Raw genomic sequence first — 57,671 nt, forward strand, 5'->3', positions numbered from 1 at the left:
TTTGCAAAAGCAACTCCTTCTATTGCCCAGTTGTCACTTTCTGTTCCACCAGCTGTAAAGTATATTTCATTTGGTTTTGCATTTATAAGATTAGCTACAGTTTCTCTTGATTTATCTAAAACATTCTTTGCATCTCTCCCGAAAGAATGAAAACTTGATGCATTTCCGAAAGTTTCAGTGAAGTAAGGCATCATAGCATCTAATACTTCTTGTTTTACAGGAGTTGTAGCCGAATAATCCATATATATTTTTCTTTTTTCCATTTCATTCATCTCCTAAATCTATTTTATAATTAAATCTGTTATATCATTTATGTTTTTATTTTTATTGTAATCATCTATCATGTTTTGAAGTGTTATTGAATTTATAACATCTTCAATACCTTTTTTAAGTCTCTCCCAAACAATTTTGGTAACACATATGTCGGAGTTTTCACATATATCTTCATCTACTACACAGTCTGATATTGAAACAGGACCTTCAAGTACTATTAGTATATCTCCTACAGTTATATCTTTAGGTTCTTTAACTAATAAATATCCTCCTTGAGCACCCCTTACACTTTTAATCAATCCAGCTTTTTTAAGTGCAGAAAATATTTGCTCTAAATATTGCTCTGATATATTTTGCTTTTGAGCTATTTGTCTTAATGGAACTGGTCCATTTTTCTGTGTCAACGAAAGCTCAAATATTGCTTTTAGTCCGTATCTACCTTTAGTTGATAACTTCATTTTATACACCTTCTTTTCAAATAGGTATTCCCGACTAACTTACTAGGTTTTATCTTCAAGATTATTTTATTATATCCTAGTGATCTTGTCAACATTAAATTCATACTATTTTTGTAGGAATTAAAAAAAGAGTTAAAACCTTGTGTTTTCAACTCTTTTTATTCTTCACCTATAATAAATTACCCACTGACCAACTTCTTTAAACCCTAATTTTTTATAAATTTTTCCGGCATCTTCATTATCATAAAATAAGCATGGCTTCTTTTTTTCATTTATCAAATTATTACATAACTTAACTATACATTTTGTTGCATACCCCTTATTCCTATACATAGGGTGTGTACCTACTCCAACTATCATTGCATGTGTAGCACTTTCTGATGTAGATTTTGCCATAGATACAATTTTTTTATCTTTTTCAATGTAATAACCTCTTCCAGTTCTTAAATTTTCTCTTATACTTTGTATTGTAGGTTTTTGAAATTCATTTATATCTTCATATAAATTAAGCACCTTACCTATTTTTCCAAATCTAATTTTTTTGACATCACTATCTACTTTATATTCATTTAAATAGCTTCGATTTTTCAATATACAAAAGTTAACAATTCTTTTTCTATCATAATTAATATATGGCTCTATATATTTTAAAGTTTCAATTTTACCATTTATGTTACTAAATGGTAAGCTATTTATATGATTAATAAAGCAAGTCAAATCGCTATTATCATAAGAATACAACGTTAATAGATCAAAGTATTGTATAAGTAATCCATTTATATCTCCAACGGTATTTAAATCTCCCCATATATTAAAGAATTGATTATCATATCCATATCTTTCAATATCCCCTATTACAAATAAATTAAAATCTTCTTCTCTTCTTAAGTATTCAATAATTTGATTATGGTAACATTCATCTAACTTTAGAATCATTTTATCCTCCGACATATAAGTTTAATGCTAAATAATATGTTATTAGTTATTTATTTATTCTTTTTTATAAGGCTTTTTTCCTTCATTAAATTAGTTATTATTTTATAATTATATCAAATTAAAACAAAAATTTATTTTTATAGTCAAATTACTTGAAAATGTATTTTCATAGTGATATATTAGTTTTAATAATTTCAGAAAGAAGGGTTAATTATGACTGTATTAGATGTCTTTGTTAAAAATTTATGTGGAACATTTAATAACGATGAGCAAATAGAATCTGAATTTAAAAAAGATGAGGTAAAACACCCTTATGCAAAACATATAAATGGTATATGTAATGATAAAATAAAAAATTTACCTAAAGATTTTAAAGGTTACTTTGTTATAGAAGAAAGCTATTATAAACAAGGTAATTTCAGCAACATATTACCTCATTTATTTTTATTTACACTAAATGAAGATAATAAAGTTGTATTAACATCATATGAATTACCTGAAGGAGTTAAAAAAGAAGATTTTAGAAATGACAATGAATCCTTAACAATGGATTATAATGATTTAATTACATCTGAAAAGTTTACACCTATGGTCTATGATGAGTCTAATGGAGTATTTACTGGAGAAAGTACTAGTCATTTTTCACCTGTAACTAAATTCGAACTAAAAGAAAGAATAGAAGACTCTACATTATATGTAAGTGAAGTTTTTTATAAAAATGATAAGATAACTTTTGGATTTGTTGATCCACTAATATATAAAAGAATATAATAAAAAGGTACAGCATCTAAGCTGTACTTTTTTTAATTTTAATTAATCATTTCTATTCTTTAAAGTTTTCCAATACTGCTCAAATGATTTTTCATTTTTATTTAATCCATGAGTATAATACTTTCTATCCTTTATAGGATCAGGTAAATACTGTTGATCTACGTAATTATTTTCATAGTCATGAGGATATTTATATTCAAGCCCTCTACCCAGCTTAGCTGCCCCTGAGTAATGAGCATCTTTTAAGTGCATAGGTATATCTCCTGTTTCTATACTATCTAAATCAGCTAGTGCTAAATCTATAGCACTTATTACTGAATTTGATTTTGGACACTGTGCTAAGTATATTGTAGCTTGCGCAAGAGGAATTCTTGCTTCTGGGAACCCTAATTTAAGAGCTGCTGAAACACAAGCTTCAGTTATGGTTATAGCTTGAGGAACAGCAAGCCCTACATCCTCACTTGCAACACACAATAACCTTCTTGTTATTCCTTGTATATCTCCTGCTTTTACAAGTCTTGCTAAATAATGTATAGCTGCATCTGCATCTGATCCTCTAAGAGATTTATGAAATGCAGATAGTATAGAATATCCATCATCTCCACCTCTATCAAAATTCATCATTTTTATAGTTGAACAATCCATAACATTTTCTAGTGTTATATTTACATTATTAGATTTTATATCTGTTCCTAAATTAATAACTAACTCTAGCTTATTTAATGCACTTCTCATATCGCCATTACAAGTTTGAGAAATATACTCTAATGCATTCTCGTCAACATTTACACTCTCATATGTATTAAGTTTTTTAATTTTTTCTACAGATTTTTTTAGACCTACAAATATATCATTTTTATTTATTGATTTAAATTCGAATATAGTACTTCTACTTAATATAGCTTTATATACTACAAAATATGGATTGTCAGCTGTACTTGCTATTAATGTAACTGAACCATCCTCTATAACTTCAAGAAGTGATTGTTGTTGCTTTCTATTTAAAGCTTGTATCTCGTCTAACATTAAAATTATTCCGTTATATGAAAATAAATCCCTTTTACTGCTATCTATAGCATCTTTAATTTCTTTAGTTCCACAATTAACTGCGTTCAACTTTATATATTTTTTACCTGTTACATTAGCTATTATATTCGCCAATGTAGTTTTTCCCGTCCCAGGTGGCCCATATAAAATCATATTTGGAATAGTTTTATTATCAATAAGTTTATTTATAATTTTTCCTTTTCCTATTATGTGAGTTTGCCCTATCATGTCATCTATTTGTTGAGGTCTTAATTTATCAGCTAATGGTTGCATTTTTACCTCCTAACTTTATATGTAAAATTGTATATAAATAAAAATTTAGTTCTTTTTTACTTACATTATTATACTACCTTTCAAATTTTATTTCATCCTATAGTACTTTTACTATATGTCATTATTTATAATCAAGTCTTATCTTAGGAATAAATTTTATTTTAAATTAGTATATTTATAGTATATGTGATTGTTGAAAGGGGATATTTTATGCAATATATGAATATGAATGCAATTAGAGAGAAAGGACAACTCTCTATAAATGGAGTCGGAACTGTTAGAGTTAAGGCTGACTTAGCTTTATTGACAGTAGGTGTAACTACATCTAATCCTGATGTTCAAGTAGCTCAGGTAGAAAATTCAAATACTGTAAATGCTATAATAATTAGCCTAACTGACTATGGTATTCCAAAAGAAAATATAAATGCTTATGATGTTTCTATAAATAAAAAATATGACAATATAACAAATGAACTTGTCGCTTATGAAATTACTACTACTTTAAGAATTGAAATCACTGATCTAAAAAATTTAGGTGATATTTACTCTTTAGCTATAGAAAACGGAGCTAATAGTAATATTAATATTTCATTTACTGTATCTGATACAGCGCCTCATTATAAAGAGGCACTTTTAGCTGCAACTCAAGATGCATTGGATAAAGGTGCATTGTTAGCTAAAAACCTTGGTATAAAATTAAGACCTTTACCTGAAAGTATTTTTGAAAATAGTACTTCTATTTACTCCGTAAGTAAAAGAGATGTTGGATATGCAAGCTCTCCTTATCTATCATCAGGGGATTTAATAGTTACAGCTCAAGTAACTGTTGTTTTTAATACTTATATATAGCCATAAAAAAAGCTGCTATAAAAGCAGCTTTTTATACTATACAATTTTCTATTTGAACTATATAATCACTACAATGTTCACATATTATTATACTTACTATATAACTATCATCTACTTTTCCAGATCTACTTAACTTATTAAATGACAGTCCTTCATATTCTTTATCTATATCACTAATTACATATTTACCATCCTTTGAAAAAACATAAAAATGATATTCTAAGAATCCAAAGAATTTTTGTTTTTCTTTAACTCCGGCTAAACACTCTGGACAGGCTTCTTGGTAGTACTCTAAATCAAAATCAATATCTTCATCTTGATTTAATAATCTTAAAACCTCATCTAAATCTATGTTAGATACTGGTTTTTCCTCATCATTTATTAGCCCACTACAGTTGCTTTCATTTAGTTCATAATCTTTTTCTCTAAATTTAAATTTAAAATTACTCATAATACACCTCTTTTACTTTATATTCATTGGAGTTTCTTGCTTTTTAGCTGTCTCATATTCATCTTTAGTTATATATCCTAACTCTTGCATTTTATATAAAATTATATCTCGTCTTTTTTTAGCTGCTTCATAATCTGTGGAGTATAGTCCTGGATTATTTGTTATACCAGCCAATAACGCACATTCACCTAAATTAAGTTCACTTACATTTTTGTCAAAATAGATTTTGGCTCCTTTTTCAACTCCATATGAACTTTTCCCTAAATATATATTATTTAAATAAAGTTCTAATATTTCTCGTTTATTCATATGTTTATTCATTTGCTTAGCGTTATACATGTCTTTAAGTTTTCTTTTTATAGTTTGATCTGTAGTAGTTAAAAGATTCTTTGAAAGTTGCATTTCAAGTGTGCTTCCACCTTGTGTAGATTTACTTATAGCATTGTGTACAACCGACCTCGCTAAAGCCATGTAATCTACACCTTTATTATCATAAAATCGTTCATCTTCTATAGAAACTATCGCATTTTGTAAATTCACAGGAATTTTACTTATACTCACATATTCACTACTTATTGATTTATCCTTCATATATGAGTATGTAAGTTCAGGAGTATTTTTAAACATTACATTCATTAATACATTTCCAGCTATAGCTCCTACAAATGATATTATAAGTAAAAATATTAATGATTTTTTTAGTACTCCTAAAAACTTTTTATTTCTTAATTTCTTTTTAGCTCTTACTTTTTCAACTCTTTTTCCACTACTTGTATATTCTTTTCTATTATCATAATTCATACTATTCTCAGCTCTATTTATGTTATTTTTTTTAATAACTTGAGTTTTTGAGTTTCCATTATGAGAGCTAATTTTTTTACGCCTTATTTTATTATTTCCATCATCATAATAACTCATTTTTTTCTCTCCTTTTTAAATATATGAGTAATTATACCTTTTTATGCCAAATAAATCAAAACTTTAATTGTCTATAGTTTTATGTTTTTTTGTACTTATTATTTAAAATTATTTTATATAAATTTTGAAATTTTTGTGTAAACTTGATTTTTTAGGGTATAATAAATCTGAACAAAATTTTAGGAGGTATTTATTATGGCTTACAAAATAAATGATGCTTGCATAAGTTGTGGAGCATGTGAACCAGAATGTCCAGTTAGTTGTATATCTGCAGGAGATGACAAATACGTTATAGATCCTGATGTATGTATAGAGTGTGGAACTTGTAACAGCGTATGTCCTGTTGACGCTCCTCAACCAGAATAATACATAAATTAAATAGACAAAAAAAGAAAAGCTCTTAGCTTTTCTTTTTTTTGTCTATTTTCAAATCCAAAATTCAATTTGATTTATTTTATACTTTTTTGTCGAAAATTGTTGACATATTTGTCGAATCTTGTTATTATTATTTCAGAAGGTTATTCCCCTGATAACCTTAAAATTTTTACTCCCCAAATAAAATATATTCCCTAATAAACCCCTTTTTATAATATATTTTACCCCTTTAAAAGCCTTACTTTGATCGGTATGAAAGTAAGGCTATTATTTTATTTACTTCCTTAAAAGCCTCGTATTTTCTCTCTATATATTCATAACAATAACCTTTATATATATTATATTTTCTACTTTCCTTATTAACTCTTATAGTTTTTATATTCCAATAACCTGAATCCTCACTAACTATAATTTGTATAATAGTATTATCATTATTCCTTCTTGTAAAATAATGATTTTCATCACTACCTTCGTATTTCCAATCTAAGTTCTCATTTATACACTTAATATCTTTAATTATCTCTGATACATTTTCATATCGATCTTGTGGACTTACATTTATGCATTTTTCAATTATATTTATCATGTCTTTAGGGACGTGCGGTAAATATTTATTTCTTTTAGGAAATTTACCACATGCTGATGCTACTTTAACCATGTTTATATCTTTATATTTTTTTAATTGGTTATTATATTCTAAATTTCCATTACACATTCTATACAAAGTTGTACCTATTTGGTATATATCAACTTTTCTATCTATAACAGTGCTCTTACATTGTTCTGGAGCTATGTGTTTATAATAAACATTTCTTAATTTACCAACTCCATTTTTATTTAAATATACAGCTGAACCAAAATCAGTTAATACAGCTTTATTTTCATTACTTATAAGTATATTATTTGGTTTTATGTCACAATGTGCAATTCCTATATTGTGTATATACTCAACAGCATATAAAAAATCTAATGCATAATTCTTTATTTCTCTTATAGTTAAATTTCTTGTTTCTAATAAATGATATAGTGATCCATTTTTATAATAAGGCATTGTTATATATATATTTTCATCATCATATGATACATGATTTATTTTTATTATATTCGGATGATTTGCTTTACATATTTTTTTTGGTTCTTCAAAACATTTTTCTGGATTTTTAAAAGATGATTTTTTTATTTTCTTTAATATGAATTGTCTCCCCATTTGACTATCTTCAACTAAATATAACTTTGAATTAACCCCTTCAGATTTTAAAGGTTTTATTATTTTTAAGTCTATATTAGTAATTATATCCATAATATAGTATCACCACCTAAAAACACTCCTATCATAACCCCCATTACTGTCACTCCTAACTCTGCATTTTTATGACTTATATATACTATGATTTTTAAGTATAAATAAACACTAAAAAAACAAATTCAATTTTGTATACTTAAAAAACCCTTATACTTATTTTAGTAAGCATAAGGGTTTTTTGTTACTTATTTAGTTCAAGAAATAATTTTGCAGTAGCTAGTGTATCACTATCTGCTCTATGTGCATTTTTATTTTCTATATTATAGTACTCACACGCAGTTTCTAATTTTTTATTTTTTCCTTTATATTCTTTGTTCTGCTTTAAAAGTTCTAGAGTACATATATGATTATTAATAGGCTCTAGACCCATTTTATCTAAATAAAAATTCAAGAACTTTAAATCAAATTTAGCATTATGTGCAATTATTGTTTTTTCACCTACATATTCTCTAAACTTAGGTAAAACTTCTTCTAAACTTTTTTCATTTTCTACCATTTCATTGCTTATGTTCGTTATATCACTTATAAATGTAGGAATTATTCCATTAGGTTTTATTAATCTTGAATAATTTCTACCTATTTTATTATCTATAATCTCAGTTACACCAATCTCTATAATCTCGCAACCTTTGTATGGATCTAAACCAGTAGTTTCTAAATCTACTACAATAAATTCTTTTTTCATATAAAACCTCTCACCTTCATATAATTATATATATAATTATATCAAATTTTAGCATATATTAAAAAAGAAAAAGCAATAACAAATTATGTTAATGCTTTTTCTTTTCATATTTATAAATAATTCTTGTCCTTTTTTATATCTTAATATCAAAAATTAGTTTTACTATTTATTTAAATCCTTTTTTAGGAATTTTAGGACTTTCTAAAAATACCAATCCATTTCCTTGAACCTTTTTATCATAACTTAAGTCTAAAGTAAACTTAATAAGTTGTGCATATATTTCTGGCTCGCTTAGTTCTCTTTCAAACGCTCCATCTGAGTAGTTCTTTATAAGCGCTAGCGCTCCACTAACATGAGGGGCCGCCATACTTGTTCCATCTAAAATTGCATACGAGTTATTTTTATAAGTAGACAAAATACCTACCCCTGGTGCCATTACGTCTAGAAAATTATTGCTATTTGAAAAATATGCAGGTTTAGCATTCTCATCTACAGCTCCAACTGAAATAACTTCACTATATGAAGCTGGATAAGAGTATTCATTTGTAGATGAGTTATTATCTCCATCATTTCCTGCTGCACAGACCACTAATATATTATTGCTTGCAGCTTTTCTTATAGCTTTATGAAGATTTTCATCATCAATATATCCACCTAATGACATACTTATAATATCTACCTTCTTGCTTGTAGCATAATTAATAGCATTTATTATCCACTTATACTCGCCTTCTCCATCTCCATTTAGAGCCTTTAAAATCATAAGACTACATTCAGGCGCAACACTAAGAACAATTCCAGCAACATGAGTTCCATGGCCTACATAATCATTAGCTATATCTTTATTTGAGTTATCATCTTTTGTAAAGTTTCTTGTGTGTACTATATTATTTTTTAGTGCTTTGTGCTCAACATCACAACCTGTATCTATAATAGCTACCGTAATTCCTTTTCCACGGTTTGATTTAGCCCAAAATTTATCAGCTCTAATCATTTTGACCCCATAGGAAACTATTTTGGTCTCTCTCCTAACTTCATTTACTTTATATGGAAGCAATCTCATTTTGCTCATCTAATACAACTCCTTTGATAACATTCATACTGAATTATATACAATTTAAAGTTATATTGTGATAAGCCTTAAGCGTAAAAAATTCGCTTCGCTTGAGCGACTACGTCTGCGAACCACTTCATGTCGCCAACAACTTCGTCTGTTGCTCAAAATCTTTTTTACTTTCAAAACATAGTTACTTGATATAACTAATTTTAATAGGTTATCATTAGTTCTTAATAAGTGTAATTACTTTAAGCGTAAAAAATGTCCTAAGGTTTAATTCTTAAGACATTTTTATTCTTTAAATTTATTTTTTATCAGCTATTAATTCTTTTATAGCTCCTATGCTTCCAAGTAATCCTTGTGATTCATATGGAATGAATACTTTATTTTCACCTTTAGCCATTTCGCTTAATGCTTCTACATATTTAACAGATAACATTGCCTCATCCACATTAGCATTTTTAAGAGCTTCATATACCATTCTAACTCTATTTGCTTCTGCTTCTGCAATTTTATTGATTGCCTCTGCTTCACCTTCTGCAATTCTAATTTGAGACTCTCTCTTAGCTTCTGCATGAAGTATAGCAGTTTGCTTTTCTCCTTCTGCCTTTAATATTTGAGACTCTTTATGTCCTTGTGCCTGAGTTATAGCAGATTGTTTTGTACCTTCTGCTTGAAGTATAACTGCACGTTTTTCTCTCTCTGCTCTCATTTGTTTTTCCATGGCTTCTTTTATATCCGCTGGAAGATCTATGTTTTTAATTTCAACTCTTTCTACTCTTACTCCCCATTTATCAGTAGCTTCATCAAGTATTATTCTAAGTTTATTATTTACATCATCTCTTGAAGATAGCGTTCTATCTAGTTCCATAGTTCCTATTACATCCCTTAATGTAGTAGTTGTTAAATATCTTATAGCTTGAACTAAATTAGCTATTTCATAAGTTGCCTTAAAAGAATCTGTAATTTGATAGTACACAACCGTATCAATTGACATCGTAACGTTGTCTTTAGTTATAACAGGTTGTGGTGGAGAATCTATAACTTGAGTTCTAAGATCTATTTTTTTAACAACTCTATCTAATATAGGAATCACTAAATTTAATCCTGATTCACCTGTTTTCCAATACTTTCCTAATCTTTCTACTATAATAACTTCTGATTGTTTTACTATTTTAATAGTAGAAAAAGCTAAAACTATAACTAATACTATTAAAACTGTAAAGAATATTGATGCAAACATTTAAAACCCTCCTTTATGCAATTTTTACAATTAATTTTACCCCATCTATTTTTTCAACAACTACATTGGCATCTTTAGGTATTTCTATTGAATTAACTGATGTTGCACTCCAAACTTCTCCATTTAATTTCACTAATCCAGGTTCGTCTGAGCTAATATCTTTTACTACTACACCAGTTTTTCCTATTAAAGCATCTATGGTAGATGGTTTTATTTCTTTATTTACCTCAAAGTATCTTTGAAGTACACTTCTACCAAATATAATTCCTATCCCTGAAACAATACACATTATTACGATTTGTGCACCCCAAGAAGGTATTATAAATGATGCCAAACCTGCTATAAGGCAGCCTATGGCGAAAAATATAGATAGAAAGCTTACTGTAACAGCTTCAATTATAAGTAATACTATCCCTATTATAATCCATATTAAAAACATTAAATCTCCCTCCTTAAGTATACTATACCCTATTTCAATTACCTTTGTAATTATAGTATATGCTTTGTAGCCTTATTGTAACTACTTAAATATTTTTTATTACCTCTTTTTCATTTTTGCTTATATCTATGTTTTTTATCTCTTTATTTTCTTTCCCTTCTCTGATAATCTCCCCTTTAATTATTATTTCATCTTTTATACAAACTTCAATCTTTGTTCCATTTAATAAATAATATGTTCCTATTCCACTTTTCTTATCATCTTCCCATTCCCCTATGTACCTATAACTTTCACATGTATAAGTTCCTACTCCAGATTTCTTTCCACTTTTATATTCGCCTTCATAAATTGAATTATCTTTATATATGTACAAACCTTTTTCATCAAATTGGCCATCTTTGAAATAACCTTTATAACTTTCTCCATTTCTATACTTTAATATTCCATATCCTTTTTTATATCCATATTTAAATTCACCTTCATATATATCTCCCGATTCATTAGTATATACACCTTTTCCATGATATACATTATTTTTAAATTCACCTACATATTTACTTCCATCAGCATATGAGTAGCTTCCTTTTCCATTCAATTTGTCCTCTTTATATTCCCCTTCAAATACTCCTCCATTATTACACACATACTTGCCTTTTCCTTCTCTTAATCCATCATTAAAAGTTCCTGAAAACTTATCTCCATTGTTATATATAATAAGTCCTTTTCCTTCTCTTTTCCCACTTCTAAACTCACCTTTATAAATATCTTTATTTACAAAGGTGTACATTCCTATCCCCTCTACAGCTCCAAATTTAAAATCACCACTATAAACAGAGCCATCGCTATAAATATACTTTCCTATACTATGCATCAAATCTTCTTTCCATAAACCTTCATATCTATCCTTATTTGCAAAAATGCAAATTCCAAATCCACTTCTTTTTCCATCCACTAATTCCCCTTTATATGTATCTCCATTATCATATTTTAAAATTTCATATTTATCATCTTTATTGCTTATTTTGGTACTTTTAACTGAATTATCACTCTCATCAGTTTGATTTCTTTTAATGCCTCTATACCTACCTCTTAAATTATTTGTTTTTTCACTGTATCCATTGATACTTTTTCTGTTTTTATTCTTTCTAATTTCTAAAATAAATAATAATAACTTAATTCCCATAAATGCCATTGATAAAGTAATAAATATAACAAATACCATTTCAAAATAACTTTTTATACCTTCCATACATAGTCCTCCTTATATTCTTATAATATAAGTTTATATATACAAGTCCAAAAAAATGATTTTATTTATACGACAGGAGATAATGTTTTTTGTATAAATAATTTTCTAAAGCGTAAAAAAGACTGCCCCAAAGTAAAATCTGTAACTAAGTATGAAACTTGCACAAATTTACTGTAAGACAGTCTGTATATTCTTATTTAGTTTATGTAAAATATTATCCTCTTATTTCTGCAGCTGTAACTATCTTATGATTTCTAAATACATAACTTCCTGCAAATCCTACAATAGAACTTATTACAGCACATATAGCCATACATATTAAAACTTCTTTAGCTGGGTTAAAAGCAAACATAACTGGAAGTCCAGCAGATGGTGCAGCTGTACCTGGTGCATTGTTTACAAGCCCCATAGCTGAAACTACTACTCCTCCAAGTGCCCCACTTATAAAGTTTGTTACATATATAGGTATTGGATTTGCTGATATTATATCTGCTTGTGTTAATGGTTCAATTACAACAGATATAGTATCTCTTGTGTCTCCAAATTTTAATTTCTTAAATAATATAAAGTTTGCAAAAGATGTTGCTGATATAGGTAGTGATGCTATAGCCATAGGTACCCCTGTTAAACCTAGCATAGCTGTAAGTGCCATAGAACTTAACGGAGATGTTGATATTAATGTGAAGAATCCTCCTATTATTAATCCCATTACTATTGGACTTGAATTTGTAGATCCTGATATTACTTCTCCTATTGTTAATAATGTACTATTTACTACAGGTTCCAATGATACACCTATTAATCTAGTTATTGGTGCCATTACAATTACCATGACTAATAAATCAAGTCCTGGAGGAACTTTTTCTTCTAAATACTTAACTGCAAATGACATTAAATATCCAGCTATAAATCCTGGTAGTATTCCTAATCCTGAACAAGTTATTCCTAGTAACATTGAATATACCGGAGAAACGCCTAATGCTAACATAACTAATGATGCTGCTACTAAACCTCCTAGTCCTCCATTTATTGATCCTAGTTCACTAAGAAATGGAATTCCAAGAGTATTTCCTAGTAATGAAAACTGTATAGCCTCCACTAAAAATGTAGCACACGCTGCACTAGCTAGTGCACCCATAGCCTTCATACCATGCGGCGCCTTGTAACTAAATACTGAGAACGCGGTCAGTACTGCTAATAATAATACTGTTCCTTTTATAACTTCCATTTTTAAAGCCCCCTCTTTTGTCCAAAAATGCTAACCTTTTCCTATATTATAATTCAAAACCCAATCATCTTGCAACAATTTTCAAAATATTTAAATTATATATAATATTTTTTATACACACAAAAACAAACCAACTACTGCTAAAATGCGCTTAGTAGCTGGCTTCTAAAACTTCTTCTAAATTCAAATTTTCTTCTTCTAAATCTTGTTTAAATAATTCTAATATTTGAGTCAATTCTTGTTTATATTGATCTTGACCTAGCTTATAATACGATAAATCTTCCATTAATTCCATCATATCTAGGTACACATTTTCTAATAGATAAAAGTATCCCCCTCTTATATCAATAAGGTTCTTAAATGTAAATAATTTTTTGCTAACATCTTTTATATATTCTATATTGTATATGTCTAAATCAATTATAGACTTTATATATAATCTTAAAGTTTTTAAAATCTCTATAGAAATATCATCTAAATTTACATTTTCTTCATCAACATGCACTCTATGTTTATATTCTTCAAAAACAAATTCTAAATTTGTATTAATTTCGACAAAAGGGTTTTTTATTAAATCTTTTATAATTAATAATTCTCTTATGCATTTTTTATTAGATAATGTCATGTCTAATATAAGCAAATTGTATGCATCTGCTAAAGGATCATGCGCTTCTCCGTCAAATTCAACATTTGAATATTCAAGTAAATTCTTTAAAGATATATAATTTATACACCTAATTCCTTTATTCAAGTATTCTTTTTTTATGTCAATAAATAAATCTTTTATATTATTAACAAACCTCGGATGGTTATTTTTTTTAGAACTTCTTCGATCTGTATTTGCAAAACATGTTAAATCTAGATTCCCAAAAGTATAAATACCTTCTATTTCCGAAAACTCACCTAACCATCTTTTAAAATCTCTCATTACTTCTTCATAAGTAGGAGCATCAGCAATTTCTTCATTGGTTATTTTAGTAAGTTCTTCTATGTGAGGATATATATCAATCTCGCTTACTGGTTTTATCAACGATTTGAAATTTGAAATGTCCTTTGTAGTCATATCGTATTTTACAGCTCCAATAGCAATAATATCAGCATTATTTATATCTCTTCCATATTTAGAATTTGACATATTCATCTCAAAATCTATATATATTTTTTTCATCCCCTTCATCCTCTCTAAAGCATAAAACCTATACATTTTACCACTTAATTAAATTTATCATAATATAATTTTATAATACATTTTTACTAATATCAATCTAAAAGAAAAAGGATGTACTAAGTACACCCTACTCAAATCTTTCTAGGAAAGAATGTTTTTCTCCATCCTGTTGCCATCCTAAAACTGAATCAATATTTACATTTTCTGCAGCTTTAAAAATAGATTTTTCTACATCTTTGAAGTTATCGCCTAAGTTTTTAATAAGATCTTTTATTTCATATCTCTTATTACCTGTCTTTTTAGCCGCTACCATACAAGCACAGTTTAAAGGCCATATACCACTATTTTGTATAAATCTAACTATATGCTCTTCTCTTATATAATATAGGGGTCTTATTATTTCAATTCCATCAAAGTTTGTAGATTTTAACTTTGGAAGCATTGTTTTAAAGTTACCTGCGCATAATAAATTAAGCATTGTCGTTTCTATTACATCATCATAGTGATGTCCTAAAGCTAACTTATTACATCCTAACTCTTCTGCTTTAGAATATAATGCTCCTCTTCTCATTCTTGCACACATATAACAAGGATAATCTTTTGCTATTTCATCTGCTATTTCAAATATTTTCGAATCAAATAAATGTATAGGTATATCTAAGTATTCACAGTTATCTACTAATAATTGTCTTATATCTTTATGATATCCAGGGTCCATAGCTATAAATTCAACGTCAAAGTTTACTTGACTATGTCTTTTTAACTCTTGGAACATCTTTGCCATAAGCAAACTATCTTTTCCTCCAGATATAGCTACTGCTATCTTGTCGCCTTCTTCAACTAAATTATATGCTCTTATAGCCTTTATAAACTTAGACCATAAGTTTTTTCGATATTTTTTTACAATACTTCTTTCGATATCTTTAATTGGCTGTCTTTCATCAAAAGGAACTATAATTTCACAGCCTTTTCCTGCTAATTCGCTCATTCAATCACCTCATCTTTTTGTGAACATGCAACTTATTTTATCATAAAGGCCAATATTAGTTCAAGATATTCCTACCTTATATCTAATTATTTCCCAGAAAATCATTTACTTTTATTATTATCTTCAAATTTCTACTTATTATATATGTTTTTTAATTTATAAATTTTGTGTAACTTTTTAGCTACATATGAATATTATGCTATTAGATGCAGTTAATTTAACTGTTATTTAGATATAATTTTCAAAATACATCATTTGAACTGGAGGAATTTTGGTGAATACTAGAAATGTTAATAAAAATTGTGGCGATGCATTAGCTAGACCATATGTAAATGACCAAGTATTTGGCAAAATGTATAATTTGTCAAAAGCACTTCAATATGGAACTATATTTCCTGAATTAAATTTATGGGAATCTGCTATGTACAATAAAGATTTATATAGATATATGAAAAAAATCAATGGAGGTAAAAGATAATGGCTACACGTGCTGATATGTTAACAGATATAGAAGAACTTTGTTTTGCATGTTTAGATATGAACTTATACCTAGACAATCATACAGAAGATGAGAAAGCAATAGCAACTTATAATAAACTATGTTCAGAGCTTGCTAAAGCTAGAATTAACTATGAGAAAAAATATGGACCATTAAATAACTTTGGATACTCTCCAAGCAAAAGTCCCTTTCAATGGGTAGAAGGTCCATGGCCTTGGGAAAATAAATTTTATGAAATGTAAATAGGGGGATAATTTTTATGTGGATATATCAAAAAACTTTACAACATCCTGTAAATCTTAAATCTAAGGATTTACAAATGGCTAAATACTTAATAACTCAATTTGGAGGACCTAATGGAGAATTAGGTGCTGCTTTAAGATATTTATCTCAACGATTTACTATGCCTACAAGTAAATCAAAAGCTCTTCTAACTGATATTGGAACAGAAGAGTTAGCTCATGTTGAAATGATTGCTAGTATGGTTTATCAACTTACTCAAGATGCAACTCCTGAAGAACTTAGAAAAGCTGGTCTTGGATCTAATTATGCTCAAAACGGATTTGGAATTTTCCCTTCAGATGCTAATGGAGTTCCTTTCTCAGCATCTACAATAGCTGTTATGGGAAATCCAGTTACAGATTTGCATGAAGATATGGCTGCAGAGCAAAAAGCTCTAGCAACTTATTATCAACTTACTAATTTAACTGATGATGTAGATATTAAAAATGTTCTTCGTTTCCTAGGTGAAAGAGAAATCGTTCATTATCAAAGATTCGGAGAAGCTTTAATGGATGTATATGATTATCAAGAAAGTAAAAAAACATTTTAATAAAAATAAAGCAGGTTCTATTTAATAGAACCTGCTTTATTTTTATTAAACATTAGATAAAACTCTTATCTTCGTCTCTTCATCTAATATATTAAATACATTTAAACTTTCATATTCTTCAACCATAGATGTCTGTAAATACTTATATAACACATCTAAAACCGCATATTGACCTTGGTTTCTAAAATATAACTGTAAATTAGATATATAAATCATATAACACTTATTCATTCTGATTTCTACATATTGCGAGTTACTTGATAGTCTTGCATTTTCAAATAGCTCTTTTAACCTCATATATGCACATTCTGAATCTCTATTAGTTACACAGTTACTTAATCTTTCATCTAGAGCGTTCTCTATGTTTAAAACAGCATCTCTATCCATATAAAATTCTATATAGCAATTATTCTTACTGTATTTAAATTGGTAAAAATCAGTTATTAAGCACATGACTACACTCCTTCACTTAATACTATAATTATGATGACTTTATTAGTATTTTCAATTTACAATCATATTTATACACATAAAGTAAAAAAAAATAAAAAGCTTATGCTTTTTATTTTTATAAAACTCTTCTTGCATTTGTAAATTTAGAATTATAGTAACTGTTAAACTGAGATATTACAACTTTTCCAGCTCCTGATGAAGCATGTATAAATTCATTATTTCCAATATATATACCAACATGGTTTACTACACCGTCTCCATCTGTATCAAAGAAAACTAAATCTCCTTTTTGAAGATTGCTTTTACTTATAGCCGTTCCATATTTACTTTGCTCTTTAGAAACTCTAGGAAGGTTTACTCCTGCTCCATTTTTAAATGAATATAAAGTAAATCCTGAACAGTCAAAAGTATTTGGACCTTCAGCTCCCCATACATATGTCTTTCCTAATTGTTGTTTAGCAATATTTATAACTTTATCTGCACTAGATGATTGTCCTGGATTTTCTCCACCACCTGAATCTATAGTTCCTAAATATTGAGATGATACATATCCTATTGTTCCATTATAATTTATTTTTGACCATCCATTACTTTCTGATATTACTCCTACTTGCGTTCCTCTACTTAATGATCTTATAACTGAGTAATTAGTTCCTGGCCCTTGTCTAAAGTTTACACTGCTAGCATTAACTTGTTTATTTTCTTTTACTGTATTATCTTCTTGTCCGCCACCTGAATTTATATCCCCTAAATATTGAGATGATATATATCCTATTGTTCCATTATAGCTTATTTTTGACCATCCATTGCTTTCTGATATTACTCCTACCTTCGTTCCTTTGCTTAAAGCTGTTATTACTGAGTAATTAGTTCCTGGTCCTTTTCTAAAGTTAACACTACTTCCTGTAACTTGCTTATTTTCTTTTACTGTATTATCTTCTTGTCCGCCACCTGAATTTATATCTCCTAGGTATTGAGATGATATATATCCTACTGCTCCATTACAGCTTATTTTTGACCATCCATTACTTTCTGATATTACGCCTACTTGTGTTCCTTTATTTAAAGTTTTTATAACTGAATAACTTGTTCCCGGCCCTTGTCTAAAGTTTACACTGTTTCCTGTAACTTGCTTGTTCCCTTTTACCGTATTATCCTCTTCATTTCCTGTAGATTCTGATACATAATCACTATGTACAAATCCTTCTGTTCCATTGTACTTAATTTTTGTCCAAGAACCTACAACCTCTATATATTCAACTTTATCTCCTGTGTTTAACTTTCCAATAGATGAGTAATTAGTCCCTGGACCTTGTCTAAAGTTTACAGAATTCCCTTTTATAGTTCTATAATCAACACTTTTAGTTTGTTCATTCGTATTAGCAAACGATACCCCCGTAGAAGCTGGAATTATTATCGCCGCTGAAATTAATCCAGCTATCATGCTTTTTTTCTTCAAATTCATATATTTACTTTGCTCCTCTCCCTATAAATATTCGATAATTTCAATAATATATTTTTATACTATAGTTATTATTACAAAATTGTAACATTTTGTCTACATTTGTAACGACTTCCCAATTATTACCTAGTTATATGTCAATTCATTATATACGGATTTTTTACTTTTTTCTTTATACATATAATTTTTATAGTTTTCTTGAAGTTACTTCTTTTTATGTGCTAATATATTTAATAGGTTTTATTAAGGAGGTTTTAAATATGAAACTGATATTAGCAGAAAAACCCTCTGTTGCTAAAACAATAGCCTCATTTTTAGGTGCTAAAACTAAACGTGATGGATATTTTGAAGGAAATGGCTATATAGTTACTTATGCTGTAGGTCATTTAGTATCTTTATATGATGTTAAAGATTACGATAAGTCTTATGCAGGATCTTGGAAAAGTGAAAACTTTCCTTTTATACCTGATAAATTTAGATTCAAAGTTGACGGGTCTAAATCTAAGCAATTTAATATAGTAAAATCGTTAATTCATAGAGACGATGTTGAAGAAATTATAAATGCTACAGATAATGACCGTGAAGGTGAACTGATAGCTTTTTTGATTTTTCTAACAGCTAAAAATAAAAAGCCTATAAAAAGAATACTAGTAAATGAATGGACTCCTGAAGATATTAAAAGAGGCCTTTCAACTTTAAAAACAGATGAGCAGATGAGAAATCTACAAGCTGCAGGCTATACAAGACTAGTAACTGATTGGCTAATTGGAATTAATTTTACATCAATGACTACTTTAAAATACGGAAATGGAAAACTATTAAATATTGGTAGAGTTATACTTCCAACTGTAAAGTTAGTTTACGATAGAGATATGGAAATAGCTAATTTTATTCCTAAAACATATTATGAAATAGAAGGAAACTTCAGTTGTACTAATGGTAAGTATAAAGGTAAGTATATAAAAGGTAAGGAATCAAAATTTGATAGCATAGATGATGCTAACAAAGTAATCGATAGTATAACGTCCCCTACTGGTATTGTTAAAGATAAGAAAGTTACAACATCTAAAGAGTATGCTCCTAAGTTATTTAGTTTAACATCTCTTCAAGGTTACATAACTTCAAAATACTCTAGCTTTACTTCTGATAAAGTATTAAAAGTATGTCAGTCTTTATATGAAGGTAAAGGAAAAGGTGGATATATAACATATCCAAGAACTGATTCTATATACTTAGAGGAAAGCTTAGCTGGTAAGGCATCTCAAACTTTAGAAAAACTTAAAGTTGGACTTCCTTATGCAGATAAAATTAAATTTACTAAAAGTAAAAGAGTTTTTGATTCTTCAAAAGTTGATAGCCATAGTGCCATTATGCCAACTTACATAATTCCTAATAAGCTAACTCCTGATGAAGAAATTGTATATAATGCTATAAAGGATAGATTTGTAGCTAACTTCATGCCTCCTGCTGAATATGAAAACACTGAAATTCATACTTTCGTGGATGACCATAAATTTTTAACAAAAGGTAAAGTTCTTAAAGTTAAAGGATACTTAGAAGTATATAATAAGGAAGAAAAAGATGACTTATTGCCATTTGTTAACAAAGATGAAGTTGTAGATGTTGTTAAAATGGATATATTAACAAAACAAACTACACCTCCTAAATCTTATACAGAAGATACACTGCTTAAAGCTATGAAAAACTGCGGTAAAAATGTATCTGATGAGGATACAGCAGTTTTATCAGGTTATTCAATAGGTACTTCTGCTACTCGTGCTGAAGTTTTAAAGAAAATTTCAGAAGTAGGCTATGTAAATAAAAAAGGTAAATCTTATTATATTACTGATTTAGGTAAAAATTTAGTTGAAATATTCCCTTTAAAGGATTTACTAGATGTTGATTACACTGGTAAACTTGAAAAAAGCTTAAGTGATATTCAAAGAGGAGAGTTCACTAGAAGTGAGTACCTTACAAATATAATGAACTTCATAGTAAATGGAGTTGAGGCTATAAAAAATGATAGTAATAAAAATATTAGTACTGAGGTTTATAGCTATAATCCTAAAACTAAAAGATATTCTAAGGGAACTTTCTCTAATGATGGAGCAAAGCAAGAAAGCTTTGGAAAATGCCCAGTCTGTCAAAACGATGTGGTTGAATGTTCTAAAGGTTATATTTGCACCAATTATAAAGAATGTAAATTTGGAATTTGGAATAGTGATAAATTCTTATTAGCTTTAAAGAAAAAACCTAACAAAACTATGGTAAAAAGCATTTTAAAAAGTGGTTCTGCTAAAGTTAAAGGTTTGACTAGCAAAAGTGGAAATAAATTTGATGCTATTTTAAAATATACTAAAAAAGATAATGGGTATTTCTCTTGGGATATGGAATTTGAAAGCGATAAAGAAAAGGAGAAGTAAATTAACTCTGTTTATTGGCTTCGTATATAATATATGTATTTCCTTTACACGACGTACTTTGTACGGAAGTGTTTCGTCAATACATATGTTGTATACTTCGCTTATTCAGAAATAATTTACTTCTCTTTTTCTTTTACATGGATGAATTGTTAAGATTGTTGATTAATTTAATTAAGTTCTCTTTAAAACTTATATCATCTTCTTTTTGTCTTTTTTTAGGTCCTTTCATTCTGGAACCTGCATTTCTAGCTTTTTTAGATATGTGCCTTGTAAATAATAATTGATCAATATTTTCACTTGTATAAAGTTTCCCATTTTGATTTATTGGATTACATGATTTTGCTAAAACCATAGCAGCAAGCCCATAATCTTGAGTTACTACTATATCATCTTTATTAACCTTGTTTACTAATGCAAAATCTACCGAGTCTGCCCCTTTAGATAAAATTATAGTTTCTATACCTTGCTTATTAAATATATGAGAGGTATCACACATTAGTATTACTTCTATTCCAAGTTTTCTTGCAACTTCTATAGTTATATCAACAACAGGGCATCCATCTGCATCTATTAAAATTTTCATACCGTTCTCCTAATCATTTGACTTCACTTAATTATAAACTAAAATAATCGAAAAAAAAAGACTGTTTCCGATACAGTCTTTTAAATGGGTGGGTATTAGGTTTAAAATACTATTTATGGGGGGATAGTATTTCATCTAAAGGTTATAAGGGTGCCATTGGGAGAATGAACACCCGCTTTAATATTTATGTCAATTCCTATTGTTTTCTAGTTGTTTTTTGTCTAATCTTGTTGTCTATGTATACATAGTACTACATATTTTTACCAAATTCTATATTAAAAAAAATATTTTTCATAAAATTTTTATTTTATGACAAATTAAAATGAAACGTTAAATTTAAATTATAATTTTTTAATATTGTTTAATTTTATTTACCTTTTTTACTCCATGTAATGCTATAAATATAAATCCTAACTTATATATAGTAGGAATTATTATTCTAAAATATATATATAATTTATGATCTATTATATCTAAAACCCTAGGTCCTATTCCCCATAATGCAGGATATCCTATCCAAATTATTGTAGTAAACAAAGCTAGGAGTTTATATAATTTATATTCGTAACATCCTTGAAGACTAGCTATATTTTCTAAAGGTCCCCAAATTAGCCAGAAATTTATAATAAAAAACACACAACTAATCAAAAGTGTAATGCCATTTGTAAATCCAGTTGAATTGTTTGAAGTTATAAAGCTAATTGTCATAATCAAATATACAAAAATTATACTTAATACAAGCTTCTTGTTTTTATGATCATAATACATTCCAATTGATCCTAATATATTAATTAGCATAGGAGTTATAATCAACCAATCTAAATATATAATTATCATGTAAAAACTCCTACTTGGATGGATGTTCATAAAAATAGCTTTAATGATATATAAAGATGTTGAGATTAGTAACGCATAAAAACTTAAATTATAAAATTTCTTAGGAACATAATCTATCTTTTTTCTCATAAATATTATCATAAGCATTCCTACTAACATAAGGAATATACATGCCCAATTTATCAATATAATTTCGTGCTTCATTTCAATATCCTTTCATTTTTACTTATAATCCTATCTTTACCAAATTAACAAAAAATAGACTGATTAAGTTTACTAAATATTTATAACCAGCCTATTTTGTCTATTTTATTATTATTCCCATTAGTTTAGCTAACTCTAAAGTTTGTGCAACCGAAAATGTAGCTCCTCTTAAATCATTTATTTTAACTTCACAACCGTCTATACTAGAATTTGTAAAGTCAACCCCTTTTAATGGCGTTCCCCTAAATATAGAACTATTTAAATCTGAAGAATTTAATATTAGTTTATTATTTTGTACTTCTTGGAAAACTGCATTTTGGAAATCTGAATCTGTAATTAAAACTCCTTTAAATTTTGAAAATGAAAAATTAGAATATCTGCCTAAACAATCTTTAAATTCAACATCTTTTAAAATTGTATCTTCAAATAGCGTTCCAGTTAACTTGCAATTTACAAATTTAGTTCTATAAATTCCACTATCATCAAAATTAATATTTGATAGATTACAATTTTCAAATATTACATCAGTTATATCAATCTTTCTAAAATCGCAACTTTCAAATTCTACATTTTTAAATATACAAGAATTCAAACTAAGCCTAACTTCATAAATACCTGATATTGTAGTATTTTCAATTATTTTATTTTCTAAATATTCCTCTTCAAAAATTTCATCAATTACATTTGTTGGTATAACCAAATTATTGCTTATTTTTGGTTCTTGTATTTTATTTTTCATATCTAAAACTCCTTTATGTCTTTATATGACTTTTCTTTATCTTCTTTATGAGTTTCAGTTTCTTTTCCATATCCATAAACATTTCTATATCTATATATAAAAGTCACAGAAATTATCATAGATAAAACTTCTGCTATTGGTACTGCAAGCCATACTCCATTTACACCTAAAAATCTAGGTAAAATTAATATTCCTGATATTATAAATACAAATGTTCTTAAGAATGATACAGCTGCTGATATTTTCCCATTTGAAAATGCTGTAAACATAGCTGATGAGAAAATATTTATTCCCGTAAATAAAAAACTTAGTGAGAAAAGTGAAAAACCTTTATATCCTATATCAAACACACTAGTTCCTTTAGGCGAGAATATTCCTACTATATTTGGAGCAAATAATATTGCAATTATAAATAAAGTAACTGAACTCATTAATATAAATCTTATACTGTACTTAATTATTTTTTTAAGTTCTGATTTATTATCATTACCATAATTATAACTTATAATTGGCGCAACTCCAGAAGAAAATCCTATATATGCAGAATTTATTAAAAATTCTCCATATAAAACTATAGTTATAGCTGCTACTCCATCTGCTCCTAATAATTTCATCATAGATAAATTAAATAACATAGTAGTTACTCCAGTTGAAAGATTTGTAACCATCTCTGAAGAACCATTAGAACACGCTTTTAATATTACTTTTAAATCAAATCTTGGTTTTACAAAATGAATAATAGATTTCTTTTTCATAAAATATATAGTTCCAAGTACTGCTGGTATTAAATTTCCCATACCAGTTGCAATAGCTGCTCCAGATATTCCCATATTCATTGAAACTATAAATATATAATCTAAAATCATATTAGTAAGACCACCAATTATAGTCAAAGTAAGACCCACTTTTGGCTTTCCTGCTGTTATTGTTAAATATTGAAACAATAAGTTGACTATAAATGCTGGAGCAAACACAAGAAGCGCTGAAAAATAGTCTATACAATACTTATACAACTCATCTGTAGATCCTAGTAAATTCAAAATTTTATTAGAAAATATAAATCCTATTAAAGATACTAATATTCCTAAACTAACTCCTATCAATACAATTAAAGTAAAGTTTTCTTTAGCTTCTCTACTTTTATTTTCTCCTAATTTTTTAGCTATTACTGCACTTCCACCTGTAGCTAACATTACTCCAACAGCTATTACTATATTTAAAAACGGATATACTATGTTAACCGCTGACAATGCATCTGTATTTACAAACCTAGATACAAATACCCCATCAATAATTGTATATAAAGATGTAACCACCAACATAACAATAGATGGTATAGTGAACTTTATAAGTGATGAAAATTTAAAACTTTTTGATAATGAATTTTCCATATTAACCTCCTAAAAACTTTCTCTCATAATAATATAAAGTATGTAGTTACTCCATAGTCAAGTTGTATTTCAAATTTTATTGAAATTTTTTTGTTTACCTTTAAATTTTACGGGTATTGAAATTAAAGAGGTGACATTACTATGAATAATCTAGATAAAATATTTATTAAAGAATTTCTTTCAAAGCTTGATACTAATCCATTTAAGGTTAAGCTTTGGGATGGAGAAGAATTTTTAGTCGGAGAAGGAAACCCTTCTTTTAAAGTTTGTTTCAATAATCCACTAAGTAAAAAAGATTTACTTACTAGCACATCATTAACTCTAGGTGAAGCTTATATGCGTGGTGACATTACCATTGATGGAGACCTATTACTTACTCTTGATACTTTATTTGGTTGTCAAAAAGATCATTTCCACACTAACTTTGCTAAGCTTGGTAAAATATTTTCAAAAGCTGGTAGTGAGAAAAAACAAAAATCTGAAGTTTGCTATCATTACAATCTAGGTAATAATTTTTACAGTCTTTGGTTAGACAAAACACTTAGCTACTCTTGTGCTTATTTCAAAAACGAAACTGACACACTTTATGAAGCCCAAATGAATAAAATACATCATATATTAAAGAAACTTCAGTTATCTGAAGGTGAAACTCTACTTGATATAGGATGTGGATGGGGTTATCTTCTTATAGAGGCCGCAAAAAAATATAAAATAAAAGGTACTGGTATTACTTTAAGCGAAGAACAACACAAAAAATTCCAAGAAAGAATAAAAGAAGAAGGTCTTGAAGATTATTTAGAAGTTAAATTAATGGACTATAGAGATCTTGAACACTCTGGAATGTCTTTTGATAAAATAGTTAGTGTTGGAATGCTTGAACATGTAGGGCGTGAACATTATGATTTATACTTAAAAAATGTTAATAGTGTTTTAAAGCCAAAAGGTCTTTTCTTATTACATTACATAAGCGGTCTTACAGAATCTCCTGGTGATGCTTGGATAAAAAAATATATATTCCCTGGTGGAGTTATTCCTTCTTTACGCGAAATTATAGACATATTCCCTAAATACAATTTCTATACTTTAGATGTAGAAAGTTTAAGAAGACATTATACAAGAACTCTAATTGAGTGGTATAAAAACTTTGATAAAGAAAGAGATACTGTAAAAGGAATGTTTGGAGAAGAGTTTGTAAGAATGTGGGATTTATACCTTACTTCTTGTGCTGCTTGCTTCAATAATGGAGTAATAGACTTACATCAAATTTTAATAAGCAAAGGTGTTAACAACGATATTAAAATGACTAGAGCTTATATGTACGAAGATTAATTAAATTTAAAAATGAGTAAATTTCTTGTTATAATTTAAACCAATTGTGGTGGGAAATGTGTACATTTTTAAATACTACCTAAGAACATAAATATTTATATATTAATTACATATTACAAAAGCTGTCTCAAATATATAGCTTATGATAAATTTATAATTTCATTGCTATTAATTTTGAGACAGCTTTTTATTTACATTTGTATAGTTCCATCTACTATGTTAATTATTCTATCTGCTTTATTAGCTATATTTATATCATGAGTTATAACTATTAATGTTTGCTTAAACTTTCTTATAGATTTCTTTAATAAATCCATTACTTCATCTGTTGTTTTACTGTCTAAGTTTCCTGTAGGCTCATCTGCAAGAATTATACTTGGCTTTGTTGATAATGCCCTTCCTATTGCAACCCTTTGTTGTTGTCCTCCTGATAATTGACTAGGCAGATGATTTTTTCTATCTTTAAGCCCTAAAACATCTATTAGTTCACTTATGTATATTTCATCTATATCATCGTTACCTAACATTAGTGGAAGTTCTATATTTTCCTCTACATTTAGTACAGGAATTAAATTGTATTGTTGAAATACAAACCCAACTTCTTTTCTTCTATATTCTGCTAGTTCAATATCTTTTAGCTTACTAATATCTTTTCCATTTACTTTTATGCTTCCACTACTTATCTTCTCAAGCCCTCCTAATAAGTGAAGAAGTGTACTTTTACCACTTCCACTAGGCCCTATTATTGCAACAAATTCTCCCTTTTCTATATTTATATTAACATTGTTTAATGCGTTTACTTTGCTTTCTTTATTCCCATAAGTTTTTGATAAATTTATAGTTTCTAAAATTGACATATTAAATCCTCCCCATATCCTTATTCATTTATATTTATCATTTCAACTACACTTACTTTTTCTAATTTTTTAGCAGGTAAGTAAGTTGCAAGTACTCCAATTAATGCATTTATTACTATTATCGATATATAATCTATATATCTTATACTAAATTCAATCCCAAACTTAGATACTCCAAACGAATCATATGTTGTTTTATTTAGGATTAAAGATACAAATATAATTATTAAACTAGATATTGCTGTATATATAATCCCTTCAAATATTATCATTTTTCTAAAGTCTTTATTATTAAGTCCTACTGCTCTTAACATTCCAAATTCATTAGTTCTATCTACTATGCTTTGGCTTATATTATTTACTACATTCACAACCGCAATTACAAATAGCACTACTACTATAGCGGCATTAAAAACTCTAGATTTTTCATACATTGCATCAGAATTTCTCTTTTCTTCAATTATATTTCTAGCCATAGCCCCTTTAACTTTTATAGTAGTTTTTAGTATTTCATCATAAACCTTTTTGTCATTTGCACCTTCTTTTAAATTTATATTTATAGCTTGGTAAGCTTTACTATTTGTTGTTTTAGAAAATGTATCTTCGCTTACTATTACATCTATACACTCATCACTTGTGTATGTATCTTCTGCCATAAATGGATAGCTAACTACTGCACCCACTTTAAATTCTTTTTCTATGTACTTACCATCAGTATCTTCTAATCTACATGCCTCTACAGACTTTTCTCCATCTTCTCTAAATTTAACTTTAACAGTATCACCTACCTTTAAATTTGCAACAGGCTTACCGTTATCAACCTTATTATAACTTACACCCCCATCAAATTTTTCTTCAGTAACCATAGGAACATAAACTACTGCCAAATCTTCTTTTTTCATTTTTTCAATATCTATGTTTCCTTGTACTAAATAATTTTTTAATTCTTTCAAAGCTTGTTCATCATATCCTCTAAGATTTTGTTTTAATATCAACTCATCATTTATTTTGTCTTTTACAAGATATCCTTTAAAAAGGTTATTTCCTCTGATAGATTTATTTATAGAGTCAAAATAACCTTCATTAGCTATATCCCCTTTTTTTATAACCATTCTTCCATTCATTATTTGAGATTTTACTACTTCTTTCACACCTTCTACCTTTTCAATTTGTTTTATATCTTTTTTACTTAAACCATCTTTTTGATTTTCACTTCCATAGACATCAATTTTCATATCAGAATTATTATAAAGTTCTCTATCTGTAGTAAAGTCATCTGATTGAGACAAATGTGAACGATAGTTTGAGTTTATAAATAAAATTCCGCATATACTCATAGATAAAACTATCATTATAAATCGTTTTTTATTTCTTAATATGTTTTTAAAAGATATAGCTTTATATGTTTTCATATATTTACTTAAATCTTTAACACTTACCCTATTTCTTTTTATGCTATTTTCTTTTCTGTTACCTTTTATAGAGTCTATAATAGATAACTTATTTATCTTTCGATATGTAAAAAGTGATATTAAAAGTAATATTAAAACCATAAACAATATAGCTAGTATTATTTCAAATACGGGGTACACCATATGTGAATTTATAATTTCCCCATCTAAAGCTATACTTGTTTTTAATTCACTTGATTTTTTATAGGCTATCAAAGATGCTCCTAATCCTCCTAAAAGCCCTATAGGCATCCCTATAATACCTAAAGTCATTAATTCATTTAATATCAATTTAAATACCTTTGAATTTCTAGCTCCTATTGCCCTTAATACTCCATATTCTCTAAATCTTTTATATATAGATATATTAAAAATACTGTATATAACTATTCCGCATATTAAACTTATAACTAATACACTCAATATATTATCTAAACTAATATTGTTTGCATCATTTGAAATTGATATAAAATCTTCTTGAATCCCTATATTGTCTTTATTTATATTAGCTTTTTTTGCAAGTTCTAAAGAGTAATTTTGTATATCTATTTTCTCATTAAAAGCTACTCCAACTTCTAAATGTTCACTTCCCTTTTGAAGAGGTAAGTACATTTGCATTTTAGCTACTTGCTTTTCAGTAGGTCTATCTTTTATAATTCCTACTAACTTAAATTTCTCATCTTTTACATTTTTGTTTATATCTTCAATATTAAGCTTTATATTTTGATTTAATGTAGGCTGTATTCCTAAGTTTTTTAAAACCCATTCTTCAGCTACTATTTCATTTTTTTCTTTTGGGAGCCTTCCTTTTTCAAGCTTTGAATTTGATATTATATAATCATCATTACAATTTAACATTATTACAGATTGTTTTTCTTTATCTGTTGTAATTCCATGAAAATTAAAAGCACCTACATTTTCTACATCACTAGATTTTTCAATTTTTTCTAACTGATTGTAATCTAAGTCCTTGAATGTTGTATGATATATTCCCGTATTGTATTTCATTGTTTGTAATTCATTCATTTTTTCTGTTTTTGTTAAAGTTAATACTCCAACTATCATACCTACTGATAAAATGATACTTAGTATAATTGCAAATGACCTAGCCTTATAGGCTTTCATGTATCGAACTCCTAAGTTTAAATTTTTTTTCATAATTCTTCCCCTTTCTATTAAACTACTTTATCGCTACAAGAGAATTCTACATTAAATTTTTTATCAAAAGGACAATTTAGGTTCATTGTATAAACTTCTTTATTCAATTGTAATAATTACAACTTTTCGTAATAAATTCTTAATAATTTAATCTTGTGTTTATAGATTTAATGCATAAAACTCTATGTTATAATAACTTCTGAAGGAGTGATTTTATGGGTGAAAATATATTAATAGTTGATGATGATAGAGAAATAGTTGATGCTATTGAATTTTATCTAAAACCAGAGGGGTTTAATATTTTAAAAGCATATGATGGATTGGAAGCTATTGAGAATTTAATAGATAGTAATATAGATTTAGTTATTATGGATGTTATGATGCCAAACATGGACGGACTTAAGGCTACTCTTAAAATCAGAGAAAATAACAATATCCCTATAATCCTTTTATCTGCCAAAGATCAAGATATGGATAAAATCTTAGGATTAAACATGGGTGCTGATGATTATATAACTAAACCATTTAATCCATTAGAACTTATAGCTCGTGTTAAGTCTCAACTCAGAAGATTTATAAACTTAAATACAATGGGTGAAAATACCCATATTTCTAGTTGTACTAATGCAATTTTAAATAGTGGTGGGCTTTGCCTTAATAAAGATACAAAAGTAGTTACTTTAGATGGGGAAAATATTAAGGTTACTCCTATTGAATTTAAAATTTTAGAATTTTTGCTTAAAAATAAAGGAATTGTTTTTTCTTCTAAAGATATTTATGAACATGTGTGGGATGAAATAGCTTATAATTGTGAAAAAACTGTAGCTGTTCATATTAGAAGGATTAGAGAAAAGATAGAAATTAACTCAAAAGATCCTAAATATTTAAAGGTGGTGTGGGGAATTGGTTACAAAATCGAAAAAATTGCTTATTAATAATCCACTTTTAAAGTTTTTATCGTTGTTTATACTTTCTATATCTTTATCAACATTATTTGAATCATACTTATATGCTCATCGTATGAGGGAATTTGCATCAAATCAAAAAAGTTTAGTTGCTTTTATGTTGGGAGCGACCTTAATTTCTTTGATAGTTTATTTAATTAATAGAAAAGCTAATATTAAATTTCTATATTCATTAGTTAGGCTTATAAACATGTGGGCTCCCGTTGAAGCCTTAATAATTGTTATATGCTTTTTTAATTCTACTAGAAGTTATATTATACTTTATTCATTTAGGGCTTTTCCATTTGATGCAGTTATAAATGACGTGATCATTTTATCGAGTGTTTATATTACATTTCTTAGTGTTTATTATAGTAAGAATGATATAAAATCTAGATTTATAACTATTAAAATATTAGTCAGCTTTCTTTCTAAGAGTAATAAAAATACATTAAATAAAAAAATTTCATTTATATTTATTGCAACTATATTAATTCAATTTACATTCAATTATATATCAATAATTTTATTTAGCTTTCGTTCACTAGATGCATTGATTAAAGCAGCTCATCTAACTTTACCTTGCTTAATATGCTATGCTTATATTTATAAAAAGATTGAAGAAAAAGTCGATTATATAGAATATATAGATAGAAATATTAAAGATATTGAAAAAGGTGATTTAGAACATGAACTTGATGTAATAGGTAATGATGAGTTAGCCTCTATTGCACAAAGTGTAAATAATATAAGCGATGGGCTAAGCAATGCTCTTGAAAGTCAATTAAAAGGAGAAAGAACAAAAACAGAACTTATAACAAATGTTAGTCATGATTTAAAAACTCCATTAACTTCAATTATTAGTTATATAGATATTTTAAAAAATAATGAACTAGATGAACAAACAACTAAAACTTATATAGATATACTAGATAAAAAAGCTGCTAAACTTAAAACCCTTGTCGAAGATATATTCGAAGCGTCTAAAATAAGTAGTGGTGATATAGAACTTCATTTGGAAAAAACAGATATAAAAGAACTTTTAATACAAAGTATTGTTGAGCTTGACGATAAGATTGAAGCTTCTAATCTTGATTTTATAATTGATACCCCTAACTTCCCTGTATTTAGTAATATAGATGGAAAAAGAATGTTCAGGGTATTTGATAACTTGATTACTAATATAACAAAATACTCTTTGCCAAATACAAGAGTATATATTGATGTTTATACGAATTACGGATATGTTTTTATATCTATGAAAAATATATCTAATCATAAATTAAACATATCACCTAATGAGCTACTTGAAAGATTTGTTCGTGGAGATGTTTCAAGAAATACAAATGGAAGTGGACTTGGGCTTTCAATTGCTAGAAATTTAGTTGAAATGCAAGATGGATATCTTGACCTAGATATTGATGGTGATTTGTTTAAAGTTACTTTAAAGTTTGAATTACTTAATGATGGTGTTCAACTTGAAGAATGTAGTAATATATAAGTAAGGGTAGCATAATACTACCCTTACTTATTATAATTTATTCTAAAGTTTTTATTTGTTCTATAAAATCTTCACCTTGAACATTTTTTAATGTTTTCAATGTAGTTATTATAATTATTGCACTTATAACTAGTAATATTAAAATTACAGCTATTATAAACTTCAAGTTGATTAATTGAATAGTTTCAAAAGATTTTATTATTATATACCTTACTATCAAGGTAGGTATTATAGAAATAATAAAACCTACTACAATGTATATACAACTTTCTAGTACAACAATCTTTTTCACTTCATCTTTAGATATTCCTATACCTCTAAATAATGCAAATTCTCTACTTCTACTATTTATGCTAGTAACTATAGTATTACAACAGTTGAATAATGATAGTAAAACTATAACTCCAACAACTAAAGTCATAATCATAGCTTTTTGATTATCACTTTTTTCAATTCCAGCAGCTTCACTTTTATATGGAATTAAAATCCCTTTACCACTATTTTCGATTATTTGCTTTAATTCACTTTCAATATTTTTTTGATTTGAAAGCTTATTTGTCCATATATCAAACCTTTCATATGTAGAAATACCTGTAAATTTATTCATTTGATTAACGGACATAACTCCACTAATAGAAGTTCCTGCCTGTGCTGTTAATGGTAGATTTTTAATAATTCCTCCAATAATAAATTCTTTAGATTTAGTCTCTTTATAGTCACCGGTTTTTGAATCAGTTATATTGAAATTTATATTAACTTTATCTCCTTTTTTTAAATTAAGACCTTCACTAGCTATTTTATCTATATATATATATGGTTCTTTGTTTAATTTTTTTAAATTCTCTTTTCCGTCTATTAATACATCATCTAATATTTTTATATCTTCAATTCCTAAAAATTCAGTAGGATTATTATAAATTTTTTCTCCATTTTTAACTTCAGAATTTTGCTCTATATGCTTATTTGTTTTCCAATATTCAGATGTTTTGTTCATATGCTTATCATCTGTTTGTATTATAAAATGCTTATCTCTATATGCATTTACTTCTTTTATACCCTCTATATTTTGTATATATTTTAATGTAGTTTTATCATAACTTTTTTCATTTTTAGTCACTGTATTTATATCTATATTGTGAAGTAAATACTCACCTGGTATCCACCATCTCAATCCTCCATCATTTAAAAAGTTACTAGTTGATTTAGTATATACTGTGAACATTAAAAAGAATATTATTACCATTGATGTTATAGCTACATTCGTACGCTTTTTATTTCTTTGTATATTTTTAGATGCTATGTTTCCATAATCTTTGTAAAATTTGTTCATAAATTTACTTATTATTGATTTTTGATTTATTTTAATTTTTTCATCATTTCTTCTTATACAAATCATAGGGTCTATTTTAGAACATAGTCTAAGTGGTTTATATACAGATATTATTACAGTAAATATGCTAAGTAATGCTGATATTATATATGTACTCATATAATTTGGACTTTTTATTGAATTTGCATAATCAATGTTATATATTACTCCTATTACATAATCTCTAAATAAATTTGATATAACTTCTCCTAATAACAACCCTATTGGGATACTTATAATAGAGTATATAAATATTTCTAATATCATAATTTTTGATACATCTTTTGGTATAAATCCTACTGCTCTTAATATACCAAAATCCTTTGTTCTATTTGATACTAATATATAAAATATGTTGTATATAAGCAATATTGTAGTAAATGCTAGAACCATATTAATTATTATATATGGTATTTTTAAGCTCATACTATCTGACATTGCTATTATCAACTTATTGTTTAAATTCATATAATCTTTATTTAAGTTTTCTTCTTTCACAAGTTTTTCCACTTGCTTAGGTATATTTTTTTCTTTTTTAAAAGTTAACATAACTTGGTCGTATTTATCTTTAACTGGTATGTTTTTGATAGCACACTCTTCACTTATAGCTCCTATAGACATGCCTTGTTCTTTTAAAATAGAGTCTGATTTTAAAATACCTACTATCTTGAAATCTTTTTTACCTGTATATAAAGTACTTCCATTTGCTTTAGGTTTCATATAATTTAATTTTATTGTTTGTCCTATTGGATTTTTCATTTTCTTTTGATCTATATACCATGAATCTACTGCAATTTCATTTTCCTTTGTTGGTAACTTTCCTTCTTTTAATTCATAACATTTGTTTATTTCTTGTGCTACCTTATCATCCCATAATATTTGTAATGTCTGAGCATGCCCAATATCATGAAGTCCTAAAAGCATAGATTTGCCTACTTTATCTACTCTAGAGTTATTTTCTATATCTTTTACCTGCTTGTTAGTTGGATTCCAATATGAAACATTTTTTAACCCTAGTTCTTGTTTTGCTTGATTTATCATTATATTTCTTGCATCTTCACTTATTATATTCATTACTAAAAAAAGCGCAGTTGAAATTATAATACTTACAATTATTAATAATGAATTTTTCTTATTTTTCATAATATAACTTTTAACTACATCTATAAGTTTCATAATCTCACCTACTCCCTAATAAATCCATCTTCTATTTTAATAATTTTATCTGCATATTTAGCAATATCCATATTATGAGTTATCATTATTATCGTCTGATTATATTTTTTCTGAGATTCTTTTAAAAGATTTAATACTTCACTTTCTGTTTTTGTATCTAAATTTCCCGTAGGTTCATCTGCAAATATAATAGCAGGCTTATTTACAAGTGCTCTTCCTATTGCAACCCTTTGTTGTTGACCCCCTGACAATTGATTTGGTAAGTGATTTTTTCTTTCTTTTATATTAAGTAACTCCATCAATTCATTTACGTATCCATCATCTTGATTACTTGTATTTATAGTTGGTAATTTTATATTTTCTTCTACTGTTAAAACTGGTATTAAGTTGTATGATTGAAATATTAATCCTATTTTTTCTTTACGAAGCAATGATCTTTCTTTTTCATTTAAAGAAGAAAGATTTGTATTTTCTATAATTACATCTCCATATGTAGGGGTTTCAAGTCCTGCCATTATATGAAGAAGTGTACTTTTCCCACTTCCACTTTTTCCTACTATTACAACAAACTCCCCTTTGTTTATTTCTAAGTTTATATGGCTTAACGCCTTTACCTCTGTTTCATTCTCTCCATATACCTTACTCAAATTTTTTATTTTTAAAATTGACATATTTACCTCCTAAAATCCCCATAAGTATTTTCATAAAAAATATATATTTTATTTAATCTTTTAACAATATAAAAGACACAACTGGGTATTTTTTAGATATAACTGGGCAAAAAAAGAACATCTAATTGTTTAGATGTTCTTTTTCCTTACTTTTATCACTATGCATTTTTTATGTATAAATTATTTTCATTAGGTTTTAAGGGTATACAAATATTTATTAAAAATCTAGTATTTAAATCATTCACTTCTAAATTTCCATTATATTTTTCTATAGAATTTTTCATACTACTTATACCTATTCCATGTAAAAACTTATCTTTTTTATTAGTTAAAATCTTACCACTTTTTAATTTAATTATATTATTTTTTGGATTTTCACATTTTATAATATATAGGCTTTTAACTATAGTTCCTTTTATGTTAATTTTCTTTGAAATACTATTATCTTCTATATTTTCACAAGCTTCTATGGCATTATCTATCATATTTGAAAATATACTACATACATCTGCTGAGTCTATAAAATTACATTCTTTAAAATTTATATTAGCTATCAAATCTATTCCTTTGCTTTCACAAATACGTTTTTTATCATTTAATATAATATCTAAAATCATATTATTTGTATTAAATATAGAGTTACACTCTTTAAGTTGGTTATTTATACTTTCTACATATTCATTTTTACCATACATATTTTCTATACATATCATATGATTTTTCATATCATGATATAATTTTTTAACTTTCATTTGAGATTCTTGCATATTCAAATAATACTGATGCTGTAATTGTATATTTTCTTTTATACACTTATTTTCTGCCCTTAATTTACTATCTTTTATAACTCTTATTATTAACCACATGAAAAATATGTTTAAAATAAGTATGCTACTTGAAATTAATACAATTACAAAATCTAAAGCAAAATTTGTTATTGATTGTGTTGTTTTATATATAGTTGCAAATATTAATATAGCACTTAATAAATTTAATATTATTGAAAAAAATATATATTTATATTGCGTGTTATTTAGACTAAATTTTAGCTTTAAGGCTTTAGTTATTGATACAATATATATTAACAATAAATTTGTTAGTATATTTACTTCTAAAAAAACTAGTTTTGCATATCTGAATGTATAATACCAATAATCACTTAAATTTAGATAGTCCATACCTTCTAATCGATTGCATATTAATATTAAAAAAGCATATGTTCCCTCATTAAGCAAACCTAAAAATAAAATATAACCTATACTTGCAATTAAACTTTTAATAGATTTCATTTCATAGTTGATTTTTACAAATATAATAATTAAAGTTACAGATATTAATACTTTGGTAGATTTAATTATTGGTGTCCATAATTCGGCTTCTTTAATTGTCCAATTAGCTTCTGCTATTATACTAACTGCAATAATTTTACATATAGAAAATAATAAAATAAAAATAATTAAATTAGTAACTATCTTTTTTCTATTATTTTTTAACTCTACAAATTCATTTAATAATACATTTAAAGTTATCAATTCTATAGAAGAAGATATTAATATAATTAATAAGTAAACACAATTTTCCTTTAACATATTATTGACCCCAACATGTTTGTTAATTTAGTTTTTAAATTGCTCATTCTGTGTTTGCTAACAGGTATCTCTTCATTTTTTATCATAACATTATCTTTTCCTATAAAATCAACATGCTCCATATTTATTAAATAACTCTTATGACATCTAAAAAAATTATGTACTAATAACTCTTTTTCTAAATTTTTAATCCTATTCTTAATATTGTAATCTCTATCTAAGGTGTGAATTGTTATATCTTTTTTTATAATTTCTATATATGTAATATTTTTAATAGATACTTTATGCTTGCTTCCATTTTCCTCTACAATCATAAAGTTATCTCTTTTGTTTATAATATCTGATATGCAGCTTAAAATATTTTCTTTTAAATCTTCATGTTCTATTGGCTTTAATAAGTATCTGTATGCTCTTACCTTATACCCCTCTTGTACATACTCAATTAGTGAAGTTATAAAAATTATTTCTGAAACACTATTTTTTTCTCTAATTTTTTTTGCAACATCCATACCTGTTATTTCATCCATTTGTATATCTAGAAAAAATATATCTATATCTTCAATTTCAGAGCTTAAAAGTTCTTCTCCTGATTTAAATTCAAATATCTCAACCTTATTCGAAATTTCATCGAATATATTAAATATCGAATTATATAAATTACTTCTTTGTGACTCATCATCTTCACAAATAACTATTCTATACAATAAAATCTCCCCTATCTTATATATCTTTTCAATTAACCCATATATATATTACCATATTTTTACACAACCTATATTCAATATAATTTAAAGCACAAAAATTCGCTTCGCTCATGTCGCTCAAATTTCATGTCGTCAACGTCCACTCGATAAACTCGTGTCCCGTTACTCAAACGACTTCGTCCGTTGCTCAAAAATCTTTTTTCACGCTCAAAACATGCAATATTGATATAACTAAGTCTCAAAGGTCATCCATAAATTTTTCGTAAACGTAATTCATTTAAGCGCAAAAAAACAAATGAGGCAATATAAAATTACGTCATTTGTTTCTTATTATTTTAAATTTAATTAGATAAACATGTACTTTTACTTGTTTTCCCTGATACCATATTTTTCAAATCTTTATTTGTCTTGTGAGCGTAAAATGCAGTTAATATTACTGTAAACAAATCTGCTACTGCTTGAGTAAGTAATACCCCATCAACACCAATTAATTTTGGTAATATTATAATTAATGGTAAGAAAAATATACCTTGTCTAGCTGTCCCTACTATTAAAGCTTCTTTTGGCATACCTAATGATTGATATAACACTGCATATAATTGTGTAAACCCTAATAGAGGATATAGTAAAAGAGTATATCTTAATGTTTTAGCCCCTACCTCGATAACTGCTGGGTCATTACTAAATAAATTAATAGCAGTTGGTGCAAATATCATTAAGACTATAGTTGCTAATGTGGAAAATATAGTTGTTCTCTTAATAGATATCTTTATTGCTTCCCTTAATTTTTCATAATTTCCTGCCCCATAATTATAACTTGCAATTGGTTGAAATCCTTGATTGTATCCTATAACAACAAACATAACTAATGAAGATAGTTTTAAAGCTATACCAAACGATGCAATTAACTCATTTCCATATGGTTTTGATGCTATGTTTAAAAGTCCCATAGATATACTTATTAAAGCTTGAATTAAAAAAGTTGCAGTTCCAACAGAAATAATTTCTCCATATATGCTCTTTGATAATTTAAAGTTTTTTATACTTAATTTTAGATAACTTTTATTTGTTATATAATATGATAATAACAAAACTACTGATGCAAGTTGCCCTATTACTGTGGCCAAAGACGCTCCCACTACTCCCATATTAAATGTAAACATTAGTATTGGATCTAAAATTATATTTATTATAGCACCTAATGCCACCGCTACTGCACTAAGTTTTGTATTTCCCTCTGACCTTATAATGTTTGCAAGTGTTGGCATCATTATTGGTAAACTAGCCCCTATTGCAATAGGTTTTGCATAATCCATTGCATATGGCATTACACTGTCGCTTGCTCCTAATAATCTTAAAATTGGCTCTAGAAATATCAATATTAAAATAGTAAATATAATTCCTACTATTACTGATGATATTATAGCAGTTGATGCTACATCATCTGCACCGTCTTTATTCTTAGCCCCTAAAAGTCTTGCTATATAAGATGATGCTCCTACTCCTATTAATTGACCAACTGCATTAATTAGTATAAATAAAGGAAATATTACTGATACCGCAGCCATTGCTAGTGTATCATTTAACATACCTATAAATGCTGTATCTACTATATTATATATTGCACTTATTAAGCTGGCTATAATTCCTGGTATCGCAAATTTCCATATTACTCTACCTATATTATCATCTTCCATTATCTTCGATTTATCTATAACTGTATCCATTTTATAAATCTCCTCCTTTGATAAAGCTATATTAATATACTATCAAATCTAGAGATTTATCGTTAATATATATATACTATTACTCGTTATAACTAAAACTTATAACAGTTACATATTTCTCATATTTTCTAAAAGGATTTCTAAAAATAACCTTGCTTCATCTGAGAGTTCTTCTTTTCTTCTCTTAATCCATCCAACTGTAAAATAAACACTATCATCTTCAAGTGGTATAGCCCTTATACCACTAACCTTTTCTATTTTATTAAATCCTGATGCTATTACATAAGCATTAGTTTCTAAAACAAACTGTGTTATAGTCTCTTTGTCATTTAGATATATTGCCCTATCCTTATGAGAAAAACCTAATAAATCTAGCTCTACACTATATGTAAGTGCATTTATAGGCTCTTCTACTAAATGTACGCATATGTATTCATTTAACTCCTCTGGCTTTATAACAGCATTATTATATAAAGGATTATTCTTACCTATGTAAATATATATTTTATCTTTACATATTGGATTAAATTCCAAGTCTCTATTTTCTAAAACACCGTTAAATACCCTCTCTTGCATATTAGAAAGTGCTATTATACCTATTTCAGACTTCATCGTAGATACATCTTCTATTATCTTCTCTTTGTGAGTCTCTTTTAGTGAAATTTTAATTTTTTTATTATTAACTTTTTTGTAAACCTCGCTCAATATAATTCCTAAAGTATATAATTTCATACTCGAAACTTCTAACTTGAACCCATTTTCTTGAGATAAGTCAGAGTATATTTTTTCTAAATTATCAATTTGATTTATTATATAAGTTGCATAAGTCAAAAAATCTTTGCCTTCTTTTGTTAGTTTTACACCTCTATTAGTTCTATCAAATATTTTTATTTTAAATTCTTTCTCTAAATTTACTATTGCTTTACTTAAATTAGGTTGGGATATGAATAAGTTACTTGCAGCTTGATTCATAGATCCCGTTCTAGCTACTTCTATAAAATATCTTAGTTGGTTTATTTGCAATATACTACCTCCATAAATATTATTTACTATATACTATTTTAAACAAAAAAAGAGCTTTTAAAAAGCTCTTATTCCTCATCGGGAAAATTATTACTAAATCTCATTTTTGCTATTTTTAACATTTCATTTAAATTATACCCTTTTAACTTACATCCACACTTTGGACAATATTCTAATTTTTTAGAAACTAAAGCCCTACAACTAGCCTCAGGGCATCTTACTTTTTCAGTTACTTTACCTACATCAAGACCACATCTTGGGCAAACTGTACCTGGTCTATTTGATACTTCCTTACCACATCTTGGACACTTAATCATTATTATCCCTCCTATAAAAATAAAAAGTTAATAATATATAGTATGGTAATAAGCTCGTTTATGTTATAGATTCAAATAAAAAACTCTTCCTAAATTTTTTAGAAAGAGTTTTTTTTATATTATTTAAGTGTTATTAAACCTTCTTCTTCTACTACTTTTTGTCCATCTTCACTAGTTATATAGTCCATAAACTTCTTACCGTTCTCACTTAATTTATCTTCTTTATATACTAATAAGAATGGTCTTGATAATTTATATTTTCCACTCTTAGCATTTTCAGCTGTAGCATCTATTCCATCTAATTGAAGTGTGTGTATGCTATCATCTAAGTAACTGAATGATGTGTATCCTATAGCATTTTCATTTCCAGCTACTGTTGATTTTATATTTCCATTTCCATCACTTATTTGTGCTTCTTTTGTTAAATGAGTAGATTCAAATCCAACTATTTCTTGGAATGCATCTCTAGTTCCTGATCCATCCTCTCTTGAAACAACAACTATAGGAGAATCTTTTCCTCCAACTTCTTTCCAGTTAGTTATTTTTCCAGTGTATATTCCTTTTAATTGATCCATTGTAAGAGACTTAACTTCATTATTTTTATGAGTTATTATACCTATTCCATCAACTGCTATTTTATCTTCTTTAAGTCCTGCTTGCTTTTCTTCACCTTTTAAATCTCTAGATGACATACCTATTTCCGCTACCCCATTTATTGCATCTTTTATTCCCGCTGATGATCCTAATTGATTTATTTCTATAGATACATTAGAGTCTACTGATTTATAAGCTTCTGCTTCCTTTTCCATAAGTGGTCCTACTGAAGTTGATCCTGATACAGATACTTTAGAACCTCCAGAACCTTTTGATCCACATCCTACAGCTAATGTCCCTACCATTATAGTACTCATTAGTAAAACTCCAATTTTCTTTTTAAACATAGGTAACCTCCACAAAGTTATAATTTTTATAATTACTTTATTATTTTTCCGACTTTATTGTCGTTTATTCCTTTATTTGAATTTTCTTTACATTTTTATAATAAAGTAACTATGTTAAATCCAAATTAGAGATATGTTAACTATTGGTAAACAAAATTAAGAGAATGTAAAAATGAGTATTACTTAAATGAAAAATATTTAGGTTAACATAATTTATGCAAAATAACAAAGGAATTGGGATATCCCAATTCCTTTCATTTACTACTTATTATTTTTTATAGCTGCTTGAGCTGCTGCAAGTCTAGCAATAGGTACCCTATATGGTGAACAAGATACATAGTTTAATCCTGTTTTGTAGCAGAATTCTATAGAAGATGGTTCTCCTCCATGCTCTCCACATATACCTAATTTAAGATTTGGCTTAACCCCTCTACCTAATTTAGCTGCCATTTGAACTAGTTTACCAACTCCATTTTGGTCTAATACTTGGAATGGATCTTTTTCAAGTATTTCACTATTTATATAGTCACCTAAGAACTTATTTGCATCATCTCTTGAGTATCCAAATGTCATTTGAGTTAAGTCATTTGTTCCAAAACTAAAGAAGTCAGCTTCAGTTGCTATTTCATCTGCAGTTAAACATGCTCTTGGAACCTCTATCATAGTTCCAACTGTATAGTCTACCTTAACTCCTGACTTATCAAGTTCTTCATTTATTACAGATATTACATTTTCTTTTATAGTTTTTAATTCCTTAACTTCTCCTACTAAAGGTATCATTATTTCTGGGTTAACTTCTACTCCACTATTCTTAGCTTCTATAGCTCCTTGTATTATAGCTTTTGCCTGCATCATAGCTATTTCAGGGTAAGTTATTGCTAATCTACAACCTCTATGTCCAAGCATTGGATTTAGTTCTTGTAAATCTACTATTCTTTTTCTTATTTCTTTAACTTCAAGTCCCATAGTTTTTGCTAAAGCTTCTATAGCTTCATCATCATGTGGTAAGAATTCGTGTAGTGGTGGATCTAATAATCTTATATTAACATGTCTTCCATCCATAACTTTTAATATTTCAGTAAAGTCTTCTCTTTGCATAGGTAGTAATTTTTCAAGAGCAACTAATCTTTGTTCTAATGTTCTTGATAAAATCATTTCTCTAACAGCTGGTATTCTGTCTTCATCAAAGAACATGTGCTCAGTTCTACATAATCCTATTCCTTCTGCTCCAAAACTTATAGCAACACTTGCGTCTCTTGGAGTATCTGCATTAGTTCTTACTTGTAATGTTTTGTACTCATCAACCCAGTTCATAAGTACCTCAAAGTTTCCTGTAAGAGCAACATCTGTTTTTTCTATTACTCCTAAGTAAACACATCCTGTTGATCCATCTAGAGAGATATAATCTCCTTCTTTTATAACTAATCCATCTACAGTTATTTCTTTATAGTATTCATCTACTTTTATTTCTCCACATCCTGCAACACAACATTTACCCATACCTCTAGCTACAACTGCCGCATGAGATGTCATACCGCCTCTAGCTGTAAGTATTCCTTGTGCTACTACCATACCTTCTATATCTTCTGGTGATGTCTCTAATCTTACAAGTATAACCTCTTCTCCTTTTTCAGCTGCCTTTACAACATCATTTGCATTAAAGTATACTTTACCGCAACTAGCTCCTGGAGAAGCTGGTAATCCTTTAGCTATAAGTTTAGCATTTTTTAAAGATTGCTCTTCAAAGTTTGGATGTAGTAATTGATCTAATTGATTAGGTTCAATTCTCATTATAGCTTCTTTTTCATCTATTATTTTTTCTTCAACTAACTCAACTGCAATATTTATAGCTGCTTTTGCAGTTCTTTTTCCATTTCTAGTTTGAAGTATATATAATTTTTCATTTTCTATAGTAAACTCTATATCTTGCATATCTTTATAATGATTTTCAAGTATATTAGTTATTTTTACAAATTCATCATATATTGCTGGCATAGCTTCTTTTAAAGTATCTATGTCTTTTGGAGTTCTAATTCCTGCAACAACATCTTCACCTTGTGCATTTATTAAGTATTCTCCAAATAATTTATTTTCTCCAGTAGATGGGTTTCTTGTAAATGCAACTCCTGTTCCACTAGTCTCTCCCATGTTTCCAAATACCATTGATTGTATATTAACCGCAGTTCCTAAGTTATGAGGAATATCATTTAACTTACGGTAAATATTTGCTCTTGGATTGTTCCATGATTTAAATACCGCTTTTATAGCTAACATTAATTGCTCTTTTGGATCTTCTGGGAATGTTTGTCTTAATTCTTTTTTGTATATCTTCTTGTATTCTTCAACTAATACTTTTAAATCTTCACTTGTAAGATCTGTATCAAATTTGTATCCTTTTTCTTCTTTTATTTTATCTAAAGCATTTTCAAATTTATACTTTGGAACTCCCATTGCAACATCTGAGAACATTTGTATAAATCTTCTATAACTGTCATATGCAAATCTTTCATTGTTAGTATTCTTAGCTATTGCCTTAACTGAAGTATCATTAAGCCCTAAGTTTAATATAGTATCCATCATACCTGGCATTGAGAAAACTGCACCAGAACGAACAGATAATAATAATGGATTTTCATTACATCCTAATTTTTTATTTAAAGATTTCTCTAGCTCTACTAATTTTTCTTCTATCTGTAAAACTACATCTTCTCTTATACTTTCATTATTTACGTAATAGTCATTACAAGCCTCTGTTGATATTGTAAAACCTGGAGGCACTGGTAAGCCTATCTTAGTCATCTCGGCTAAGTTAGCACCCTTACCACCTAAAAGACTCTTCATTTCCTTTGACCCCTCAGCAAAACTATAAACAAACTTACTCATCTAAAACTCCTCCTAGTATGTTTTTTATACAGATATACTGTATATTGTATTCAAGCATGATTAATTTGTTATACCTAAATTTATTATTAAAGTAATAACTAAATTTCTTAGTTATGATTTCCAAAGTACTCGGTTAAACGTTTTTTTGTCACCTGAACCATTCCTTAAAAATCTTAATAAATAAGATTTATACTACACACCGAAAGTAATTCCGATGTGCACTAAAATCCTATTTATCGTTATCTCTAAATACTTTTAATCCATTTTCTTTCATTATATCCATTATGATTCCAGCTGTTTCTTCTATTGCTTTGCTAGATACATCTATAACTGGGCATCCAACCTTTTTCATTATTTTATCAGAGTAATCTAACTCTTGAAGTATTCTATCAAATTTAGCGTAATTAGCATTACTTGATAATCCTAAAGCTTTCAATCTTTCTTGTCTTATTTGATTTAACTTTTCAGGAGTATTAGTAAGACCTATTATTTTCTTTTGATTTATTTCAAATACTTCCTTAGGTATTGGTATTTCTGGAACTAACGGAACATTAGCCACCTTTATATTCTTATTTGCTAAGTACATACTTAGTGGTGTCTTAGATGTTCTTGATATTCCAAGTAATATTATATCAGCTTGTAATATGCCTCTAGGATCTTTTCCATCATCATATTTAACCGCAAATTCTATAGCTTCTACTCTTTTGAAGTAACTTTCATCTAACTTTCTTATAATTCCTGGTTCTCTTCTTGGTTTAACTCCTATTTTACTAGCAATTTGCTTTAATATTGGAGTCATTAAGTCTACACAACTTAAATTTTCCTTGCTACAGTAATCTTCAGTAAATGTTAAAAGTTCATTTTCAACTAATGTATATATAACTATTGCATTTTCTTCTTTAGCACTTTTTAATATTTCTTCTAAAAAATTAACTTCTACAACATATGGAAATCTTCTTATTTCATAGTCATCCTTTAATTGAAATTGAGATATTGCAGCTTTAGTAACTTGCTGAGCTGTTTCCCCTACTGAGTCTGATATTACATATATGACTAAATTATCCATATACTCCTCCTTTAATTATCCGCTATCTCTAAAAATAGTTTTGTTATGTTAGTTTTAGAAATTCTACCAACAACCTTATTTATTATTGTATTATCCCTTTTTATTTCTTCTACAACAGGTATTGAATCTACTTCGTGTTCTATTATTCTCTTTGCTGCTAGTACAACAGTATCTTCACTTGTAACAGTTACAACATTAGGTGTTCTTGTCATTATCATACCTATAGGTATCTTGTTTATGTCTCCCCCACCTATAGTTGCTTTTAATAAATCTTTTCTTGATACTATTCCACATAGTTCTTTTTCATCATCTATTATAAATACACTTCCAACATCTGATAAGAATATATTTACTATAGTATCATAAACATTTGTATCTTGTGTTACCATTATAGGCATACTCATTATGTCCGCTACAGTTTTATTTTTTATTTTATCTCCTAGTAAGTTAACTTTATCTATTCCTGAATAAAAATACCCAACCTTAGGTCTAGCATCTAATACTCCAGTCATAGTAAGTATAGCTAAATCAGACCTTAATGTAGCTCTAGTCACATTAAGTTTGGCTGCTATGCATTCACTTGTTATAGGTTCACTTTCTTTAACGATATCGATTATCTTTAGTTGTCTATTATTAAGTTGAATAATAATCACACTCCTCTTTATTGTGATACACTGTTTATCCGTTTATATCTTATATAGTATATTATATATATTTTATATTGTGTTGTAAATACAGAAATTAAATTTATACATTTAATTTCTTATTTATTTAATTACAGTTTTAACCATAGGGCCCTTTTTTATCCCAGTTTAGGCAAAATTCCCCCTATAATCTACTTTTATTAAGGATTTAAATAACCGAGGAAAAATTCCCTCGGTTATTTTAACAGACTATTTGTACACTATCTTTGATAGGTCACAAATATTTAACATTATGTCATATATTTGTTTTAATATAGCTAATCTGTTATTCTTTATAGCCTCGTCCTTGTCCATTATCATTACTGAGTCAAACATATTATCTATTGCTGGTCTTAATGATGCGAATGCATCAAGAGCTTTTGTATATTCTTTATTAGCTAATAAGTGTTCAACATTTGAACTTATTTCTTGGAATTGTTGATATAAATTAAATTCTGCTTCTTCTCTCATTAAGTTTATATTAACTTTATTAGTTTCAGCTTTTTCTGCTAAAGTCGCAACTCTGTTGAATGCTGTTAACATTTCAACTAACTCACCTTTATCTATCCAAGAGTTTAAAGCTTTAGCTCTAGCATACATATCTGCTATATCATCTATATTAGAACTTAATATAGCATCTATAACATCATATCTTATGCCTAAATCTCTAAATAAATTCTTTATTCTATCTTTGAAGAATTCCATTATTTGATTTAAAACTTCATCTTTATCAAACTCTATAAATGAATAATTATCAAGAGTTAATGATACAAGTTCTCTTAAGCTTATATCTAAGTTGTTATCCATTAATATATTTATTATACCTAATGCTTGTCTTCTTAAAGCATATGGATCTTGTGATCCTGTTGGTTGTATTCCTATAGCAAAGAATCCTGCTATAGAATCTAGCTTATCTGATATAGATAAAACTATTCCAGATTTAGTAGCTGGAAGTATATCTCCTGCAAATCTAGGTAAATAATGCTCAAATATAGCTTCTGCTACATTTTCATTTTCACCACTTACTTTTGCATACTCTCTTCCCATTACACCTTGAAGTTCAGTAAATTCAAATACCATACCTGTAACTAAGTCTGCCTTGCATAATTTAGCTGCACGAAGTGTATCTTCTTTTATATCTGTTTCATTTAATTTTTCTAATATATCATTAGCTAATTTTTCTATTCTTAAAGATTTATCATAAACTGTACCAAGTTTAGCTTGGAATACAACAGTTTTTAATTTTTCTATGTAGCTTTCTAAAGACTTCTTAGTATCTTCTTTATAGAAGAATAGTGCATCTGCAAGTCTAGCTTCTAATACTTTTTCATTACCTTTTTTAACGTTATCAATTCTATGGCTATCTCCATTTCTAACAGCTATAAAGTTTGGAAGTAATTTTCCATCCTTTAAAACAGGGAAATATCTTTGATGTTGTTTCATTGGTGTTATTACAACTTCTTTTGGAAGTTTAGCATAATCTTCATCAAATTCTCCATAGAATGCAGTTGGATACTCTACTAAATGAGTTACTTCTTCAAGTAATTCTTCATCAAATTCTATTTCTCCACCTAAAGATTTCGCAACATCGTCACATTGTTTCTTTATTAATTCTTTTCTTTCATTTTGATTTAATATTACAAAGTTTTCTTCTAGTTTAGTTAAGTATTCATTTAAAGTGTTTACTTCAAATTCACTTTCTCCTAAGAATCTATGTCCTTTAGTAGTATTAGACGATACTATTCCTTCTAACTCTATATCAAGTACAGAATCATTTAATATACAAACCATCCATCTTATTGGTCTTATAAATCTCATGTTCTTTCCACCCCAACGCATAGCCTTAGGGAATGTCATAGATTTTATAGCTTCTGGAAGTATGCTTTTTAAAACTTCACTAGTTAATTGTCCATCTTGCTTTATTTTACCGAAAGCATATTCTTCTTTTCCAACTTGCTTAAAGTATAAGTCTTCTTCTTTTATACCTTTGCTCTTCATAAATCCTAAAAGAGGTTTAGTATAGTTGCCTTCAGCATCAACAGCTATTCTCTTAGCTGGTCCTTTTACTTCTTCTTCTAAATCTGATTGTTTTTCACATATATTATTAATTATAACAGTTAATCTTCTTGGTGTAGAATATACATTAACTTCATCAAAAGTTATTCTATTTTCATTAAAAGATTTAACTATGTTAGTTTTTAATTGGACCATTGCTGAATTTACATATCTTGCAGGTAATTCCTCAACACCTATTTCAAATAAAAGGTAATTTTTCATTATTTGTCACCTTCCTTTAAAAGTGGATATCCCATTTCTTTTCTTAGCTCTACATAAGCCTTAGCTACTGTTCTAGCCATATTTCTAACTCTACTTATAAATGAAGCTCTTTGACTTACACCTATAGCTCCTCTTGCATCTAAAGTATTAAATGTGTGCGAACATTTTAACACATAATCATATGCTGGAGTTATTAATCCTTTTTCCATAAGTCTTAATGCTTCTTTTTCATATACATCAAATAAGTTAAATAACATATCTGCATCACACTCTTCAAATGCGTATACTGAGTTTTCATATTCAGCTCTATTGAATACTTCTCCATATGTTATTTCATCATTCCATTTTAAATCGTATACACTTTCAACTTCTTGAAGGTACATAGCTAGTCTTTCTAAACCATATGTAATTTCTCCTGTTTCAAGCTCACACTCTATTCCACCAACTTGTTGGAAGTAAGTAAACTGTGTTATTTCCATACCGTCTAACCAAACTTCCCAACCAAGACCCCATGCTCCAACAGCAGTTGCTTCCCAGTTATCTTCAACAAATCTTATATCGTGTGCTTTTGTATCTATTCCTATAGCCTCTAAACTTCCTAAGTATAACTCTTGTATATTATCTGGAGATGGTTTTAAGATAACTTGGAATTGGTGATGTTGATATAATCTATTTGGATTCTCACCGTATCTTCCATCTGCCGGTCTTCTAGATGGTTCTACATAACATACTTTCCAAGGTTCTGGTCCTAAAGATCTTAAGAATGTATTTGGGTTCATTGTTCCTGCACCTTTTTCTACGTCATAAGGTTGCATCATTATACATCCTTGCTTAGCCCAATAATCTTGTAATGTTAGTATCATATTTTGAAAATTCATACGAATACCTCCTGTATTAAAAACAAAGCCTTTCGTCTACACGAAAGGCCATTAAATGGTTATTTTCTAACTTTTAGAATATCAAAGTATAGAGTATTTGTCAATATGCTTAAATATTAGTTTTGTCAACACTTTTTTAGTATTTAGTTATATCGTCATCTTCTTTTATTAATTCTTCAGTTATATCTTTATCATCTTTTTTATTATGTTTAACTACATCAGTAACTTCTTTTGCAGTACTTGTTAACATATTTTTTAGCATATTTAATGTCTCTTCATTTAGTTCTCCTAAATCAACAACTGTTTTGTCTTCTTCATTTTGAACTTTTATATTAAATTTGCCTATTACAGCTGCTGAAAGTCCCACTAATGTAACTAAAGGTCCTAGTGCTAACCCAACAACTCCAACTGTTAAAGGAATATTCATTATAATTTTATTGTCTTTTTCAACTATTACTCTTATAACGTTACTTCTTTTTAGCATTTCTTTTAATTGATTTTTTATTTCTTCTGCATCTTTTCCTAAAGCAGTTTCCATTTTTTCTTTTGCTTTATTTTTTACTTTTGCAGTTTTTTTGTTTTGCTCTAAATATATTATTGCATCTAATACATTTCCATCACTAATCACCAATGCTTCTTTAGCTTCTGCATAACTTGCACTTGGAACTCTCTCTAATACTTGATCTATCTTTTCTAATGTTATATCAGTCATCAATATCAGCTCCTTTATTATTTTCTATTCCTTGTAATAAGTGTAATGATTTTGTGTTTGCATTGTCAACGTAAACCTGAACGTATACTTTTAAAATTTTTGTTAGTTCATTTACTAAGTATTTTGATACCTTAGCCTTACTACAAGTTAATATATCATTTCTAAAAATATAATCCATTAATTTTATAGTAGTGCTATCAATTTTAAAATTATACACATGGTTTTCTTTACACTTTTCACATAGTATTCCACCTTCATCAACATTAAATACACTACTTTTAAGATTTGTAGTATTACAGTTGACGCATCTATTTACTATTGGTTTAAAGCCTATATAGTCTAAAAACTTTAGTTCAAATGCTCTAGTTATGTATTCTTTATCAACCTCATTTTGAGTATATAGATAAAGAGTTTGCGCTAGTAACACAAAAAGCCTGTTATTAGTTTGATTTTCATATATAGATCCATCTACTAAACTTGTTATATATGTAGCATAGGAAAAAGCTTCTATATCATATGCAATATCATAAAAGTTTTTAATGGTCTCACTTTGACTTACTCTATACATATTGCCTTGTTTTTTTAAAGTAAAGTTAGAGTAGGAGAAAACCTGAGAAGAAGATAACAACGAGCTTTTATTTCGTTTTGCGCCTTTTGCTATAGCTGATATCTTCCCAAGTTTTCGTGTAAATATTGTTAAAATTAAATCATTTTCTTTATATCTTGCTGATCGTAGTACTATCCCCTGGGTGTTCACAATTATCATGGTCGTTTTCTATCTCCCTATTCATATTGACTTCGCCATTGTTTGTATTTATGCTATTTTTTAAGTATAGATAGGCTTCTATACTTCCTGTTTTTTTAAAAACTTCCCAACACAGATTGTTCATTTTTAAAAACCCCCTTCTTACGCTTATACTATATTTTTAGTAAGAAAGGGGAAAAAAATGCATTAAGTTGTTAGACAATTTTTGACAATGTAATTGTTGTTATTAAAAAATAGATAACCATCCCAATTATATCAAGGGATGTAGCTATTAATGGAGCAGAAACAATTGACGGATCTACATCCATTTTTTTAAACATCATAGGTATAAATGATCCAATCATCGCCCCTATTATCATATTTATAAGCAATGATACAGATACTATTAAAACTATATTTATGTCCTTTACAAAAATATACGTAGCTATTCCTATAATGAAACTACATATAATTCCTGTAAATACACCTACCATTCCTTCTAATAATACATTTTTAAAATCTAACTTTTTATTAGACAGTGCCATTACAGTAAGTGCTGATGCTTGAGTTCCTATATTCCCAGCCATACCTGTAACAACCGGAACAAAGTATATCAAAGGAAAATACTTTGAATCAATTACATAATCAAAACTCGATAATATCAATGTAGCTATAAAACCACCAACTAAAGTTACTATAAGCCAAGGTATTCTAGCTTTAAAAGACGACAATACCTTATCTTTTGGATCTACATTAGTTTGTTCGATAGTATCTCTTTCTTGTTCTGATGTACCAGCGAATTTGTACATATCTTCACTAGCTTCTTCTTCAATTACATCTATTACATCATCTACTGTTATAATCCCTTTTAAAATGCGATTTCTATCTATTACAGGGATAGCTATTAAATCGTATTTAGATACAAGCTTAACAGCTTCTTCTCGATCTTCATCTACATATACAGAAATTATATTTTCACTCATTAAATCTTCTATTATGCTATCATCTCTTGATATTATAAGCTCTCTTAATGATAATACTCCAACTAACTTATCAAAATTATCAACCACATACATATAATAGATGGTTTCTGCATCTATAGCATTTTCTCTCATATATTCTATGGCATCTTTTGCTGTCATATCTTTATTTATAGATATGTAGCCAGTTGTCATTATACCTCCAGCAGATTCTTCTTCATATATAAGAAGTTCTTTTACATCTTGGGCATCTTCTTGATTTAGAAGGTTTATAATTTCTTCTCTCTCATTTTCTTCTAACTCGCCTAAGATATCTGCCATATCATCTAAAGACATCATTTCTAAAATATTAGCTTTATGCTCTATGTTTAACTTAGAAAGTATATGCCTAAAAAATTCTGAATCAGTTTCATCAAGTATGGAAGCTGCCATATCTATAGGTAATATTTCAAAAAGCTTTATTTGTTTGTCTTCGTCTAAGTTTTCTAGTATGTCAAAAATATCCCTGTTATGATATTCTTCCATTAATTCTCTTAATTCTAAAATTTTATTGTTGTCTATTAAATCCTCGACTTGATTTAACAACAGCTTGGAATGTTCATCTTTCCTATCCATAAAACCCACCTTTATTATTTATCAGTATACCCAAAGTTATTTATAAAACTTTGTAGGTTTCTCCAATTTTCTTTAACTTTAACCCAAACTTGAAGGTTAATTTGAGATCCTAGTAATAATTCAATCTCTTCTCTTGCTGATTTTCCTATCCCTTTTAACTTTCTACCATTTTTACCTATTATTATACCTTTATGTGAACTTCTTTCACAGTATATAACAGCAGATATATCTATTATATCTTTATCTGGTCTTTTTTTCATTCTTTCTATTTCTACAGCAACCCCATGAGGTATCTCATCATGTACATAGTGTAGAACTTTTTCTCTTATAAGTTCAGATACTAAAACTCTTTCAGGTTGATCTGTTATCATATACTCTGGGAAATATTGAGGACCTTCCTGTAAGTATCTTTCTATTACTTTTAGTAATCTATCAGTGTTCTTACCTTTTAATGCTGATATTGGAACAATCTCATCAAACATATTTTCCGCATCGTACATTTTCATTAAGTCAAATAATTCTTCTTCACTTAACATGTCAATTTTGTTTAAAACCAAAATTTTAGGAGTTTTTATTCCTCTTAAATTTTCGATTATCATTCTGTCTCCTGGTCCAATTTTTTTTGACTCATCAACTACATATAATACTACATCGACATTTTTGAATGCATCTGTAGCTGATTTCACCATAAATTCTCCTAATTTATTTTTAGGCTTATGAATACCTGGTGTATCTAAAAATACCATTTGACATTCTTTGTCTGTGTAAACTGCTTGTATAGTATTTCTTGTTGTTTGTGGTTTATCACTCATTATAGCTATTTTTTCTCCAACTACGCTATTCATAAGAGTAGATTTTCCAACATTTGGTCTTCCTACTATACTAACAAATCCTGATTTAAACATATTAATTCCTCTTTTCAATTTGTCTTTTGTTGTTTTAATTTATTTGAAGTCACTACCTGAGAAATAATGTGGAACTAATTCTGCGATAGTTTGTTCCTGTATATCTCCTTTTGAGTATCCAGTTATTATTCTTATATGCGGCCCAAACTCAATTATTACCTGTCTACATATAGCACACGGATATGTAGGTTCATTTTTTTCTGAATTAGTACTAGCAACAGCTATTGCCTCTATATCTTTATACCCTTCAGAGATAGCTTTAAATAGCGCAGTTCTTTCAGCGCAATTTGTCCCTCCAAAAGATGCACATTCTACATTACAGCCTGTAAAAACTTTACCACTCTTAGTTAAAAGTGCTGCACCAACTTTAAAATTTGAATATGGTGAATAAGAGTGTTCTCTTGCTTTTTCTGCTATTTCTAATAATTCTCTATTATCCATTATATTAACCTCCATCAAAGACCACTTATACTTTATATTTTAAGTAGTACATTACATTATACCAAAATAAAAAAAAAGAAAAAAGTATATTTATATTTTCTTAAGCAAAAAAAGCGGGAATATTTTTCCCACCTTTTAATATTGAGCTATTTGTAAAACTAACATAGCTACCAAAACTCCAAGTAATGCCCCCGCTACAGTTTCCCAAAAAGTATGTATTTTGCCTTCTATTCTACTTTGTGCAACTAAAACTGCCATTAAATAAGCAAGTGTCGATGCTACCACTCTTTCTGTCATAAATGTTACAAGTGTAGCAAGTGCAAAAGCAAGCGCCGAGTGACCACTTGGCATTCCTCCTTGTAGCGGAGTCCCTGTAGATGTTAATGATTTCACTACTACTACTGCTATTAAAACTAAAACTATACATATAAGAGTAACATGAATTGGTGATTTTCTTATTGTAAAAAATACAGATGCGCCTACAGTTTCTAGTTTATCATAAAATAGTAAGTATCCAATTATACAAGCATTTAAACTTGCTATTAGTACTCCTCCGGCAGCAACATCTTTTGCTATTTTAGCTAATGGGTGGTATGTATCTGTTATCATGTCTACAGTTTTTTCTATAGCTGTATTAAACATTTCTGATATTACAACTAAGCTTATTGTAAATAATAATAGCATCATTTCGAATTTATTAAATTCACAAAACAAACTAATTGTAAGAACTAACGCTGCAACAAAGTAGTGTATTTTCATATTTCTTTCATGCTTGAAAGTGTATAAAATCCCAGCAATAGCTGCATTAAAGGCATTTATTATCCCTTGTTTACCTTTCTTTTTACCCATAAGTTTACTCCCTTGTTATATTAAGCTTGTTTAGTACATCCTCTTCTCTTTTTCTCATATCCTTTGTATTTTCTTCAGTGTCATGGTCATAACCTAATAAGTGGAACATACTATGGCATACTAAAAAACATACTTCTCTTTCAAAACTATGATCATATTCTTCACTTTGTTCTAAAGCTCTTTCTAGAGATATAACAATATCTCCTAAAGATTCTGCTTCTATTTCAACATCAAATTCATCTGTTAAAAGTGGAAAAGATAAAACATCTGTAGCTCTATCTACACCTCTATATTCTCTATTTAATTCATGTATTTCTTCATTATCAACAAAAGATAAACTTACTTCATAATTGTCATCATAACCTTCATAGTATAATGTCTCAACGATTATATCATTGATTTTTCCTAAAAGGTCTTCACTTACTTTTATTTTATCTTGTCTATTGTCTAATATAATTTCCATAATTTATCTCCTATTTCTTTTGTTTCTATCATCATTAAATTTATTTAACTCTTGTTCTTCATCAAACTTTTCATAAGCTTTAATTATTCGTTGTACTAATTCATGTCTAACGACATCTTTTTCTGTAAATTTATTTATACCAACTCCATCTACATCTTTTAAAACATCCATAGCTTGAATTAATCCACTTTTATATTTATTTGGTAAATCTACTTGTGTTAAATCTCCGGTAACTACAGCTTTTGATCCAAACCCTAATCTAGTTAGAAACATCTTCATTTGCTCTGGAGTTGTGTTTTGAGCTTCATCTAAAATTATAAATGCATTATCTAGAGTTCTTCCTCTCATAAAAGCTAATGGAGCCACTTCTATTATACCTCTTTCAATATACTTAGCACATTTTTCATCACCTAACATATCAAATAATGCATCGTAAAGAGGTCGTAAATAAGGGTCTACTTTATCTTTCATATCTCCTGGTAAAAATCCTAAGCTCTCGCCTGCCTCAACAGCTGGTCTAGTTAATATAATTCTGCTTATTTCCTCTTTTTTAAAAGCTCTAACTGCCATAGCTACTGCAAGATATGTTTTACCTGTGCCTGCTGGCCCAACTCCAAGTGTTATATCATTGTTTCTAATAAGATTTATATAATGTTTTTGTCCTATTGTTTTTGGTTTAACTTCTCTACCTTTTTTTGTTACAGCTATAGTATCTTCTAATTCTTCTATTTGCTCTTTATTTCCTTCATTTAATAATTCTATAGCATAAGTAATACTCTGTTTATCTAAAGTTTTACCTATTTTAAAATTTTTATATAATTCATTTATAAATTCTATAGCTTTTTCTACATTTTTATTTTGGCCTATTAAAACTATATTGCCTTCTCTTAACAGTACATCTACATTTAAACTCTTCTCTATTATTTTTATATTTTCGTCAAAGTTTCCAAATAGTTCTCTTTCAAATTTATCATCTGTTATTTCAAAACTCTTCTGTACTATCAACGTTTATCCTCCTTAGTTATCCCTTGTTTGAACTTCCTCTTTATCTTTTGCATCTTTATCTTTATTTATATCCTTAAATTCATTTCTTATATCATTAATAGGTCTTTTATCTGGATTTGAAGGTACTTCTTCTTCACCTTCTTTAGGCTTACTTTCTTGTCTAATTAATTCTTCAGCTTCCGATTTGCTTAAAGAGTGTACCTTAGCTATATTTTCTAAAGTTGTAACAGTTACTATGTACTCTAATTTATCTTTTTTAACTTTATATTGATGCTTAACATCTTTATATCTTGAATCAACAGGAATAGTGTATTCAAGTTCTTTAAGAGCCTTTTGTTTTAAATCTTCTTTTACTTCTTCTTTATTTTTCTCAACTTCTTTTACATTTACTTCATGGAAAATACTAGACTTTATTTTTAAAGGAAAAGTGTAGTCTCCAATAGTTAAAACATGTTCTTTATTTTCGATTTCATAATTTTTAAAGTCTATATTTCTTCTTAATGTATATTTTTTATCATAGAAGCTAAATGTATATACTGTTTTTTTATTACCAGTTCTAGTTTTAACCTTATCTATGTAATTTGTACTTTGTTTTGACTCATAAAATGTAGTTGCCCATACTTCTGGTAGAGATTTAGTATTCGATCCCGATACTAATACGTCTCCTTTTCTTACTATATCACCTACATTAGTGACTTGTTTACCACTTCTTGGTATTACCTTTTCTATTATACCATTTTTCTTAGCAATTATATTACAATAATTAGTTTCTTTTTTCTCTTGTAATGATTCATCTTTCTTTGTTATTGTAACAAATATATTAGTTCCTTTTACATTTATAGACACATAAGCAATATCACCAAACTCTCCCATAATTTGGTCTCTTACTTCTTTTCTATCTATGCCCTTTTTATACACCCCAGGCCTTACACCTGCTTTTTCAAGTTCCTTCCTTACAAGCACTTTGTCAATTCCCTCTGGAGCTTTTATATATACATCTGTTACAAATAATGATGTACTCATTAATAAAACCAAGGAAAGCATAGCACATATCCACATTCCTTTGTATCTATATATACGCCTAGCCAAAAAAGGCACTCCTGTTTTTTGCTTTATTTTAACCTCAAACTTGCTTCCTCTATAAATACTTTTAAACGCCCTAATACTTTTCCTATCAACCTTAAGCTCAATTTTAGTGTTTGAAATTCGTTTTACATCATAAACATTAACTTTATTTCTTATTAATGTGTTTAAAAATTTTTCTGTATTTATCCCCTC

Annotated in this window: 56 protein-coding genes (1 of these 56 running past the window's edge); 10 read left to right on the forward strand and 46 right to left on the reverse strand. The window is 27.9% G+C overall.

The window, feature by feature from the left end; all coding sequences use genetic code 11:
- The 3 genes from ACRDDE_RS08710 to ACRDDE_RS08720 form a co-directional block, all read right to left on the reverse strand.
- Positions 1 to 263, reverse strand: a 263-nt coding sequence (locus tag ACRDDE_RS08710; protein ID WP_438626884.1) for an aminotransferase class V-fold PLP-dependent enzyme, incomplete at its 3' end; no start/stop codon positions are given.
- Positions 264 to 281: 18 nt separating this feature from the next.
- A complete protein-coding gene (locus ACRDDE_RS08715; protein WP_438626885.1) occupies positions 282 to 731 on the reverse strand; it encodes an RrF2 family transcriptional regulator in 450 nt (149 codons plus the stop codon).
- A gap of 165 nt (positions 732 to 896) precedes the next feature.
- The gene (locus ACRDDE_RS08720) at positions 897 to 1,667 is read right to left on the reverse strand and encodes a GNAT family N-acetyltransferase (protein ID WP_438626886.1); all 771 of its coding nucleotides are present in this window, start codon (positions 1,665 to 1,667) and stop codon (positions 897 to 899) included.
- Between the two features lie 213 nt (positions 1,668 to 1,880).
- On the opposite strand from ACRDDE_RS08720, the gene ACRDDE_RS08725 reads away from it, so the two are divergent.
- On the forward strand, positions 1,881 to 2,438 hold the full coding sequence (locus ACRDDE_RS08725; protein ID WP_438626887.1) for a hypothetical protein: 558 nt from the start codon (positions 1,881 to 1,883) through the stop codon (positions 2,436 to 2,438).
- A 42-nt stretch (positions 2,439 to 2,480) separates the two neighbouring features.
- Here the strand turns inward: ACRDDE_RS08725 and ACRDDE_RS08730 are convergent, their stop codons facing one another.
- Positions 2,481 to 3,758: a replication-associated recombination protein A gene (locus ACRDDE_RS08730; protein ID WP_438626888.1), complete on the reverse strand. Its 1,278-nt coding sequence runs from the start codon at positions 3,756 to 3,758 to the stop codon at positions 2,481 to 2,483.
- A gap of 210 nt (positions 3,759 to 3,968) precedes the next feature.
- On the opposite strand from ACRDDE_RS08730, the gene ACRDDE_RS08735 reads away from it, so the two are divergent.
- Complete coding sequence (locus tag ACRDDE_RS08735; RefSeq protein ID WP_438626889.1) at positions 3,969 to 4,607, forward strand: SIMPL domain-containing protein; 639 nt, start codon at positions 3,969 to 3,971, stop codon at positions 4,605 to 4,607.
- 31 nt (positions 4,608 to 4,638) lie between these two features.
- On the opposite strand, the gene ACRDDE_RS08740 is transcribed toward ACRDDE_RS08735, so the two are convergent.
- Together ACRDDE_RS08740 and ACRDDE_RS08745 are read right to left on the reverse strand one after the other, a co-directional pair.
- The gene (locus ACRDDE_RS08740) at positions 4,639 to 5,058 is read right to left on the reverse strand and encodes a DUF3785 family protein (protein ID WP_438626890.1); all 420 of its coding nucleotides are present in this window, start codon (positions 5,056 to 5,058) and stop codon (positions 4,639 to 4,641) included.
- Positions 5,059 to 5,070: 12 nt separating this feature from the next.
- Positions 5,071 to 5,976: a transglycosylase domain-containing protein gene (locus ACRDDE_RS08745; RefSeq protein ID WP_438626891.1), complete on the reverse strand. Its 906-nt coding sequence runs from the start codon at positions 5,974 to 5,976 to the stop codon at positions 5,071 to 5,073.
- Between the two features lie 195 nt (positions 5,977 to 6,171).
- On the opposite strand from ACRDDE_RS08745, the gene ACRDDE_RS08750 reads away from it, so the two are divergent.
- Complete coding sequence (locus tag ACRDDE_RS08750) at positions 6,172 to 6,342, forward strand: 4Fe-4S binding protein (protein ID WP_021429849.1); 171 nt, start codon at positions 6,172 to 6,174, stop codon at positions 6,340 to 6,342.
- 247 nt (positions 6,343 to 6,589) lie between these two features.
- On the opposite strand, the gene ACRDDE_RS08755 is transcribed toward ACRDDE_RS08750, so the two are convergent.
- From ACRDDE_RS08755 to ACRDDE_RS08795, 9 genes are all read right to left on the reverse strand, one after another.
- On the reverse strand, positions 6,590 to 7,651 hold the full coding sequence (locus tag ACRDDE_RS08755; RefSeq protein WP_438626892.1) for a serine/threonine-protein kinase: 1,062 nt from the start codon (positions 7,649 to 7,651) through the stop codon (positions 6,590 to 6,592).
- Positions 7,652 to 7,835: 184 nt separating this feature from the next.
- A complete protein-coding gene (locus ACRDDE_RS08760) occupies positions 7,836 to 8,339 on the reverse strand; it encodes a 3'-5' exonuclease (protein ID WP_021429918.1) in 504 nt (167 codons plus the stop codon).
- Between the two features lie 166 nt (positions 8,340 to 8,505).
- A complete protein-coding gene (locus tag ACRDDE_RS08765; protein ID WP_438626893.1) occupies positions 8,506 to 9,411 on the reverse strand; it encodes a S8 family peptidase in 906 nt (301 codons plus the stop codon).
- A gap of 289 nt (positions 9,412 to 9,700) precedes the next feature.
- Positions 9,701 to 10,639 carry an SPFH domain-containing protein gene (locus ACRDDE_RS08770; RefSeq protein WP_438626894.1) on the reverse strand — a complete coding sequence of 313 codons (939 nt, stop codon included), beginning with the start codon at positions 10,637 to 10,639 and terminating at the stop codon, positions 9,701 to 9,703.
- A gap of 13 nt (positions 10,640 to 10,652) precedes the next feature.
- Positions 10,653 to 11,078, reverse strand: coding sequence for an NfeD family protein (locus ACRDDE_RS08775; protein ID WP_438626895.1), 426 nt, complete (start codon positions 11,076 to 11,078; stop codon positions 10,653 to 10,655).
- Positions 11,079 to 11,163: 85 nt separating this feature from the next.
- Complete coding sequence (locus ACRDDE_RS08780; protein WP_438626896.1) at positions 11,164 to 12,327, reverse strand: MORN repeat-containing protein; 1,164 nt, start codon at positions 12,325 to 12,327, stop codon at positions 11,164 to 11,166.
- 214 nt (positions 12,328 to 12,541) lie between these two features.
- Positions 12,542 to 13,555: a PTS sugar transporter subunit IIC gene (locus ACRDDE_RS08785; RefSeq protein ID WP_438626897.1), complete on the reverse strand. Its 1,014-nt coding sequence runs from the start codon at positions 13,553 to 13,555 to the stop codon at positions 12,542 to 12,544.
- Between the two features lie 151 nt (positions 13,556 to 13,706).
- Positions 13,707 to 14,723, reverse strand: a complete 1,017-nt coding sequence (locus ACRDDE_RS08790) for an exonuclease domain-containing protein (protein WP_438626898.1) — start codon at positions 14,721 to 14,723, stop codon at positions 13,707 to 13,709.
- A gap of 127 nt (positions 14,724 to 14,850) precedes the next feature.
- Entirely contained in the window at positions 14,851 to 15,711 is an 861-nt protein-coding gene (locus ACRDDE_RS08795) for a tRNA 2-thiocytidine biosynthesis TtcA family protein (protein WP_438626899.1), read from the reverse strand.
- A 274-nt stretch (positions 15,712 to 15,985) separates the two neighbouring features.
- Here ACRDDE_RS08795 and ACRDDE_RS08800 point away from each other — a divergent pair, with 274 nt between their 5' ends.
- The 3 genes from ACRDDE_RS08800 to ACRDDE_RS08810 are packed head-to-tail and all read left to right on the forward strand — an operon-like array spanning position 15,986 to position 17,042.
- Positions 15,986 to 16,189, forward strand: coding sequence for a spore coat associated protein CotJA (locus ACRDDE_RS08800; RefSeq protein WP_021429821.1), 204 nt, complete (start codon positions 15,986 to 15,988; stop codon positions 16,187 to 16,189).
- Positions 16,189 to 16,452 (forward strand): spore coat protein CotJB, encoded by a 264-nt coding sequence (locus ACRDDE_RS08805; protein ID WP_438626900.1) that lies wholly within the window; start codon positions 16,189 to 16,191, stop codon positions 16,450 to 16,452. The genes ACRDDE_RS08800 and ACRDDE_RS08805 overlap by 1 nt, the downstream gene beginning before the upstream one ends.
- 17 nt (positions 16,453 to 16,469) lie before the next feature.
- Positions 16,470 to 17,042: a manganese catalase family protein gene (locus ACRDDE_RS08810; RefSeq protein WP_438626901.1), complete on the forward strand. Its 573-nt coding sequence runs from the start codon at positions 16,470 to 16,472 to the stop codon at positions 17,040 to 17,042.
- A gap of 45 nt (positions 17,043 to 17,087) precedes the next feature.
- On the opposite strand, the gene ACRDDE_RS08815 is transcribed toward ACRDDE_RS08810, so the two are convergent.
- Both ACRDDE_RS08815 and ACRDDE_RS08820 read right to left on the reverse strand, forming a co-directional pair.
- Positions 17,088 to 17,495, reverse strand: a complete 408-nt coding sequence (locus ACRDDE_RS08815; protein WP_438626902.1) for a hypothetical protein — start codon at positions 17,493 to 17,495, stop codon at positions 17,088 to 17,090.
- 115 nt (positions 17,496 to 17,610) lie between these two features.
- Positions 17,611 to 18,960, reverse strand: coding sequence for a C40 family peptidase (locus ACRDDE_RS08820; protein WP_438626903.1), 1,350 nt, complete (start codon positions 18,958 to 18,960; stop codon positions 17,611 to 17,613).
- A 257-nt stretch (positions 18,961 to 19,217) separates the two neighbouring features.
- Between ACRDDE_RS08820 and ACRDDE_RS08825 the strand changes: the two genes are divergently transcribed.
- A complete protein-coding gene (locus ACRDDE_RS08825) occupies positions 19,218 to 21,380 on the forward strand; it encodes a DNA topoisomerase (RefSeq protein WP_438626904.1) in 2,163 nt (720 codons plus the stop codon).
- A gap of 133 nt (positions 21,381 to 21,513) precedes the next feature.
- Here ACRDDE_RS08825 and ACRDDE_RS08830 read toward each other — a convergent pair whose 3' ends face one another.
- The 4 genes from ACRDDE_RS08830 to ACRDDE_RS08845 all read right to left on the reverse strand — a co-directional run bounded on the left by ACRDDE_RS08830 (position 21,514) and on the right by ACRDDE_RS08845 (position 25,134).
- Positions 21,514 to 21,963, reverse strand: coding sequence for a YaiI/YqxD family protein (locus tag ACRDDE_RS08830; protein ID WP_438626905.1), 450 nt, complete (start codon positions 21,961 to 21,963; stop codon positions 21,514 to 21,516).
- Positions 21,964 to 22,314: 351 nt separating this feature from the next.
- Positions 22,315 to 23,004, reverse strand: coding sequence for a bacteriorhodopsin (locus tag ACRDDE_RS08835; RefSeq protein ID WP_438626906.1), 690 nt, complete (start codon positions 23,002 to 23,004; stop codon positions 22,315 to 22,317).
- Between the two features lie 100 nt (positions 23,005 to 23,104).
- Entirely contained in the window at positions 23,105 to 23,743 is a 639-nt protein-coding gene (locus ACRDDE_RS08840) for a pentapeptide repeat-containing protein (RefSeq protein ID WP_438626907.1), read from the reverse strand.
- 2 nt (positions 23,744 to 23,745) lie between these two features.
- Entirely contained in the window at positions 23,746 to 25,134 is a 1,389-nt protein-coding gene (locus ACRDDE_RS08845) for an MATE family efflux transporter (RefSeq protein WP_438626908.1), read from the reverse strand.
- A gap of 141 nt (positions 25,135 to 25,275) precedes the next feature.
- Here ACRDDE_RS08845 and ACRDDE_RS08850 point away from each other — a divergent pair, with 141 nt between their 5' ends.
- The gene (locus tag ACRDDE_RS08850) at positions 25,276 to 26,463 is read left to right on the forward strand and encodes a class I SAM-dependent methyltransferase (protein ID WP_438626909.1); all 1,188 of its coding nucleotides are present in this window, start codon (positions 25,276 to 25,278) and stop codon (positions 26,461 to 26,463) included.
- Between the two features lie 191 nt (positions 26,464 to 26,654).
- Here the strand turns inward: ACRDDE_RS08850 and ACRDDE_RS08855 are convergent, their stop codons facing one another.
- Together ACRDDE_RS08855 and ACRDDE_RS08860 are read right to left on the reverse strand one after the other, a co-directional pair.
- Complete coding sequence (locus tag ACRDDE_RS08855; RefSeq protein WP_438626910.1) at positions 26,655 to 27,320, reverse strand: ABC transporter ATP-binding protein; 666 nt, start codon at positions 27,318 to 27,320, stop codon at positions 26,655 to 26,657.
- Between the two features lie 20 nt (positions 27,321 to 27,340).
- Entirely contained in the window at positions 27,341 to 29,929 is a 2,589-nt protein-coding gene (locus ACRDDE_RS08860) for an ABC transporter permease (protein WP_438626911.1), read from the reverse strand.
- Positions 29,930 to 30,144: 215 nt separating this feature from the next.
- Here ACRDDE_RS08860 and ACRDDE_RS08865 point away from each other — a divergent pair, with 215 nt between their 5' ends.
- Both ACRDDE_RS08865 and ACRDDE_RS08870 read left to right on the forward strand, forming a co-directional pair.
- A complete protein-coding gene (locus ACRDDE_RS08865) occupies positions 30,145 to 30,864 on the forward strand; it encodes a response regulator transcription factor (RefSeq protein WP_438626912.1) in 720 nt (239 codons plus the stop codon).
- A complete protein-coding gene (locus tag ACRDDE_RS08870; RefSeq protein WP_438626913.1) occupies positions 30,833 to 32,374 on the forward strand; it encodes a histidine kinase dimerization/phospho-acceptor domain-containing protein in 1,542 nt (513 codons plus the stop codon). Before ACRDDE_RS08865 ends, ACRDDE_RS08870 begins: the two co-directional genes overlap by 32 nt.
- 37 nt (positions 32,375 to 32,411) lie before the next feature.
- On the opposite strand, the gene ACRDDE_RS08875 is transcribed toward ACRDDE_RS08870, so the two are convergent.
- From ACRDDE_RS08875 to ACRDDE_RS08985, 23 genes are all read right to left on the reverse strand, one after another.
- Entirely contained in the window at positions 32,412 to 34,919 is a 2,508-nt protein-coding gene (locus ACRDDE_RS08875; protein ID WP_438626914.1) for an ABC transporter permease, read from the reverse strand.
- An 8-nt stretch (positions 34,920 to 34,927) separates the two neighbouring features.
- Positions 34,928 to 35,590 carry an ABC transporter ATP-binding protein gene (locus ACRDDE_RS08880; protein WP_142730456.1) on the reverse strand — a complete coding sequence of 221 codons (663 nt, stop codon included), beginning with the start codon at positions 35,588 to 35,590 and terminating at the stop codon, positions 34,928 to 34,930.
- Positions 35,591 to 35,748: 158 nt separating this feature from the next.
- Positions 35,749 to 37,179: a GHKL domain-containing protein gene (locus tag ACRDDE_RS08885; protein WP_438626915.1), complete on the reverse strand. Its 1,431-nt coding sequence runs from the start codon at positions 37,177 to 37,179 to the stop codon at positions 35,749 to 35,751.
- Entirely contained in the window at positions 37,173 to 37,883 is a 711-nt protein-coding gene (locus tag ACRDDE_RS08890) for a LytR/AlgR family response regulator transcription factor (protein WP_220796794.1), read from the reverse strand. Before ACRDDE_RS08890 ends, ACRDDE_RS08885 begins: the two co-directional genes overlap by 7 nt.
- A gap of 341 nt (positions 37,884 to 38,224) precedes the next feature.
- Complete coding sequence (locus ACRDDE_RS08895) at positions 38,225 to 39,610, reverse strand: MATE family efflux transporter (protein ID WP_438626916.1); 1,386 nt, start codon at positions 39,608 to 39,610, stop codon at positions 38,225 to 38,227.
- Between the two features lie 108 nt (positions 39,611 to 39,718).
- A complete protein-coding gene (locus ACRDDE_RS08900; RefSeq protein ID WP_438626917.1) occupies positions 39,719 to 40,633 on the reverse strand; it encodes a LysR family transcriptional regulator in 915 nt (304 codons plus the stop codon).
- A 68-nt stretch (positions 40,634 to 40,701) separates the two neighbouring features.
- Positions 40,702 to 40,950 carry a hypothetical protein gene (locus ACRDDE_RS08905; protein WP_438626918.1) on the reverse strand — a complete coding sequence of 83 codons (249 nt, stop codon included), beginning with the start codon at positions 40,948 to 40,950 and terminating at the stop codon, positions 40,702 to 40,704.
- Positions 40,951 to 41,069: 119 nt separating this feature from the next.
- Entirely contained in the window at positions 41,070 to 41,891 is an 822-nt protein-coding gene (locus ACRDDE_RS08910; RefSeq protein ID WP_438626919.1) for a phosphate ABC transporter substrate-binding protein, read from the reverse strand.
- A 261-nt stretch (positions 41,892 to 42,152) separates the two neighbouring features.
- A complete protein-coding gene (ppdK, locus tag ACRDDE_RS08915) occupies positions 42,153 to 44,774 on the reverse strand; it encodes a pyruvate, phosphate dikinase (protein WP_438626920.1) in 2,622 nt (873 codons plus the stop codon).
- A gap of 229 nt (positions 44,775 to 45,003) precedes the next feature.
- Positions 45,004 to 45,840 carry a pyruvate, water dikinase regulatory protein gene (locus tag ACRDDE_RS08920; RefSeq protein WP_438626921.1) on the reverse strand — a complete coding sequence of 279 codons (837 nt, stop codon included), beginning with the start codon at positions 45,838 to 45,840 and terminating at the stop codon, positions 45,004 to 45,006.
- Positions 45,841 to 45,851: 11 nt separating this feature from the next.
- Complete coding sequence (locus ACRDDE_RS08925) at positions 45,852 to 46,493, reverse strand: helix-turn-helix transcriptional regulator (protein ID WP_438626922.1); 642 nt, start codon at positions 46,491 to 46,493, stop codon at positions 45,852 to 45,854.
- A gap of 240 nt (positions 46,494 to 46,733) precedes the next feature.
- A complete protein-coding gene (glyS, locus tag ACRDDE_RS08930) occupies positions 46,734 to 48,800 on the reverse strand; it encodes a glycine--tRNA ligase subunit beta (protein ID WP_438626923.1) in 2,067 nt (688 codons plus the stop codon).
- A complete protein-coding gene (gene glyQ, locus ACRDDE_RS08935; RefSeq protein WP_021429889.1) occupies positions 48,800 to 49,678 on the reverse strand; it encodes a glycine--tRNA ligase subunit alpha in 879 nt (292 codons plus the stop codon). The genes glyS and glyQ overlap by 1 nt, the downstream gene beginning before the upstream one ends.
- A gap of 136 nt (positions 49,679 to 49,814) precedes the next feature.
- Positions 49,815 to 50,390 (reverse strand): DUF4342 domain-containing protein, encoded by a 576-nt coding sequence (locus ACRDDE_RS08940; protein ID WP_419742642.1) that lies wholly within the window; start codon positions 50,388 to 50,390, stop codon positions 49,815 to 49,817.
- Complete coding sequence (gene recO / locus ACRDDE_RS08945) at positions 50,383 to 51,156, reverse strand: DNA repair protein RecO (protein ID WP_438626924.1); 774 nt, start codon at positions 51,154 to 51,156, stop codon at positions 50,383 to 50,385. The genes ACRDDE_RS08940 and recO overlap by 8 nt, the downstream gene beginning before the upstream one ends.
- Complete coding sequence (locus ACRDDE_RS08950; RefSeq protein ID WP_438626925.1) at positions 51,107 to 51,280, reverse strand: YqzL family protein; 174 nt, start codon at positions 51,278 to 51,280, stop codon at positions 51,107 to 51,109. Before ACRDDE_RS08950 ends, recO begins: the two co-directional genes overlap by 50 nt.
- 70 nt (positions 51,281 to 51,350) lie before the next feature.
- A complete protein-coding gene (mgtE, locus tag ACRDDE_RS08955; protein ID WP_021432127.1) occupies positions 51,351 to 52,730 on the reverse strand; it encodes a magnesium transporter in 1,380 nt (459 codons plus the stop codon).
- Between the two features lie 14 nt (positions 52,731 to 52,744).
- On the reverse strand, positions 52,745 to 53,635 hold the full coding sequence (era, locus tag ACRDDE_RS08960; RefSeq protein ID WP_438626926.1) for a GTPase Era: 891 nt from the start codon (positions 53,633 to 53,635) through the stop codon (positions 52,745 to 52,747).
- Positions 53,636 to 53,674: 39 nt separating this feature from the next.
- Positions 53,675 to 54,076: a cytidine deaminase gene (cdd, locus tag ACRDDE_RS08965; RefSeq protein ID WP_021429957.1), complete on the reverse strand. Its 402-nt coding sequence runs from the start codon at positions 54,074 to 54,076 to the stop codon at positions 53,675 to 53,677.
- 135 nt (positions 54,077 to 54,211) lie between these two features.
- Entirely contained in the window at positions 54,212 to 54,925 is a 714-nt protein-coding gene (locus ACRDDE_RS08970) for a diacylglycerol kinase (protein ID WP_021429952.1), read from the reverse strand.
- Positions 54,926 to 54,929: 4 nt separating this feature from the next.
- A complete protein-coding gene (gene ybeY, locus ACRDDE_RS08975) occupies positions 54,930 to 55,388 on the reverse strand; it encodes an rRNA maturation RNase YbeY (protein ID WP_438626927.1) in 459 nt (152 codons plus the stop codon).
- A 3-nt stretch (positions 55,389 to 55,391) separates the two neighbouring features.
- Positions 55,392 to 56,393 (reverse strand): PhoH family protein, encoded by a 1,002-nt coding sequence (locus ACRDDE_RS08980; RefSeq protein ID WP_438626928.1) that lies wholly within the window; start codon positions 56,391 to 56,393, stop codon positions 55,392 to 55,394.
- 12 nt (positions 56,394 to 56,405) lie between these two features.
- Positions 56,406 to 57,671, reverse strand: the 3' portion of a protein-coding gene (locus ACRDDE_RS08985) for a sporulation protein YqfD (RefSeq protein WP_438626929.1). The gene runs 39 nt beyond the window's last position; the window shows 1,266 of its 1,305 coding nt (coding positions 40-1,305); the start codon falls outside the window, past its right edge; the stop codon is at positions 56,406 to 56,408.

Origin of the sequence: Paraclostridium sp., assembly GCF_051656405.1 — a bacterium.
Classification (GTDB): domain Bacteria; phylum Bacillota; class Clostridia; order Peptostreptococcales; family Peptostreptococcaceae; genus Paraclostridium.

What these genes read in the sequence shown, in the direction of transcription:
- ACRDDE_RS08715 (WP_438626885.1), bottom strand. Translation starts at nt 731, where the DNA reads ATGAAGTTATCAACTAAAGGTAGATACGGACTAAAAGCAATATTTGAG.
- ACRDDE_RS08720 (WP_438626886.1), bottom strand. Translation starts at nt 1,667, where the DNA reads ATGATTCTAAAGTTAGATGAATGTTACCATAATCAAATTATTGAATAC.
- ACRDDE_RS08725 (WP_438626887.1), top strand. Translation starts at nt 1,881, where the DNA reads ATGACTGTATTAGATGTCTTTGTTAAAAATTTATGTGGAACATTTAAT.
- ACRDDE_RS08730 (WP_438626888.1), bottom strand. Translation starts at nt 3,758, where the DNA reads ATGCAACCATTAGCTGATAAATTAAGACCTCAACAAATAGATGACATG.
- ACRDDE_RS08735 (WP_438626889.1), top strand. Translation starts at nt 3,969, where the DNA reads ATGCAATATATGAATATGAATGCAATTAGAGAGAAAGGACAACTCTCT.
- ACRDDE_RS08740 (WP_438626890.1), bottom strand. Translation starts at nt 5,058, where the DNA reads ATGAGTAATTTTAAATTTAAATTTAGAGAAAAAGATTATGAACTAAAT.
- ACRDDE_RS08745 (WP_438626891.1), bottom strand. Translation starts at nt 5,976, where the DNA reads ATGAGTTATTATGATGATGGAAATAATAAAATAAGGCGTAAAAAAATT.
- ACRDDE_RS08750 (WP_021429849.1), top strand. Translation starts at nt 6,172, where the DNA reads ATGGCTTACAAAATAAATGATGCTTGCATAAGTTGTGGAGCATGTGAA.
- ACRDDE_RS08755 (WP_438626892.1), bottom strand. Translation starts at nt 7,651, where the DNA reads ATGGATATAATTACTAATATAGACTTAAAAATAATAAAACCTTTAAAA.
- ACRDDE_RS08760 (WP_021429918.1), bottom strand. Translation starts at nt 8,339, where the DNA reads ATGAAAAAAGAATTTATTGTAGTAGATTTAGAAACTACTGGTTTAGAT.
- ACRDDE_RS08765 (WP_438626893.1), bottom strand. Translation starts at nt 9,411, where the DNA reads ATGAGCAAAATGAGATTGCTTCCATATAAAGTAAATGAAGTTAGGAGA.
- ACRDDE_RS08770 (WP_438626894.1), bottom strand. Translation starts at nt 10,639, where the DNA reads ATGTTTGCATCAATATTCTTTACAGTTTTAATAGTATTAGTTATAGTT.
- ACRDDE_RS08775 (WP_438626895.1), bottom strand. Translation starts at nt 11,078, where the DNA reads ATGTTTTTAATATGGATTATAATAGGGATAGTATTACTTATAATTGAA.
- ACRDDE_RS08780 (WP_438626896.1), bottom strand. Translation starts at nt 12,327, where the DNA reads ATGGAAGGTATAAAAAGTTATTTTGAAATGGTATTTGTTATATTTATT.
- ACRDDE_RS08785 (WP_438626897.1), bottom strand. Translation starts at nt 13,555, where the DNA reads ATGGAAGTTATAAAAGGAACAGTATTATTATTAGCAGTACTGACCGCG.
- ACRDDE_RS08790 (WP_438626898.1), bottom strand. Translation starts at nt 14,723, where the DNA reads ATGAAAAAAATATATATAGATTTTGAGATGAATATGTCAAATTCTAAA.
- ACRDDE_RS08795 (WP_438626899.1), bottom strand. Translation starts at nt 15,711, where the DNA reads ATGAGCGAATTAGCAGGAAAAGGCTGTGAAATTATAGTTCCTTTTGAT.
- ACRDDE_RS08805 (WP_438626900.1), top strand. Translation starts at nt 16,189, where the DNA reads ATGGCTACACGTGCTGATATGTTAACAGATATAGAAGAACTTTGTTTT.
- ACRDDE_RS08810 (WP_438626901.1), top strand. Translation starts at nt 16,470, where the DNA reads ATGTGGATATATCAAAAAACTTTACAACATCCTGTAAATCTTAAATCT.
- ACRDDE_RS08815 (WP_438626902.1), bottom strand. Translation starts at nt 17,495, where the DNA reads ATGTGCTTAATAACTGATTTTTACCAATTTAAATACAGTAAGAATAAT.
- ACRDDE_RS08820 (WP_438626903.1), bottom strand. Translation starts at nt 18,960, where the DNA reads ATGAATTTGAAGAAAAAAAGCATGATAGCTGGATTAATTTCAGCGGCG.
- ACRDDE_RS08825 (WP_438626904.1), top strand. Translation starts at nt 19,218, where the DNA reads ATGAAACTGATATTAGCAGAAAAACCCTCTGTTGCTAAAACAATAGCC.
- ACRDDE_RS08830 (WP_438626905.1), bottom strand. Translation starts at nt 21,963, where the DNA reads ATGAAAATTTTAATAGATGCAGATGGATGCCCTGTTGTTGATATAACT.
- ACRDDE_RS08835 (WP_438626906.1), bottom strand. Translation starts at nt 23,004, where the DNA reads ATGAAGCACGAAATTATATTGATAAATTGGGCATGTATATTCCTTATG.
- ACRDDE_RS08840 (WP_438626907.1), bottom strand. Translation starts at nt 23,743, where the DNA reads ATGAAAAATAAAATACAAGAACCAAAAATAAGCAATAATTTGGTTATA.
- ACRDDE_RS08845 (WP_438626908.1), bottom strand. Translation starts at nt 25,134, where the DNA reads ATGGAAAATTCATTATCAAAAAGTTTTAAATTTTCATCACTTATAAAG.
- ACRDDE_RS08850 (WP_438626909.1), top strand. Translation starts at nt 25,276, where the DNA reads ATGAATAATCTAGATAAAATATTTATTAAAGAATTTCTTTCAAAGCTT.
- ACRDDE_RS08855 (WP_438626910.1), bottom strand. Translation starts at nt 27,320, where the DNA reads ATGTCAATTTTAGAAACTATAAATTTATCAAAAACTTATGGGAATAAA.
- ACRDDE_RS08860 (WP_438626911.1), bottom strand. Translation starts at nt 29,929, where the DNA reads ATGAAAAAAAATTTAAACTTAGGAGTTCGATACATGAAAGCCTATAAG.
- ACRDDE_RS08865 (WP_438626912.1), top strand. Translation starts at nt 30,145, where the DNA reads ATGGGTGAAAATATATTAATAGTTGATGATGATAGAGAAATAGTTGAT.
- ACRDDE_RS08875 (WP_438626914.1), bottom strand. Translation starts at nt 34,919, where the DNA reads ATGAAACTTATAGATGTAGTTAAAAGTTATATTATGAAAAATAAGAAA.
- ACRDDE_RS08880 (WP_142730456.1), bottom strand. Translation starts at nt 35,590, where the DNA reads ATGTCAATTTTAAAAATAAAAAATTTGAGTAAGGTATATGGAGAGAAT.
- ACRDDE_RS08885 (WP_438626915.1), bottom strand. Translation starts at nt 37,179, where the DNA reads ATGTTAAAGGAAAATTGTGTTTACTTATTAATTATATTAATATCTTCT.
- ACRDDE_RS08895 (WP_438626916.1), bottom strand. Translation starts at nt 39,610, where the DNA reads ATGGATACAGTTATAGATAAATCGAAGATAATGGAAGATGATAATATA.
- ACRDDE_RS08905 (WP_438626918.1), bottom strand. Translation starts at nt 40,950, where the DNA reads ATGATTAAGTGTCCAAGATGTGGTAAGGAAGTATCAAATAGACCAGGT.
- ACRDDE_RS08910 (WP_438626919.1), bottom strand. Translation starts at nt 41,891, where the DNA reads ATGTTTAAAAAGAAAATTGGAGTTTTACTAATGAGTACTATAATGGTA.
- ppdK (WP_438626920.1), bottom strand. Translation starts at nt 44,774, where the DNA reads ATGAGTAAGTTTGTTTATAGTTTTGCTGAGGGGTCAAAGGAAATGAAG.
- ACRDDE_RS08920 (WP_438626921.1), bottom strand. Translation starts at nt 45,840, where the DNA reads ATGGATAATTTAGTCATATATGTAATATCAGACTCAGTAGGGGAAACA.
- glyS (WP_438626923.1), bottom strand. Translation starts at nt 48,800, where the DNA reads ATGAAAAATTACCTTTTATTTGAAATAGGTGTTGAGGAATTACCTGCA.
- glyQ (WP_021429889.1), bottom strand. Translation starts at nt 49,678, where the DNA reads ATGAATTTTCAAAATATGATACTAACATTACAAGATTATTGGGCTAAG.
- ACRDDE_RS08940 (WP_419742642.1), bottom strand. Translation starts at nt 50,390, where the DNA reads ATGACTGATATAACATTAGAAAAGATAGATCAAGTATTAGAGAGAGTT.
- recO (WP_438626924.1), bottom strand. Translation starts at nt 51,156, where the DNA reads ATGATAATTGTGAACACCCAGGGGATAGTACTACGATCAGCAAGATAT.
- ACRDDE_RS08950 (WP_438626925.1), bottom strand. Translation starts at nt 51,280, where the DNA reads ATGAACAATCTGTGTTGGGAAGTTTTTAAAAAAACAGGAAGTATAGAA.
- mgtE (WP_021432127.1), bottom strand. Translation starts at nt 52,730, where the DNA reads ATGGATAGGAAAGATGAACATTCCAAGCTGTTGTTAAATCAAGTCGAG.
- era (WP_438626926.1), bottom strand. Translation starts at nt 53,635, where the DNA reads ATGTTTAAATCAGGATTTGTTAGTATAGTAGGAAGACCAAATGTTGGA.
- cdd (WP_021429957.1), bottom strand. Translation starts at nt 54,076, where the DNA reads ATGGATAATAGAGAATTATTAGAAATAGCAGAAAAAGCAAGAGAACAC.
- ACRDDE_RS08970 (WP_021429952.1), bottom strand. Translation starts at nt 54,925, where the DNA reads ATGGGTAAAAAGAAAGGTAAACAAGGGATAATAAATGCCTTTAATGCA.
- ybeY (WP_438626927.1), bottom strand. Translation starts at nt 55,388, where the DNA reads ATGGAAATTATATTAGACAATAGACAAGATAAAATAAAAGTAAGTGAA.